The following is a 56,322-nucleotide window of genomic DNA, read 5'->3' on the forward strand; positions in this document are numbered from 1 at the left end:
AGGCGCACGTCGACGTGCTGACCGGGTACGTGTCCGGGCCAGTCGTCCACCTTCAGCACCAGGGTGCTGGCGGTGGAGGTTTCCTCCCGGTGTTCGACCAGGTGGGCGAGGCGCCACGTCGCCATCTCAGTCGCCCTGGTACCGCTGCTCGCGCCACGGGTCACCGTAGTCGTGATATCCGGCCGTCTCCCAGAAACCCGGCTCGTCGGTCAACAACAACTGAATACCCCGCACCCACTTCGCCGACTTCCAGAAATACAGATGCGGCACCAACAACCGCGCCGGACCACCATGCTCCGCCGCCAACCCACCACCCTCGAACTCATGAACCACCCACGCCCGACCATCCAGCAGATCCTCCAACGGCAGGTTCGTCGTATAACCCCCGTACGAATGAACCAACGCGAAATCCGCCGCCGTCTCCACCTCCGCCAACAAGGTGTCCAACGACACCCCACGCCAACTCGTCCCCAACTTCGACCACCGCGTCACACAGTGGATATCCACCGTCGGCGACTCCTGCGGCAACGCCAACAACTCCGCCCACGACCACCGACGCTCCGCACCCGCCTCCGTCGTCACCGCGAACTCCCACGCATCCAACGACACCCTCGGCGTCGGACCCGCCGACAACACCGGAAAATCCTCGGTCAGATACTGCCCCGGCGGCAACGCCGGCTCCGACGACCGAGGCCGACCCTGAAAGCCCGGCGAGACGATACCCATCCGCTACTTTTATCACCTTTTTCCGGAACCGGATCTCGATCCCAACACTGATCATGGGCGGCCGGTCGACGCACGGCCGACGCGGGCGCGAAGACATTGACGTGCTTGAGCGGCATCGTTACTATCCTGATCAGGAAAGCGCTTTCCTCCCTTCTCCGCCTACCGGCACTCCGCCCCCACACCCCTGCGTACGGAGCCCGGTACCCCTCAGGGAGGTCCATCATGGGCGTACGCGTCCCCACGCGCCCGAAGTTACGTTCCACCTGGCCACTCATAGCCGGCGCGGTCGCGGTGATCACCGCCGGTGCGGTGCTCTTCGCGCCGGTGGCCAGCGCCGCGACCGTCTTCAGTGCGGGATTCGAGGACGGCGGCATCGGCGGCTGGTCCAAGTCCGGCGGTACCTGGGCGGTGGTCGACGACGGCTCGCGGGTCGCCCGCCAGTCCAAGACCGACACGGAGAACGCCCGACTGTTCAACGCCCCCACCACGCTGACCGACTACACCGTCCAGGCCAGGGTCAAGCCGGTCAGCCTCGGCTCGAACGGCTACGTCGGCCTGCTGTCGCGGGCCGCCGGTGCCACCGTCTTCTACCGGCTGGCCCTGCTGCCCGGCCGGGTCGAGTTGCAGGCGGTCCAGGGAAGCTCGGTCGGTGTGCTCGGCAGTTCGTCGCGTGCCGTCTCGAACGGGACCTGGTACACACTGTCGATCACCACCACCGGCTCGACCGTCACCGGGTCGATCGACGGGGCGCAGTTCGCCTCGGGCTCCAGTTCCGTGTCGGCGGCCGGTCGGATCGGCCTGCAGACCTCGTACGCGTCCGCGTCCTTCGACGACGTGCTGGTCACCACCGGTGGCACCACTCCACCGACCACCCCGACCCCCACGCCCACCCGGCCGACCGCCACACCGACCGGTCCGGGCACGCCCACGCCCACACCCACCACGACCCCGACAACGCCGCCCACCGGCCCTCCGGGCAACGCGAACGGCCTGGTCGGCTTCGCCACCATGAGCGGGTACGGGCGTACCGGGACGAACGGCGGGACCGGCGGTGCCACGGTGACGGTCGGCAACTACGCCCAGTTGGCGGCTGCCGTGGCCGACGACGTGCCGAGGATCGTACGGGTCTCCGGCACGATCACCGGCAACGGTGACGCGATGCTCGATGTCGGCTCGAACAAGACCATCATCGGGATCGGGTCGACCGCCACGATCAGCGGTTTCGGGCTCGACGTCAACGGCTGGGGACCGGAGGAGGTGGCGTGGGGCGGTGACCTCTGCGACCCGGCGGAGAAGGACAGCTTCATCCGCGTACAGAACGTGATCATCCGGAACCTGTCCTTCCGGAACTCCGCCGACGACTCGGTGAACGTGCAGTGCTACTCGCACCACGTGTGGATCGACCACAACACCTTCTACCCGGCCAACGACGGCTCGGTGGACGTCAAGCGCGGGTCGGACCTCACCACCGTCTCCTACAACCGGTACGTCGGCACGGACAAGTCAATGCTGCTCGGGCACAGCGACAGCAACGGCGCCCAGGACACCGGCTACCTGCGTGTCACCTACCACCACAACTGGTTCGACGGATCCAACACCCGCCATCCGAGGGTCCGGTTCGGCTACGCCCACGTGTACGCCAACTACGTCAGCGTCGACGACTACTTCATCGGTCTCGGTGTCGAGGGCCGGATCTACGCCGAGAGCAACTACGTCGTCGGTGCGAAGACCATCACGCAGGACTTCGGCAACGCCCGGCTCACCTGGACCAGCAGCAACTTCTACGACCCGGCCACGATCACCCGGGCCAACGACAGTGGCAAGACGATCGAGGACTGGCTGCGCGCCGACGGCAGTGTCGCGCCGCCGCCGTACAGCTACTCGGCCGGATCCGCGTCCTCCAGCCCACCGTCGGCGGGCGCCGGGGTGAGCGGGGCGGACATCGTCCCCTAGCTCGATGGTCGGCGGGATCTTCCTCGGCTGCGGCGACGGGGACCGCACCGACAGCGGAAAGCGCAAGCCGTGCCCCCGGTCTCCCGGGGGCACGGCTGTCCGGCCGGTTCACCGTCGCCGGCGGCGCATCCGGTGCCCGCGGTGGACCACGTCGTCGAGGATCATGGTCAGGCCGGCACCGAGCAGCCAGGAGTCCTTGGCGATCCCGGTGCCCTGTTCGGTCGGTCGGAAGTCGTTCGGTCGGCGCAGACCGGGGGTCACCCAGTAGAGCCGCATCAGGCCGCCGCCGAGCCCGACCAGCCCCGCACCCACCAGCGCGGAGGGGATGACCGGCAGCAGCAGGGCGGCGCCGAGGGTGATCTCGGTGCCGGCGAGCAGTCGGGCGAAGGCGCCTGGGTTGAACCGCTTGAGCGGGGGCACGGCACCGACCGCCATGCCGTGCAGGCCCTCGGCCGCCTGGCCCTCCAGGGTCCACTTGGACACCCCGGAGTTCAGGATGTACGCGCCGAGAGCGACGCGCAGCGGGAGATGGGACAAGTTCATGGTCACCTCGACTGGGCCGATGCGGTAGGCGCGGCCTACCCGCCCGGCCCCGTTTCACACCTGCCCTCGTACCCGGGTGTCCGGTTCCTGGTGAGGGGAAGATCTCAGAAGGTTAACTTGCAAGGAAAACTTACTATCTTGGTCAGGTGACCACCACCGAGGCACCCGACCCCCTGTGGCTCGCCCAGGAGTTGCGGCTCAACATCGACCGGCTGCGGCGTACGGTGCGCAATCGTCGTACCCTCGACGGGATGCCGCGCCGGCACGAGTCCGTACTGAGCTGGCTACGGCGCAAGGGGCCGCTCAGCACCGCCGAGCTGGCCCGGTGGGAGCAGATCCGGCCCCAGTCCATGGGCACCACGGTCGCGGAACTGCTCGTCGGCGGTCTGGTGACGAAGAGCCCCGATCCCACCGACGGCCGGCGGGAACTCGTCTCCCTCACCGACGCCGGGGTACGCACCCTCGCCAGCATCGCCGAGCAACGCGACCGGGACCTCGCCGCGTTGATCGAGTCCCAGCTCACCGAGCCGGAGCGGCTGGTCGTACTCGAATCACTCGTCCTGCTGGAGCGGGTCGCGGGGCAGTCCGGGTGAACCTGCGCCAGGCGGGCTTCAGCCCCCGGTTCATCGCCCCGGTCCTGATCGGGCCGGTACTCAACCCGATCAACACCACCATGATCGCGGTGGCGCTGGTGCCGATCGCCCGTGACCTCGGCATCACCTCGTCGGTGGTGATCTGGCTCGTCGCCGGTCTCTACCTGGCCAGCGCCATCGCCCAGCCGACCATGGGCAAGCTCGCCGACCTGTTCGGCCCCAGGAAGATCTACCTGATCGGTCTGGTGTTCGTCCTGGCCGGCGGGGTGCTGCCGATCCTCGACGCGCACTTCGCCGGGGTCCTGACCGCCCGGGTGCTGATCGGCATCGGGACCTCCGCGGCGTACCCGTCGGCGATGTCGCTCATCCGGGACCGGTCCGAACGGCTCGGGGTGGAAACCCCGCCGGCACTGCTCTCGGCGATCTCCATCGCGAGCCTGACCACCGGCGCGGTCGGTCCGGTCCTCGGCGGGGTGCTGATCGAGGTCCTCGACTGGCGGGCGATCTTCCTGGTCAACGTGCCGCTGACGCTCCTGGCCATGGCCATGACCGTGTTCTGGCTGCCGTCGGACCGGACCCGTCCCACGGTGCCCCGGGCCGGATCACCGCTGACCGCGATCGACCCGGTCGGCATCCTGCTGTTCGCCACCACCATCGCCGCCCTGCTCGTCTTCCTGCTCGACCTCGCCTCGGGCCACTGGTGGCTGTTCGCCGTCGCGGTCGTGTTCGCCGGGCTGCTCGCGTACTGGGAACTGCGCCGGCCGAAGCCGTTCCTCGACCTGCGGATGCTCGCCCGCAACGGGCCGTTGAGCCGGACCTACGCCCGGCTGTTCCTGGTCTATTTCTCCGCCTACTCGATGACGTACGGCTTCAGCCAGTGGCTCCAGGGCTCCGCCGGGTTCGGCAGCGACGTCGCCGGGTTCCTGCAACTGCCCACCGCGTTCCTCGCCGGTCTCGCCTCGATCACGATCGCCCGGTCCACCGCACTGCGCCGCCCGCTCATCCTCGCCGGCCTGCTGCCGTGCCTGGGCGGGCTGCTCCTCGTCACCCTCACCTCGAACTCACCGGTCTGGCTGCTGCTTTTCGTCGCCGCGCTGTTCGGCGTACCCCAGGGGTTGGCCTCGGTGGCGAACCAGGCCGCGCTCTACCGGCAGGCGCCGTCGGACCAGCTCGGGGTCGCGTCCGGGCTGTCGCGTACCGCGATCTATCTCGGGGCGATCGTCTCCTCCGGGGTCATCGGTCTCACCTTCGGCGAGCGGCCGTCCGACGGCGGCATCCACGCGATCGGTTGGCTGATCGTCGGCGCGACCGGCGTCGCCGCCCTGCTCGCCCTGTTCGACCGCACCCTCGGCGCTCCCCGCGAGCGGGCGGCCGAAGAACCGGTGGGCGCCGGTTCGCCACGCTGACCGGCAACCCCGCGAATCGCCGCTATAGTGGTTGGTATAGCGCGTATAGCGTCAGCGCCGAGCAGGCGCCGTCGATCGTGAGGAGTGAGCGCATGTCCGTACCCGTTCCCGGCGTGGTCGCCAGGTACTTCGAGGCCACCGACAGCGGTGAGAAGGACGCGCTGGTGGCCTGCTTCACCGAGGACGCCGTCGTGGTCGACGAGGGCAGGACCTGGCGGGGGCTGGCCGAGATCCGGCAGTGGCGCGACGAGGTCGCCACCGCGTACGAGTACACCGTCGAGATCCTCGGTGCCGAGCCGGCCGGGGTGGACGAATACCTGGTCACCGCCCGACTCGAAGGCAACTTCCCGGGCAACGTGGTCGACCTAGGGTTCCGGTTCGGCCTGCGTGACGACCTGATCGACCGGTTGAGGATCGCCCCCTGACCGGCGGGTCGCCGGTCGCCCGGCCCGGCCGCGGTCGGTCACCGTCGCGGTCGGCCCGCCCGCACCCCGCCAGGAGACCGACCCATGGGTACGGCGAGAATCGGCGCGTGCCTGTCCACGAGATCACCAACCCCGACGACGAGCGGATCGCCGACTACCGGGCGCTCACCGATGTCGAGTTGCGCACCCGGTGGGAACCGCCGCACGGGCTTTTCATCGCCGAAGGTGAACTGGTCCTGCGCCGGGCGCTGCGGGCCGGCTACCCGCCGCGCTCGTTCCTGGTCGACGCGAAGCGGGTGGACCAGCTCGGGGATCTGGACACCGGGGACGCACCGGTCTACGCCGCCACCCCGGACGTGCTGGAACGGGCGACCGGGTTCCACGTGCACCGGGGCGTACTCGCCTCGTTCCACCGGCGGGTGCTGCCGACCCCGGCCGAGGTCCTCGCCGCGGCCCGCCGGGTGGTGGTCCTGGAGGACGTCAACAACCACACCAACCTGGGTGCCATCTACCGGGGAGCGGCGGCCCTCGGGATCGACGCCGTACTCCTGTCACCGACCTGTGCCGACCCGCTCTACCGGCGGAGCGTACGGGTCAGCATGGGCGAGGTCTTCGCCGTGCCGTACGCCAAGTTCGAGCGCTGGCCGGAGGGCCTGGACCAGGTACGGGAGGCGGGCTTCACCGTGCTCGCGATGACGCCGGCCGCGGACGCCGTACCGATGCAACGCCTCACCTCGGCGCAGCGGGAGCGGGCGGCGTTGCTGCTGGGCGCGGAGGGCCCCGGCCTCACGGCGGCGGCCCAGGCCGCCAGCGACGTGAAGGTGTCCATCCCGATGCGCCGTGGGGTGGACTCGTTGAACGTGGCTGCGGCGGCCGCCGTCGCCTTCTGGGAGTTGGGCCGGGAAGACCCCGTTTGACGTTGACGCACCTTCATAGACTGCCCTCCATGATCTCCCCGGAGGGCGGCTCCGACGGCCGCGACCCAACATCGATGAGGCGGCCGAGTAGGCGCTTCGCCTGGTGGGCCCTACCGCTCGGGGCGGTCGTCGCCGCCGGCACCATGCACGTACTGGTACTCCTGATGATCCTGCTTTTCGATGAGGAGCCGAAGCAGGCGTTCGGCCTGGTCAGATTCGCGTTGGCGTGGATGATCGGGGCATTGACCGTGATGTTCGTGCTGTGGTGGGAGCGCCGGAGCCGGCGACGTCGGCTGGAGCAGCCAATGCGACGGTGGCGCGACGACGTGCCCCGCTGGGTGGCGGTGACCGATACGGTTCTTCTTGTCGGTGGGGCGGCGACGTGGTTCGCGGTATTCACGACCGCGTCTGACCGCAGACTCCTGCTTCCCTGGGCTGATGCGCTGGCTGGCTTCGCGTTTGTACTGATAGCGATCGCCGGCCGATTGGCTGAGCGGTACGAGGTACCGGAGGCCCACGAGGCCGCGTCGTAAGCGGGAATGGGCAGTCCGCCACTGCCCACCATCGCAAAATGGTTGGACACCCGGTGGATCCGTCGCGATTGTTGGTGGCATGCGCCAGGACGAGATCTGGGACGTCGAAGCCGCCGGTCGTTATGACACACCGGGCACCGGCATGTTCGCACCCCACGTCCTGGGGCCGACCGTGGACCGCCTGGCCGAGCTGGCCGGCGACGGAAAGGCGCTGGAGTTCGCCATCGGAACCGGGCGGGTGGCCGTACCGCTCGCGGAGCGGGGAGTGTCCGTCACCGGGATCGAACTGTCATCCCCGATGATCGAGCAACTGCGGACGAAGGCGGACGAGGCGGCGATCCCGGTGATCGTCGGCGACATGGCGACCACCGTCGCGCCGGGGAGGTACACCCTCGTCTACCTGGTCTACAACACCATCTCCAACCTGCTCACCCAGGCCGAACAGGTCGCCTGTTTCCGCAACGCCGCCCGGCACCTCAGCCCCGGCGGCCGGTTCGTGATCGAGCTCTGGGTGCCCGAGCTGCGCAAACTCCCACCGGGTGCACCGGCGATGGTCTGGCACTCCGAGCCCGGCTACATCGGCCTGGACACGTACGACGTTCTGCGTCAGCAGGTGGTGTCGCACCACTTCACGTTCGACGACAGTCGACGGGCGCGGCTGACCCGCTCGCCGCACCGCTACATCTGGCCGTCGGAACTCGACCTGATGGCCGAGCTGGCCGGGCTCGAGCTGGAGACCCGGCACGGGGACTGGGCCGGCGGCGAGTTCACCGACGAGTCGCGTTCCCACGTCTCGGTGTACCGCCTCCCGCCGCGTCCGTAGCGTCCCGTCCCTTCGTTACGCCGCCTCGTACTGCGCGAGGAGTACGCGTCGCCTGGCGTCGTCGTACGTCACGCCGTGCTCGGTGAGCACCGTGGACATCGGCCCGGTCACACCGTGCCGCAACAGCGCCAGGAGCAGGTGACCGGAGTTGATCTCGCGGTGCCGTAGGGCGACCGCCTCCCGCAGACCCAGCTCGATCACCTTCTTGGCCTGCTGGTTGACGGGTGCGCCGAAGTGACCCCGGCGGCGGGGCGGCTGCGGTTGGTCCGCCCCGTCCCACGCGTCCGGGCCGAACGCCTCCTCGACCAGGCGGAACACCTCCTCGGCGTCGACCCCGACGGCACGTAGGGCGGTGATCTCGGCGTCGGTGAGACCGGCCCGGCCGGGTGGCGCCGTGGCGGCGGCCCGCAGTACGGCGGCGGTGACGCCGTACTCGGCCAGGACGCGGGCTCCGAGGCTCTGCTCGTCGGTGGCCAGCCCGAGCAGCAGGTGCTCCGGTCCGGCCTTGGCCGTGCCGTCTTCGGCGGCGATCTCGACACCGCCGGTGATGACCCGGCGCGCGTTCCTGCTGAACCGTTCGAACATGGCTAACGCTCCTCGTCCCGCGTCCGATGTGCGTGCTTCTGGTGGACGGCCTGCCGGGTGACGCCGAGCGCGTCGGCGATCGCCTGCCAGGCCCAACCGTGCGTCCGGGCGTTGCGCACCTGGAGCGTCTCCAGTTGCTCGACCAGCTTCCGGAGTGCGGCGACGGCCCGCAGGCCGGTGGCGGGGTCGGCGGCGCCGGCCGCCTTGGTGAGTCCCTGGTTGTCGTCCACGTTGTCAAGGTAGGTTGACACGCCCCGCCCTGTCAACCTACCTTGACACCATGTGGGAGGGTCGAGTGGTGAACCGCGACGACCCCGCCGACCCGCGACCACCCGCCGCCGAGGAGTCCGACCCGAACGCGTACGCCGAGCACGCCGGTACGGTGCTGCGGCTCGTGTTCGGGTATCCGCCCACCGCCATCAGAAGCCTGTACCAGGACATCACACCCCGACTGTTCGTCGACGGGGAGGAACAGCCGGTCGACGGCTGGACGGAGTTCGTGATGCCCCTGCCGTCGGGCACCCACCGGGTGCAGGTGTACGTCCCGTTCGAGACGTCCCGCTTCGGGGAGGTGGATCAGGAGGTGAGCGTGACGGGCGACCAGGAGGTTCTTCTGGAATATCTCGCGCCGACCATCCCGGCAGCCGCGGGGCGACTGCGTACGCCGCAGGAGGTCGCGGCCGACGACGCCCGGGACACGACCTTCGCCCTGCGGGCGTTCATGGTGCTCGCCGTGCTGGTCCTGGTCGCGGCCTTCGCCATCTGGGGGTGACGACGACCGGCACGGGGCCACCCCGTCGACAATCCGGTTGCCGGTCCGAACCTGCCGTTGCGACACTCTGATCCGTGCGGGAGTGGGAGCGTTTTCGGGCCGCCGTCGCCACCTGGGCGGCCGGCGGTACGGACTCCGCAGCCGCCGCCACGACCGCCCGCGAACTGGCCGGCGACGGCCTCGCCACGGTGGTACTCGTCGAAGGGGTCAGCGACCGGAGCGCGGTGGAGGCGCTGGCCGCCCGACGCAACCGCGACCTGGCCGCCGAGGGCATCTGCGTGCTGTCGATGGGTGGCGCGATGAGCGTCGGCCGGTTCCTGCGGATCTTCGCCGCGCTGGGGCTCGACATCGACGTACGCGGGCTCTGCGACGAGGCCGAGGAGGGCTACTACCGGCGCGGGCTGGAACAGGCCGGCTACGGCACCGTCCTGGATCGGTCCACTATGGAATCACTCGGCTTCTACGTCTGCGTGGCCGACCTGGAGGAGGAGCTGATCCGGGCACTCGGCACCGAAGGCGTCGAGCGTGTTTTCGAGGCCGAACACGATCTGGCCAGATTCCGGCTCTTCCAGAACCAGCCCGCGCAGCGCGAGCGGACGATCGAACGGCAACTGCGCCGCTTCATGGGCACGACCAGTGGTCGCAAGGCCCGCTATGGCAGGGCGCTCGTCAACGCCCTCGAACCGGATGACATCCCCCGGCCACTGGACCGTCTGCTCGCCGGCTAGCACTCCAGCTTGCGAGACCGCGGAGCCGGAGAGGAAGGGCTCTGCTCAGCCCGTCGAGCGGGTACGTCGCGCGGCGACGTACCGGCGGATCTTCTCGGAGGTTCCACAGTCGTCCATGCTGCACCAGCGGCGACTGCGGTTCTTGCTCTCGTCGTTGAAGAGGAAGCGACAGCCTCCGCATCCCTTGATCCGGTCCAGTGCGCCCGTGGTGAGCAACTGGACCGCCGCGTGCACCACCGGCCGCAGCGGCCGGGCAAGCGTCCGGTCGTCCCGCCAGGTCCATCCGTACGTGTTTCCTCGATCGAGCCGGGCGTGACCGAGCGCGTCCGCCTCGTCGTCTCGCAGCCGGGCGAGTACGGCCGTGCTCGGGCTTCGGCCGGCGGCCACCGCCCGGAACACCTCGTCGAGATCGTCGCGGCTGCGCAGTGATCGCGTGAAGGCGGCGTGAGCGCCACCGGGGTCGTTGTTGGACAGCCGGCGCAGCGTCTCCGCCTCCGGGTCGGTGAGTGCGCCCGCGTACGCGCCCCAGGCGACCAGTTCGGGGTAGCCGGTCAATACGTCGTCGTCCGGGGGCCCGACGGGCGGGCCGGTACGGGTGTTGACGAAGTCCAGGGCGAGGTTGCCGCCGACCAGGCGCATCCGCGTCACGCCCGCAAGTGTTTCCATCGAAACCGACTTTACCAGTTGACCTGTATCGAAGCGCGTCGCTAGCATGTTTCCATCATAAGTAATTTAGCTGGTAACGACGGGAGAGCCTCATGGGACGCGGGCGGGCAGTGGGAGCGCTGATCGGCTTGTCCGGGGGGACGTTCCTCTACACCACCGCCGAGGCGCTGCCGATCGGGCTGCTGCTTCCGATGGCGGTGGACCTGGCCGTCCCACCGTCGCAGGTGGGCATGCTCGTCACCGCGTACGGCGCGGTGGTGATGGTCGCCTCGGTCCCGTTGACGGCGCTGGTCCGCCGGGTCCCGCGCCGACGGTTGCTGTCGGCGCTCCTGGTCGGTTTCGTCGTCAGCAACGCCATCACGGTCCTCGCGAGCACCTTCACGTTGCTACTGGCGGCCAGGATGGTCACTGCGGTGACCCACGCGCTGTTCTGGGCGGTGGTGGTGCCGGCCGCGGCCGAGCTGTTCCGACCCGCACTGCGCGGGCGGGTGGTCGCGGTCGTCTTCGCCGGCGGCACCGTCGCGTTGGCCCTGGGGGTGCCCGCGGGCACCTGGCTGGGCGAGCGCACCGGGTGGCGGGCCTCGTTCCTGGCGGTGGCCGGGCTCGGCGCGGTCGTGCTCGTCGCGGTGGCCACCCTGCTGCCCTCGACGAGGCCGGAGGAGGGACATGCCGCCCGGGGCGCGACGCCCGACGTCCGCCGCTTCTGGCTGCTGGTGGCGGTGGCCGTCCTGGCGACCGCCGGCGCCATCGCCGCGTACACCTATGTCGCCCTCTTCGTCACCGAGGTCAGCGGATTCCCTGCCTCGTCGGTCGGGGCCATCCTGTTGGCGCGTGGCATCGCCAGCGTGCTCGGCATCCTCGCCATCGGCGCGGTACTGGACCGCAACCCGTGGCTCGCCCTGGTCGCGACCGTCGCGCTGCAATCGGCGGCACTGCTCGGCCTGTACGCCTTCGGCCACCGGCCGTCCGTCTCCGTCGGCCTGATCGCGCTGGCCGGACTGGCGTTCGCCGCGTTCACCGCGGCCCTCGGCGGTCTCGTGCTGCAGGTGGCGCCCGGGCGCTCCGACCTCGCCGCCGCCACGGTCTCCGCCGCGGTCAACGTCGGCATCACCGCTGGCGCCTTCGTCGGCGGCCTCGCTCTGCCGGGCCACGGCATCCGCAGTACGGTGCTGCTCGGCGCCCTCCTCGGCGTCGTCGCCCTGGTGCTGGCGTTCGGCGAACGACTCATCCGACCCGCGCCCGCCCTACCGGAAGGACAGCGCCGCGCAGAGCTGGTCAAAGGGACGGCATGATCGCCTCGACCAGGTAGGGATCGCTCCTGAGAGGGAGGCGCCGAGAGCGGCCGGCGGCGGATACTGGCGGCGTGTGGAGGGATCTGGCCAACCGGGGTGTCGCTGCCGTGCAAGCCCTACCCACCCTGGCGATCGACACGTTCATCGCACTGGGCTGCTATCTGGCGGCGATCGCCGGGCCGAATTCGCACGACGGCGACATCACCTCCTACAGCCTTGCCTCGCTCGCGTCACTGCCACTGGTGTGGCGTCGGCGCTCGCCGCTCCTCGTTCTGATCGTCACCGGGCTCGCCACCATCGCGATCACCCGGCTGGGAATGGTCCACGAGGTTCCCTACGGGCAGCTCGTGGCGACCTACACGGTCGCCTCACTGAGCGGGCCGATCGTGCGTGCCGTGGCCATCGCCGGGACGGTCGCCGGGATCGCGTTCGCGCTCGCCGAGAAGACGAACGTCCTGCCGATCGGGAGCACCATTCTCATCTTCGGCGGGGCTTACGCGCTCGGCGCGATCGCCCGGTCGCGCCGGGGGTTGATCGAGACCCTGGAGGCGCGGGCCCGGACGCTCGCCGCCGACTATGCCGAGGCCGCGTCGCGGGAGCGGGAGCGCATCGCCCGGGACATGCACGACATCCTTGCCCACTCGGTCAACCTCATGGTGGTCCAGGCCGAGGCCGGGCCGGTGGTGGTGCGCAGCAACCCGGCGCGGGCGGTGACGATCTTCGACGCGATCGCCGACGCGGGCCGCGACGCGCTCACCCAACTCCGGCGCACGTTGGGGGTGCTGCGCTCCGAACCCGCCTCCCGCACACCACAACCGGGGCTCGACGGGCTGGAGTCACTGGTGGCTCAGGCGCGGGGTACGGGAATGCCGACGACGTTGACCGAGCGGGGACACCGCCGGCCGATCGCCCCGGATGTTGCCGTGGCCGTCTACCGGGTGGTGCAGGAGTCGCTGACCAACGCGGTCAAGCATGCCCACGCGAGCCGGATCGACGTGCGACTGCGGTGGGAGGAGGACGGCCTCGACCTGGAGATCCGCGACGACGGGCGGGGCCGCGGCGGGCGCGGCGGCCCCGGTCGGATGCCCTCCGGCGGCCACGGCCTGATCGGCATGCGGGAACGGGTTGCGGCCTGTGGCGGCACTCTCTCGGCCGGGCCTGCCGACGACGGGAACGGGTTCCGGGTCGCCGCCAGGCTGCCCCTCACGGAGCAGGCAGCGACCGCCGCGAACGTCGATGGCTGACCAGATCCGGGTCCTGGTCGTAGACGACCAGGAACTCGTACGGGGCGGATTCGCCCTCATCCTCGACGCCCAGCCGGACATCACCGTCGTCGGGGAGGCGGCCGACGGAGTCGAGGCGGTCGAGGCCACCGCCGCGTTGGCCCCGGACGTGGTGCTGATGGACGTACGGATGCCCCGCCTGGACGGTATCGCCGCCACGGCCAGGATCTGTGCGGCCTCGGACGCCAAGGTCCTCGTGCTGACCACCTTCGACCTGGACGAGTACGTCTACGACGCGCTGCGCGCGGGCGCGAGCGGCTTCCTGCTCAAGGACATGCGCCGCGACGAACTCGTCAACGCGGTGCGGGTCGTGGCGACGGGTGAGGCGCTGCTCGCTCCGTCGGTCACCCGGCGACTCATCGCCGACGTGGTCGCGCGCTCCGCCCCCGTCGGCCCGCCACCGGGCGCCGGACGGCTGGCCACGCTGACCGTACGCGAGTCGGAGATGCTGCGGGCCGTCGCCCGGGGGCTGTCCAACGCGGAGATCGCGGCCGAGTTCCACGTCACCGAACACACCGTCAAGACCCACGTCAGCAATGTGCTGAGCAAGCTCAACCTGCGCGACCGGGTGCAGGCGGTCGTCCTCGCGTATGAGTCGGGCCTGGTCGTTCCTCGCTCCGGGGAGTGAGGACGGATCCACTCCGTACGGCGATCCGCTTTCCCCGCCGTCCGCGAAGGATCGACGGCATGACGAGCTCACTCGCCCGCTTCTCCGTACGCCGCCCGGTCATCGTGTTGGTGATCTGGCTGGCCGTCGTCGCCGCCGGCTTCACTGTCGGCACCGGCGTCTTCGAACGTCTCGTCGGCACCGTCGGTGTCGTACCGGGCAGCGAATCCGACCGGGTCCTGGAACTGCGCGAAACCGTGGCCCCGGAGCCGCAGCGCCTGACCGCGATCGTGACCGGTGTCGACGCGAACAGTCCCGACGTGCGGGCCGCCGTCGACCGGGCCGCCGCCGACGTACGGGCGATGCCCGGCGTCGACTCGGTGGCCCCGGCGGTGCCGTCACCGGAAACGGGGCAGGCGCTGATCTTCAGCATCACGCTCGCGCCCGGTACGACGCAGCCCGGCACGCCGGACGTCGACGACCCCGCCGACGCGGTCGCCGAACAGGCCGCCGACCGCATCCACGCACTCGACGGTGACCTTCCGGGCAGCACCGTCACCGTCGCCGGTGGCTCGCTCACCGCGAACGAGTTCAGCAGCCAGGCGGCCCGTGACGTCGCACGGGCCGAGATTCTCAGCACGCCGGTCGTACTCCTGCTGCTTCTGCTGGTTTTCGGGGGTTTGCTCGCGGCCGGTCTGCCGCTGCTCGTCGCGGTTGCCGGAGTTGGCGGCACGTTCGGCGTGTTGTTCGCGTTCAGCGAGGTCAGCGACGTGTCGGTGTACGCGATCCAGGTGGTGACGATGTTGGCGGTCGGCCTCGCCGTCGACTACGCGCTGCTGATCGTCAACCGGTTCCGCGAGGAGCGCTCCGTCGATGCCGAGGTCGCCGGTGCCGTGCTGCGTACCGCAGGCACCGCCGGTCGTACCGTGTTGTTCTCCGGGCTGACGGTCGCGGTCGCGCTGGCCGGGCTGACCGTGTTCCCGGATCCGTTCCTGCGTTCGATGGGCCTGGCCGGCGTGGCCGTCGTCGTGATCGACATGCTCGCCGCGCTGACCCTGCTGCCGGCCCTGCTGGCGCTGCTGGGCCGACGGATCACCCCGCGCGCGGCGCAGCCGGCAGGCAAGGGCTTCTTCGCGCTGGTGGCCCGCTTCGTGCAGCGCCGCCCGGCGGCGGTCGCGCTCTCCGTGCTCGCCGTGATGGTGGTCATCGCGCTTCCGGTGCTCGACCTGCGGCTGTCGCTGGGCGATCCCCGACTGCTGCCGGCGAGCACCCAGACCAGGGCCCTGTACGAGGAGACGGCCCGCCACTATCCCGACCAGGTACGTCCCGACCCGGTGTCGACGATGGTCGACGCGGCTCCGGACAGTGTCGAGGTCGGCAGGCTGCGGGAGTCGATCGTCGGAATGGATGGCGTACGTGAGGTGGAGGTCGTCCCGGTCGGCGACCTGACCCTGTTGAACGCCGACGTCGACGAGGAGAACCAGGAAGCGGTTGCCCGCGCGGCACGGGACCTGGCCTCCCCGGTCGAGGTACTCGTCGCCGGGGACGCGGCATCCCTGATGGACTACCGGCAGATGCTCGGCGAACGGCTGCCCTGGGCGGCCGGGCTCGTCGCGCTCGGCACCCTGGTCCTGCTGTTCCTCTTCACCGGCTCGGTCCTCCTGCCGATCAAGGCGGTGCTCACCAACCTGCTGAGCATCGGCGCGGCGCTCGGCGCGGTGGTGTGGGTGTTCCAGAACGGCAACCTCGGCCAGCCCGACCTCGGCGGCACCAACCTGTCGGTCCCGGTGCTGGTCGCGGCGATCGCGTTCGGCCTCTCCGTCGACTATGAGGTGTTCCTGCTCTCCAGGATCCGGGAGCGGTGGCGTGCGGGTGCGGCACCGGACGAGGCGGTCGCCGAGGGCATCCAGTTGACCGGTCGCATCGTGACGGCTGCGGCGCTGCTCCTCGCCGTCGTCTTCGCGGGCTTCCTGGTCGGCGGGTTCACCCCGATCCGGGCGATCGGACTCGGGCTGGTGCTGGCGGTGCTGCTCGACGCGACGATCGTACGGATGCTCCTGGTCCCGGCGACAATGATGATGCTGGGCCGGTACAACTGGTGGGCGCCGGGGCCGCTGCGTCGGTTCCACGCCCGGGTGGGAGGCCGCTTCGACGAGGCTCCGTCCGAGGCCGAGGCCGAGGCCGAGGACCCGAAGGAACTCGTCGGCACCGCGTACTGACCGGTTCCGGGTGAGAGGATCCGGTCGTGATCAGGGGACTGCTGCTCGACTTCTACGGCACGGTCGTGGAGGACGACGACATGATCGTGGCGGAGATCGCGGACCGGGTGGCGGCGGGCGCCGCCACACCGGTCACCGCACGGGAGGTGGGCGCGGCCTGGAACCAGGAGTACGAGAGGGTCGCCGACAGTACGCCGTTCCGGTCGTTGCGGGACTGCGTGCTGCGCAGCCTCGGGACGGTGCTGACCGAGGTCGGCTACCCGGGCGACCAGGCTGAGTTATGCGCGCCGCAGTTCGCGTACTGGCGGACGCCACCGTTGCGACCGGGCACCCGCGAGTTCCTGTCCCGGGTCACGGTGCCGGTGTGCGTGGTGTCCGACGTCGACAGCGCGGACCTACGGGCGGCGATGGCGTTTCACGGGCTGACCTTCGACGCCGTTGTCACCAGCGAGGACGTGGGGGCGTACAAGCCGGACGGGGCCATGTTCCGCCGGGCGCTCGACGCGCTGGGGCTGGGCGCGGACGAGGTGCTGCACGTCGGGGACTCGCTGCGGGCCGACGTACGCGGGGCTCATGCGGCCGGGATCCGGGCGGCCTGGATCAACCGTCGCGGGCAGGCCCGGCCGCCGGACGTGCCGGTGGCCTACGAGGTCGCGGACCTGTCCGGCCTGGCGGGGGTGCTCGGGTGACGTCCGCCGGACCCTGGCCGGATCAGTCGCGGGTGATGGTGTGGAGGAACGCGCGCCAGGCGGTGGGGGTGAAGGTGAGGGCAGGGCCGTGCCGGTCCTTGCTGTCGCGTACGCCGATGGTGTGGGGCAGGTTGTCGGCGATTTCGACGCAGTTTCCGCCGTTGCCGTTGCTGCGGGTGCTCTTGCGCCACTCGGCGCCGGTCAGGTCCATGCTTCGGCCACCTCCGATGTGAACTTCGTCGTCACTGCGTTCCTGCGTCTCGACCGGGCGGTGCGACGGGAGTCGCCGCTCGGTGCGGCAGGACGACTGCGGCGCGTACCCGGGAGCCCGGTCGGTGATCGGTCAGTTGTGGGTGATGGTGTGGAGGAAGGCGCGCCAGGCGGTGGGGGTGAAGGTGAGGGCTGGGCCCTGCCGGTCCTTGCTGTCGCGTACGCCGATGGTGTGGGGCAGGTTGTCGGCGACCTCGACGCAGTCACCGCCGTTGCCGTTGCTACGGGTGCTCTTGCGCCACTCGGCGCCGGTCAGGTCCATGTCGCGGCTACCTCCGATATGAACTCCGTCGTCAGTCACTTGCGGTCCTGCGTCTCGACACGGCTGTGCGACGAGAGGCGCCGTCCGATGCGGTACGACGATTTCGACGTGTGCCTGCGAGGCTGATCGGTGCTTGGTCAGTTGTGGGTGATGGTGCCGAGGAAGGCGCGCCAAGCGGTGGGGGTGAAGGTGAGGGTGGGGCCGTGTTGGTCTTTGCTGTCGCGTACGCCGATCGTGTGGGGCAGGTTGTCAGCGACCTCGACGCATGCGCCGCCGTTGCCGTTGCTGCGGGTGCTCTTGCGCCACTTGGCGCCGGTCAGGTCCATGTCTCCGCCACCTCCGATATCAACTCCAGCGACTGCTGGTGCGGCAGTGCCTCGCCCCGGATCGACTCCCACACCTGGACGGTGCGTTTCACGTCCTCGGCCCGGTCGTAGGTCTGCCCGTTGAGCTGTCCTTCAATGTAGACGATGTCCTCGCCGGTGGGCGGTGTGGCCATCACGAACGGGCCGTTCAGGCCGGCGTAGGCCCCGGCCGTCTCGGGGACGACGTGGATCCGCAGGCGGGGGAGGGAACTGCCGAGTTTGGTCAGGTGCCGCAGTTGTTCGCGCATCACCTCGGGGCTGCCCACCGGTCGGTGCAGGACGGACGCGTCCATCACCACCGTCAGCAGTGGGGATTGGCCGTGGGTGAGCAGTTCCTGCCGTTCCATCCGGGCCGTCACCTGCTGTTCCAGCGCCTCGGCTCGGTGCAGGCCGCTGCCGGACAGGACCGTGCGGGCGTACGCCTCGGTCTGGAGCAGGCCCGGCACGAACAGCGGCTCAAACCATCGCAGCGCCTCGGCCTCCTGTTCGAGTTCGGCCCACTCGCGGAACCAGGCCACGAGCGAGTCCCGGCCGAGCTTGCGCTGGATCCGGGCCAGGATGCCGCCGGTGTTGAACACCTTGTCGCAGCGGCGGGCGAAGTCGGCGCTGGGCCGCCGGTCGCAACTTTCGATCTTGCCGACGAGGGCACCCGAATAGGAGATCTCCTCGGCGAGTTCCGTCTGCGTCATGCCGGCGGCGGTGCGGAAGATCTTCAGTTCCTCGGCGAACAGTTCGAGAACGGGCGAGTGGCTCATGGACAACCTCCGGACAATTGACGGACAAGCAGCGGACACGCGGTGGACAAATAGGGATTGTGCGGTGAGAAGGTGCTGGTGGGGAGCGGTTTGACTGGGTGAGCATAGGCGAATGGTGAGTGGACTGTCACTAGTGGAATGGTGGTGAATTGGTGGAGCGCGCGAATATTCCGCGATGACGGCCGGAGCTGGATGACCGGTCCAAGATCGGAAAGGTGATTGGCGTGCCTGTGGGATAAACAACGCGGGATTGACGACACGCCGACAGTGGGTCGACCGTGTTGCTGTGAATATTCAGCCGATCCCCGACGCGAGCGACGACGATTCACCGGACGTCGCCCGCCTGCGGAACGCCATCGCGTGCGAACTGCACGCGCAACTCGCCATGCGGGGCGAGACGATCGAGCTTGAGGACATCCCCGAGGTCGCCCGCGCCGTGGCCGTACAACTCGGGCACGCGTTCCGGATCGAGTGGGCGCCCCGGTGGGTGGAGGACCGGGATGACGGCGAGTGGCTCAGCCTGGACGCCGCTGTCTTCCACGGATCCGACCTGCCGGACGGCCATTCCACGGCAGACCGGTACCCGGTTTTCGATCACTGATCTTGAGGGTCGGGTCACGCCCGTGCCGGATGTGGTCGCTCCGAGCCCCCGGACGGTACGGTGACCAGCGTGTTCCCTACCGTCCGTGAGGTGCTCGCCCTCGACCCGGTGCGACACGGCGGACCCCGGCTGGTGGCCGGGCAGGACGGTCTGGACCGGCTCGTCCGCTGGGTGCACGCGGCCGAGGTGCCCGACATCGCCGCCCTGCTCAACGGTGGTGAGTTGGTGCTCACCACCGGGATCGGCCTGCCCTCGGACGATGCCGGGCTGCGGGCGTTCATCGGTGAGCTGGCCGACGTCGGGGTGTCCGGGTTGCTGGTCGAGCTGGGCCGGCGGTACCCGACCAGCGTGCCCAGGGTCATGATCGCGGCGGCGGAACGGCGCGGGCTGCCACTGGTGGAACTACGCAGGGTGACGCCGTTTGTCCGGATCACCGAGGCGGTGCATGCCCTGATCGTCGACGCCCAGCTCACCGAGCTGCGCGCCACCGAGGAGATCCACCAGCGGTTCACCGACCTGTCGGTCGAGGGTGCCGAACCGGCCGAGGTGGTGCACCAGGCGGCCCGCCTCGCCGGGTGCCCGGTGGTGCTGGAGAACCTGTCCCGGCAGGTGCTCGCGTACGACACGGCGGGGGAGCGGGCCGAGCTGCTGCTCGGGAGCTGGGAGCAGCAGTCGCGGCGGATCCAGCCGGCCGGGCGGACCGCGTACGACCCGGACGCCGGGTGGTTGGTGACCACCGTCGGGGCCCGTGGCCAGGACTGGGGGCGGCTGCTGCTGCGTTGGCCCGGTGCCGACCTGGCACCCGGCGCGGCGACCCCGGCCGCCCCGCCGACCCGGCTGACCATCCTGATCGAGCGGGCCGCGTCGACGTTGGCGCTGGGTCGGCTGATCCGGCGCGACGCCGAGGGCCTGGAACGCCAGATCCACCGCAACCTGCTCACCGCCCTGCTCGACCACGCCCGACCGGTGGACGAGGTGGCGTTGCGGGCACGGGCCCTCGGGGTGACGCTGGAGCGCCGGCACCTGGTCGGGGTGGTGGTCCGGCACCGGGCCGACGAGGCCGGCACGCCGACGGCCCAGGCCCGGCTGCGGGACCTGGCCGACGCGGTCGGGCAGGCGCTGCGCGAGGCCGAGCTGACCGGGCTGGCCAGCGCCCTGGACGACCAGGCCGTGGGCGCGCTGTTGGCGCTGCGCGACCCGGCGGCCGAGGACCGGTCACTGGCCGCGTTCGCCGCCGCGTTGCACCGGGTACGCCGGGACGCCGCTCCGCCCGGACCGGGTGGGACCGCCCCGGACGCGGTGATCGTGGCGGCGGGTTCCGGCGTCGACTCGCTCCGCGAGGCGCGTCGCTCGCTGGTGGAGGCCCGGCAGATCGCCGACGCGGCCCGTCGCGGGCGGCACGACCTGGCCGTGTTCCGGTTGCCGCACGTCGGGCTCGCCGGACTGCTGCACCTGCTGCGGGACGAGCCACGGCTGCAGACCTTCGTCGAGCGGGAACTCGGTCCGCTGCTGGCCCACGATGCCGAGCACCCGAAGGAACGGCTGCTCGGCACGCTGCGGGCGTACCTGGACCACGGGCGGAACAAGTCGGCGGCGGCCACCGCGGCGCACCTGTCCCGGCCGGCGTTCTACGAGCGGCTGGCCAGGATCGCCCGGATCCTCGACGCCGATCTCGACGCGGTCGACGACTGCCTGTCGCTGCACGTCGCCCTGCTCGCCCTCGACGCGGTCCGGGACGTCTGACCCGCCACCGCTGAAGCCGGGCGGGTCATTCCAGGTCGGCGCGGGCCTTCGCGTACGCCGGGGGGACGAAGTGCGGGCCGCCGGGGGTGAACACCTCCGAGTTCGCCGCCGTCGCCCACGCGGCCGACGGCACGATCTGGACCAGCGACCGTACGACCTCCGCGTCCCGCCACTGCTCCTGCTCGGCGATCAACCCGAGCGCCACCACCGACTCCTCGACCTCACCGACGCACTCGAACGGCTTGTGCGCGTCGATCCCGAGCAGTTCCAGGTAACCCGGCACCTGCAACGAGTCGGCGAGCAGATCCACCCCGAAGATGTGGACCAGCCGGTCGCGGGACATGAACGGGGACAGCGCCAGGAACACGAACCGGCACTTGGGGCAGTCGCCGCACCACCGTACGGTCGGGTCGTGCAGCTTGAACGCCTTGTTGCAGCTCGTCACGACGTCGTCGTACCGGTCGAACTGGGCGAACAGCCTGGCGATGTGCAGCTCCGACAGCGGGCGCAGCAGCGAGAAGTACGGCTCGGTCAGGCCGGCGTGACCGGCCAGGGCACCCCGGAGCAGCCCCTCGGCCTCGACGCCCTTGGACCACTGGTGGTTGATCTCGTGACCGTTCCAGATCAGGTTCGGGTCGGACGCGGAACGCTCGTTGGACATCACCACCGGACCGAGCCCGTGCAGGACCGCGGTCGCCACCGCGATCAGCGAGTTGATCGCGGTCACCGGGATGTGCCCGTTGCGGGCCCCCTCGGCGTTGAGCTCGAACAGCACCGGATCGATCCGACGGCGGGCGGCCAGGGCGGTGAGCCCGGACGCCTGGTTCACCGAGACGATCACCGGGTTGGGGTTGACCGAGAACGGGACCGGATCGAGGCCGGCCCGGCGCAGGGCCTCCAGGCTCACGATCGAGTCCTTGCCCCCACCGACCGCGCAGAGCGGACGGCCGTCGGAGTTGTCCAGCAGGGCCGGCTCCGGCACCTGCCCGACCGGGACCGTCGGCACCAGGTCCAGCACGTACGGGAGGTCGTTGCGGTACGCGTACTCCGCCAGGCCCTTGGTGTAGATGGCGGTGACCAGCGCGACGGCGGCCTCGCCCAGCGGCGCCGGCGCCAGCAGCCGGGGCGGGGCGGCGGCCTTGTAGTAGCTCACCCCGGCGACCAGGTGCAGCAGGTCCAGCACCCGGCGGAAGGTCGCCTCGGTGGCCGCGGTGGGCGGGATCGCCGGCACCGGGAAGGTGATCACCTCGGTGAACCGCTGCTCGCCGTCCGGGCCGGACAGGAGGTAGTCGAACGATGCGGTACCGGTGGCGAGGTCGACCGAGTACGACGGGAACGAGAAGTCGGTCATCTGCCTGAGTTGTCCGTTGCGCACAGGCCATAGTAGTCCCGCCCGGTACGGCCGCGGATCGTAGCCGGGCGATCCGTCCCCCGGTCGGAGCGGCGGGTGTTGTCGACGCCTCCTACCCTCGGCCGTGATGTGACGAAGGGCGCTTTCTGCCACGGACCGGTCCTCCCCGCCAACGGCCACGACGTGCGGCGGGACGGCACCGGAGCCGGCGACCCGGAGGGTGGTGGCCGATGACGGGATACCGGATACCGGACCGGGCGGAGCGAAGTGTCCGGGCACGCGTTCCGGGGCGGCCGGAGCGGGCGCGGCGGCGGCTGACCCGGCTGGTCGCGCACACCGACCCGGTCGCACTGGCCGGGATCGGGCTGTCGGTGGCCCTGTCCGTCGCCCTCGACCTGACCGGTGCTGCCTCCGGCGTCGAGTCGCTGTTCGCCGGCCTGCTCGGCACCACGATCTCGCTGCTGGTCGACTCGATCGCCCGTGCCGAGCGCCGGTTCGAGCTGCGGACACTGGTGGCCGGGGAACCCTGGCTGACCGAGGCCCTCGTACCGATCATGACCGGGACCAGGGAGGCGGTCGAGCACTATCCGGACACCCGGGTCGCGGCCGAGGCACGCCGGCGCTTCGACCGGCTCCGGGTCGAGACCGGGCACCTGCGCGCCGGCCGGATCATCCGTCCGGGTACGGACCACCGGGACCTGATCGAGGCGACCAGGGACTGCGTCGGCCGGCTCGACGCGATCACGAACGTCCTGCCGTGGACCGGGGGCGAGCCGAACTGGTGGGGCAGCGACGTCGGCCGGTACTACTGGACCCTCAACCTCCAGGCGCTCGCCCGGGGGGTCACGATCACCCGGATCTTCGGCTACCACCAGCTCACCGACCAACTGCGCGAGCTGGTCGACGACCAGCGCCGGGCCGGCGTACGGGTCGGCCTGCTGCCCTGGCGGTCGGTGGACCGGAGCCTGGATCTGAACCTGGCCGTCTGGGACGGTACGAGTGCCTGGGAGGGGCGGATGACCCCGCACGGAGAGATCGGCGAGAACGTCTTCTCAGTCAACCCCGACGACCTGGACCGGCTGCGTACCGCCTACCAGACCTGTGCGCGGGTCGCGACCTTCACCGACTGATGCCGGACCAGTCCTCGCCGGTGGCCCGGTCATGAGCTGGACCACGGTGCTGCTCGTCGCCGCCGTGGTGTGGTCGGTCAGCCTGATCAGGTCGGTACGGTGGCGCGCGTTCGTCTACAGCCTGCCGCTGCCGATGACCGTCGCGCTCGCCGGCACCGGCTTCCCGGTGGACGGCACCCAGGTGCTCGGCGTGGTCGCGCTGAACCTCTTCTTCCTCACCGTCACCGTGGCGTACCACCGGTTCAAGGTGCCGATCCTGCTGGCCGACCTGCTCGGGCTGGCGGTCTACCTGGGGCTGAGCGCGGCACTCCTGCAGGTCGCACCGCTGCCGTTCGTGCCGGTCCTGGTCGGCGTACTCGGGCTGTGGTCGGTGGTGATGCTGCTCCTGCCCCGGTGGGCCGGACCGCTGCCACCGGCTCCGCAGCGGCACCCGCTGCCGGCGCTGCTCCGGCTACCGGTCATTCTCGCCGGTTCGACCGTGGCCGTGCTGCTCGGTCAGCAACTGCGCGGGATGGTGGTGACGTTCCCGTACTCCGGGGTGCTGGTGGCCATCGAGAGCCGGCGCGACCTGGCCGAGTTCAGCCGCCACTTCGTCGGCAACAGCCTCGCCCTGGTCGGCTTCCTCGCCGGGTACCACTGGCTGGAGTCAGGCCCGCTGCCGGTGGCGCTGGCCGGGGGATGGGCCGGGTGGGCGGTCACCGCGCTCCTGCTCCGGTTGCCGCGAATGCTCCGGCTGCCGCGCCGGTTCCACACCGGACGAGGACGCGGCGGAGCCGACGGATCCGCACCGGAACCGGGCGGGGCTGACGGTGTGTCAGTGCCGGGGCCCGCACCGGCTACAGGGTGGCAGTTGCCGGGGGCGGCGGATCGATGAAAGCGTGCAGTCATCCGCGTACCCGGGGTGAAGGGTGTGATGACGATGGCCACCGACGACCTGCTGGCGCGGCACCGAGCCGTGCTGCCGTCCTGGATGCCGCTCTACTACGAGGAGCCGATCGAGCTGGTCTCCGGCTCGGGGCGCCGGGTCACCGACTCGACCGGACGCAGCTACCTGGACTTCTTCGGCGGTGTCCTGACCAACATGATCGGTTATGACATCGCCGAAGTTCGTGACGCGGTCGCCCGCCAGCTCGCCACCGGAGTGGTGCACAGCTCCACCCTCTACCTGATCCGGCAGCAGGTCGAACTGGCCGAGAAGATCGCCCGGCTCTCCGGTATCCCGGACGCGCGGGTCTTCTTCACCAACTCCGGCACCGAGGCGAACGAGGCCGCGCTGCTGGTCGCCACCAACTACCGCCGGTCGCACCAGATCCTCGCCGTACGCAACAGCTACCACGGCCGGTCGTACGCGACGATGGGCATCACCGGGCACCGGAGCTGGTCGGCTAGTTCGCTGAACCCGTTGCAGGTGAGCTGGCTGCACTCGAGCGACCGGATGCGGGGACTGCTCTCCCGGCTCGACCCGGAGGAGCAGGTCGACGCGGCCGTGGACGACCTGCGCGAGGTCCTGGCGACCCAGACCAGCGGGGACGTGGCCTGCCTGATCGCCGAGCCGATCCAGGGCGTGGGGGGTTTCGTCCACCCGCCGGACGGGCTGCTGGGGGCGTACAAGAAGGTGCTCGACGAGTCCGGGATCCTGCTCATCTCCGACGAGGTGCAGACCGGGTGGGGGCGGACCGGGGAGCACTTCTGGGGTTACCAGGCGCACGACGTGGTGCCCGACCTGCTCACCTTCGCCAAGGGGATCGGCAACGGTTTCGCCCTGGCCGGGGTGGTCGGGCGGGCGCCGGTGCTGGAGGAGGTCAAGGCGATCAGCTTCTCCACCTTCGGCGGCAACCCGATCTCGACCGCCGCCGGCAACGCCGTACTGGACTACCTGCTCGACCACGACCTGCAGGGCAACGCCCACCGGGTCGGCGCGATCCTGCGCCAGGGCCTGGACGAGGCGGTCCGGGAGCACGACATCGTCGGCGAGGTACGCGGCAAGGGGCTGATGCTGGCCGTCGAGTTCGTCCGTCCGGGCAGCCGGGAGCCGGACCCGGCGAACGCCGTACGGGTCTTCGAGGAGTGCCGCCGGGGCGGGTTGCTGGTCGGCAAGGGCGGCCTGTACGGCAACGTACTGCGGATGGGTCCGCCGCTGACGCTCACCGAGGCGGAGGCCCGGGAGGGGCTGGACATCATCCGTACCGCGATCGCCACCGTCGCCGCGCGCTGACCGATATCGATCAGGTGTCCGTCGGCGCTGGTGGTGCCTCACGCCGGTCCGGGCGTGATCTGAGCCAGCGGAGTACGGCGGCCCCGGTCAGGTAGCTGACCAGGGCCGCCGTGGGCAGTCCGACCGGTTCCGGCGAGTCTTTCGAGGTCAGGCTGTTGTCGAGCAGCGCGGCCACCACGGCCGCGATCCCGACCCCGGTCAGCACCGCCCTCGGCACCGTCCGCTCGGGCCTTCCCACGAGCCGGGCCGGCGGCCCCGCCCCGGATCGGCCCCGGCGGAGGCGGTGAAGCGGGCGCCCGGTGGGCCGCAGCGACCGGATCGGCCCGAGGGGCAGGAAACGTGACCGGCGTCCGGCCCCGGTCTCGATCGGGCTGAACACGGCCACCAGCACCGCCAGCACCACCGTCAGGGTGACCAGCCAGGGCAGCCGCCACAGCCACCAGGCGCCGCTGCCCACGGCCGGGGTGGGCAGCGCGTCCAGTGCGTCCAGCGCGCCGACCAGCAGCACCGCGGCGGTGATGTGCCAGAGGAAGATCGTCAGCACGACCGCGTTCGCCGCGATCACCACCAGCCAGGGGCGGGGCCGGTGCAGCCAACGTTCCGCCGGGCCGCGCAGCAGCAGGATCACCCCGAGCTGCCAGGTCGCGTTGGCGAGCAGGGCGAGGCTCGGCGGTGACATGTTGTGCAGCCGCTCGCCCGGGATGTTGACCATGCTGACCGGGTACGGTCCGGCCAGCGTCAGCGCCAGCAGCGCGGCGAACCCGCCGAACAGCAGCCCGACACCGACCGTCGGCGCCATCGGCAACTGGGTGCGCAACAGCCCGCCACCGCTGCGGCCGGTGCCGGTCCGGCTGTCCCGCCAGGCGTAACCGAACTGGTGCACGGCGAGCCAACCGAACAGGAAGTTCCCGCTGGCGTACGACTCGGGCCCGACCAGCCGGGCCAGGTCGCCCCCCACCACCAGCGCCAGCAGCGCCACCGGTACGGCGAGCCCGAAGCGCCGGTGCAGCGCGTACGTCACCGGGGTCAGGGCCACCACCGCCAGGTACGCGGCCAGGAACCAGAGCGGGATGGTGGCGAACCAGACCACCGGGCGTACCTGCTCGGCGTCGGCCCCGACGAGTTGGGCGCCCAGCGCCGCGCCGGCCAGGACGACGATCAGTGCCGTGGTCGGCCGCAGCAGCCGGGCGCACCGGTCCAGCAGCCAGTCGACGGCCCGACCGCCCCGGCGCCGGTGGCTGCTCAGGGAGGCTGCGTTGGCGTACCCGCCGACCAGGAAGAAGATCGGCATGACCTGGAACAGCCAGGTGCCGGGCCGGGCGGCGGAGAGTTCGACCAGGGCGGAGCGCCCGGTGAGCCGGCCGGACCGGTCGTGGTCGATCACGATGATCAGCCAGTGGCCGATCACCACGGCCGCGATCGCCAGGGCGCGCAGCAGGTCGAGGTAGCGCTCCCGCTCGGCGGGCGTCTCCCGGGCGAGCTGCCCCAGCCGACGCCGCATGTGAACAGGCTAGGGCTGATCGTCCGGGGGGAACCGGCAAACCCGCGACGCCGGGTCCTCGGCCCGGACGGTGCCGCCGTCGCCCCGTTGCTCGTCGACGGGGCCGGGTGCGATCGTGTTCCGGCTGCTCAGGGTGCTTGACGGGGATGGTGGGCGGGTCGCCCGTCGACCCGTCGGGGCAGGTAACGGTTTGAAAACTTCGCCCACAGTCTTGACACGGAGGGGGTGTTAGTAAGAACTTTTACCACTAACAGTTAACACTCTTTCCGGAAGGCGTTCACATGGTCGATCACGAGGTGGACACCGCCGCGCGAACCGCGGTGGTCGACGCCGAGGCGTTCGACCGGCGACTAGCCGCCGGACTCTCTCCGAGCGACAGCGTCCTGGTTCGGGTACGCGCCCGGCTCCCGGAGTTCACCGGCGCCCTGCAACGCGTCGCCGAACAGGTGCTCGCCGACCCGGAGGCCGCCGCCCGCGCCACCATCGTCGAACTGGCCGAACGCAGCGGCACCTCACCGGCCACGGTCACCCGGTTCTGCCGGGCGATGGGCTTCGAGGGCTACGCCGACCTGCGGCTGGGCATCGCCGCCGAGACCGGACGGGCGCGCTCGGCCGGCTGGACGGTCGACATCGGCCGGGAGATCCAGCCCGGCGATCCGCTGGAGCGGGTGCTCGGCCAGATCATGGCGGCGGACACCCAGGCGATGCACGACACCGCGACACTGCTCGACCTGCGGGAGGTCGAACGGGCCGCGGAGGCGATCGCCGCCGCCAGCCGGGTCAACATCTTCGGTGCCAGCGGCAGCGCCCTGGTCGGCGCCGAGATGCAGTTCAGCCTGCACCGCATCGGCGTACCCGCCTGGTCCTGGCACGACGTCCACGAGGGGCTGGCCAGCGCCGCCCTGCTGCGCGACGGAGACGTGGCGCTCGGCATCTCGCACACCGGCGAGACCCGCGAGACGATCGAGATGCTGGCCGAGGCGGGCAGCCACGGCGCCACCACCGTCGCCCTGACCAGCTTCCCCCGCTCGCCCCTGGCGGAGCTGGCCGACATCGTGCTGCTCACCGCCAGCCAGGCCACCACCTTCCGCCCGGACGCGCTCTCCGCCCGGCACCCGCAACTGGTCGTCCTCGACCTGCTCTACATCGCGGTCGCCCAGCGGACCCACGACCGTGCCCACTCGGCGTTCCAGCGGACCGCGCGGGCCGTCGGCGGGCACAAGGCGGCGAAGGAGGTACGGGGATGAGCGACCAGGGCCACCCCACCGTACGGATCGGGGCGAACAAATGATCAGCATGCAGGGGTACGCCGACGCGGTCCGCCCGGTGCTCGACCGGCTGCTGGACACCCAGGTCGACGGGGTGGGCCGGGCGGCCGACCTGATCGCCGACAGCCTGCGCGGCGACGGCGTGCTCCAGGCGTTCGGTGCCGGCCACTCCGAGGCGTTCGCGGCCGAGCTGGTCGCCCGTGCCGGCGGACTGGTACCGACCAACCAGCTTTCGCTCTGGGACCTGGTGCTGTACGGCGACGCGTCGCCGGACGTACTCGGCGATCCCAAACTCGAACGCGACCCCACCATCGCCCACCAGATCTACGCGCTCGCGGCCCCCCAGCCGCGCGACGTGTTCGTGGTGGCGTCCCAGTCCGGCATCAACGGCTCGGTTGTCGAGCTGGCGAGGCTGGTGAAAGAACGCGGTCACGACCTGATCGCGGTCACCTCGGTCGAGCACACGGCACGGGTCGCCCCACGGCACCCGTCCGGTCAACGGCTCGCCGACATTGCCGACGTCGTGCTGGACAATGGCGCGCCGTACGGTGACGCACTGCTGCCGCTGGACGGCGGCGGCGCGGTCTGTGCGGTCTCCTCGGTCACCACCGCGCTGCTGGCGCAGCTGCTGACCGCGGAGGTCGTACGACGGTTCCACGTCGTGGGAGAGGTACCCCCAATTTACCGATCCGCGAACGTCCCCGGCGGGGACGAGCACAACACCGCCCTGGAGTCGCGGTATGCCGGGCGTATCCGGCGTACCGCCTGACCCTGACATTTTGTGGCGACGACGAAACCTAACCGAGGAGACGAAGATGTCCGTAACCCCCGACAAGCCGTCGGATCTCAGCCGCCGCATCGTTCTGCAGCGGGCGGCGGCTGCCGGCCTGCTCGCCGTTCCGGCGGCCGGTCTGCTCAGCGCCTGCGCCACCGGCGGTGACGGCGACACGCAGGAGCAGAGCGAGGGCACCAAGAGCGCCGAGAACCCGTTCGGCGTCAAGGAGGACGCCGCGCTCGAGGTGGTCATCTTCAACGGTGGCTACGGCGACAAGTACGCCACCGACGTGCACGAGCCGCTCTACAAGGCGAAGTTCCCGAAGGCGACCATCAAGCACGAGGCCAGCCAGGCCATCTCCACCGTGCTCCAGCCCCGGTTCGCCGCCGGCAACCCGCCGGAGTTCGTCAACAACTCCGGCGAGAAGTCGCTGGACTTCGGCGCCCTGGTCGCCGACGGTCAGCTCCAGGACCTGACCGAGCTGTGGGACGCCCCGTCGGTGGACGACCCGTCGAAGAAGGTCCGGGACACCGTCGTTCCCGGCACCGTCGACGTCGGTACGTTCAACGGCAAGCCGTACGTGCTCAACTACGTCTCCACCGTGTTCGGCCTCTGGTACTCCGGCAAGCAGTTCAAGGAAAACGGTTGGGCTCCCGCCAAGACCTGGGAGGAGTTCACCGCGCTGCTCGACAAGATCAAGGCCAAGGGCATCACCCCGTTCGGTTACGCCGGTGCGAACGCGCCGTACTACGTCTGGAACGTGATCCTCACCCAGGCCGCCAAGATCGGCGGACCGGACGTACTGAAGAACATCGACAACCTCGAGGACGGCGCCTGGACCGCCGAGCCGGTCAAGCAGGCCGCTACCGCGTGGGCCGAGATCGGTGCCAAGTACCTGGACAAGAGCTTCGAGGGGCTCAAGCACACCGACGTACAGCTCCTGCAGAACCAGTACAAGGTCGGCTTCTACCCCAGCGGTGACTGGCTGGAGAACGAGCAGGCCAAGGACACCCCGCCCGGCTTCGAGTACCAGATGATGCCCCTGCCGAGCCTGACCGCGTCGGACAAGCTGCCGGCCGGTACGGTCCGCGCCACCGCGGCCGAGGGCTACTTCGTCTCGGCCAAGAGCGCGAACCCGCGCGGCGCGATGGAGTACATGCGCCAGATGCTCTCCACCGCCGGTGCCAAGGGCTTCACCGAGGTGGTCAAGTCCGCTACGGTCGTGACCTCCGGCTCGACCGGTTACGCGTTCCCGCCCGGTGTGGCCAGCTCGCAGGCCGCGCTCGCCGCCGCCGGTCAGAACGTGGTGAACCTCTTCTTCGACGGCTGGTACAAGGAGCTGGACACCGAGGCCCGCACCGCGACCAACGAGCTGATGTTCGGCCGGATCAAGGCCGACGCGTTCTGCGAGCGGATCCAGAAGAAGGCGGATGCGATCAAGAAGGACGCGTCCGTCACCAAGTTCAAGCGCTGATCGGAGCGTAGGTCATGCGGCACGGCAAGTATCCCTTCGTGATCGGCTTCCTGGCCGCTCCGGTGCTGTTGTACTCGGTCTTCGTGATCGCCCCGTACGCCCAGGCGTTCCAGATCTCGATGACCAACTGGAGGGGATTGTCCGCCCCGAAGTGGGTGGGCTTCGACAACTATCGACAGTTGGTCGAGGACCACCGCTTCTGGCAGGCGATCCAGCATCACCTGGTACTGCTGCTCGCCCTGCCGCTGATCACCATCGCCATCGCCCTGTTCTTCTCGTTCATGCTCAACGTGGCGGGCAAGAGCAGCGGGGGCAAGCGGTCGGGGGTCTGGGGCTCGGGGTTCTACCGGGTGGTGTTCTTCTTTCCCCAGGTCCTCGCCGTGGCGATCATCGCGGTGCTGTTCCAGACGGTCTACCGACCGAACGAGTCCGGCCTGATCAACGGCGTGTTGATGAAGATCGGCCTGGATCCGATCCTGTTCCTGGTCAACCCGAACATCGCGCTCTGGTCGATCCTCGGGGTGCTGGTCTGGCAGGCGGTCGGCTTCTACGTGGTGCTCTTCTCGGCCGGCATCGCCTCGATTCCCGGTGAGATCTACGAGGCCGCCGAGATGGACGGCGCGACCCGGGTCACGCTGTTCTTCCGGGTGACCCTGCCGCTGCTCTGGGACACCCTCCAGGTCGCCTGGGTCTACCTGGGCATCGCCGCGTTCGACGCGTTCGCGGTGGTGGCGGTGCTCTCGGTCGACAACGGCGGTCCGGACGGGGCGACCACCGTCCTGGCGCTGGAGATCTACCGCAACGCCTTCACCTACTCCAAGTACGGGTACGCCTCGGCGATGGGTGTGGCGCTGTTCTTCCTGACCATCACCTTCGCAGTGTTCACGCTGCGGGTAACCAAGCGGGAAAGCGTCGAGTACTGATGGGCACACAGCTGACCACGACCAGGACCGACCAGCCGGACGGTCCCGGCCCCCGACCCCTCCCGCCGGTGGAGAAACCCCGACGTCGCAAGCGCGCCGACCGGGGCGAGGTGAGCCTGCTCAACGGCGTGGGGCACCTGGCGCTGTTCTTCTGGGCAGTGATCGTCGTGGTGCCGATCATCTGGGTCTTCCTCGCCTCGTTCAAGAACACCACGGAGATCTTCAGTAGCCCCTGGACCCTGCCGGCGGAACTGCGCTGGGAGAACTGGGGGCGGGCCTGGACCAAGGCCAACGTCGGCCGCTACTTCCTCAACAGCGTCCTCGTGGTCAGCTGCGGCACGTTCCTCACGATGCTGCTCGGTTCGATGGCCGCGTACGTGCTGGCCCGGTACAAGTTCTGGGGCAACCGGTTCATCTACTACCTGTTCGTCTCCGGGTTGGCCTTTCCGGTCTTCCTGGCCCTGGTGCCGCTCTTCTTCGTGGTGCGCAACCTGGGCCTGCTGGACACGTACACCGGGCTGGTGTTGGTCTACACGGCGTACTCGCTGCCGTTCACCGTCTTCTTCCTGGTCGCCTTCTTCCGTACGCTGCCGAACTCGGTGGCCGAGGCGGCGATGATCGACGGGGCGTCGCACACCCGGCTGTTCTTCCAGGTCATGCTGCCGATGGCGAAACCCGGCATGATCAGCGTGACGATCTTCAACATCATCGGCCAGTGGGCCCAGTACCAGCTACCGCTGGTGCTGGTCTCCAGTGCCAAGGACAAGTGGGTGCTCACCCAGGGCATCGCCGACATCTCGGTGAATGCCGGGTACGAGGCGGACTGGTCCGGCCTGTTCGCCGCGCTCACCATCGCGATCCTCCCGATGATCATCGTGTACGCGATCTTCCAGCGCCAGATCCAGTCCGGCCTGACCGCCGGAGCGGGCAAGTAGTCCCACCGGACCGACACCCGCACCGGTAATCCGCGTCGCACTGCCCGGCCCACCCGACCGAACATGTCGGAGGGGCCGGGCAGAATCGCCACCGTGCTGGTGGCGGTGATGCCCGACGAGGGCGGCGGGGGAGAGTGGCAGCCCCTGCATCCGGACGGCCGCCCGGCCGGGGCGGCCGAGCCGGTGACCGACCTGGTCGCCGCGATCGCCGAGCGTGAGGCGCGGGACCGGCCGCGTTGGATCTGGCCGGCCACCGCGTCGACCTATCCGGCCCTGCGCCGGGCCGGCGTACGCGTCGACCGCTGCCATGACGTCGAGCTGACCGAGGCCCTGCTGCTCGGCCACGCCGGCCGGTGGGGCGAGCCGCGCTCACTCGCCGCCGCCTGGGCCCGGTTGAGCGGGACACCGGTGCCGGCCGACCCCGCACCCCGCGCGGCCATCCCGCCGGGCAACGCGCAGGCCGCCCTCTTCGAGCCGGTTTCCGAGTCCCCGGCGCTGGGTCTGGACGCACTGGTCGGGGTCTACGCCGATCAGCACGCCCGGATCGAGGCGACCGGCGAACCGGGGCGGTTCCGACTGCTGGTCGCGGCCGAGTCCGCCGGGGCGCTGATCGCGGTCGAGATGGCCGCCGACGGGCTGCCGTGGCGCGGCGACGTACACGACGACCTGCTGCACGACCTGCTCGGTGAGCCGTCGCCGGTCGGGCCGCCGCGCCGGCTGGTCGAGCTGTCCGCCGGGATCGCGGCGGCGTTCGGGGTCAGGCAACTGCACCCCGAGTCGCCGGCCGAGGTGCTGCGTGCCTTCGCCCGCGCCGGGATAGAACTGCCCAGCACCCGGGCGTGGGTGCTGCGCGGGGTCGACCACCCGGCCGTGCCGCTGCTGCTGGAGTACAAGGAGCTGTACCGGATCTGGACCGCGCACGGCTGGGCCTGGCGGGACACCTGGGTGCACGACGGGCGGTTCCGCCCGGAGTACGTGCCGGCCGGGGTCGTCTCCGGCCGGTGGGCCACCCGTGGTGGGGGAGCGTTGCAGATCCCCAAGGTGGTCCGGCGGGCGGTACGGTCCGATCCGGGCTGGCGGTTCGTGGTCGCCGACGCCGGCCAGTTGGAGCCCCGGGTGCTGGCCGCGGTCTCCGGTGACGCCCGGTTGGCCGCCGCCGGTGGCGCCGGTGACCTCTACGCCGCCCTGGCCCGGGACTCGTTCGACGGTGACCGGGCCAGGGCGAAGCTGGCCCTGCTCGGCGCCATGTACGGCCAGACCGGCGGCTCCGCGATCCCGGCGCTGGCCGTACTGCGGCGAAGCTACCCGACCGCCTTCGAATACGTGGAGAGCGCGGCCCGTACCGGGGAGGCGGGTGGGCTGGTGCGGTCGTGGCTCGGCCGGACCTGCCCGCCGTCGTCGGTCGGCGTACGCGAGGACGGTGAGGGTGCGGACTTCGAGGTGCGGGCCGAGGTCGACCCGTTCGGCCCCCGGGCCCGTGCCCTGGCCCGCTCCCGGGGCCGGTTCACCCGCAACTTCGTCATCCAGGCGACCGCCGCCGAGTGGGCGCTGACCCTGCTCGCCGTCCTGCGCGGGGCGCTCGCCGGGACCGCCGCCCAACTGGTCTTCTTCCAGCACGACGAGGTGCTGGTGCACTGTCCGCAGGAGCAGGCGGGCGAGGTGGCCGAGCTGGTCCGGACGGCGTCCGACCGGGCCGGACGGTTGCTCTTCGGAGCCACCCCGGTCCGGTTCCCGGTCGACGTATCCGTGGTTGATTGCTACGCTGACGCGGCGTAGTTCCGAATTTGCCCTTTTGGTGCCGATACCTCAGCCTGACCGGGTCGTTGGGCCCGGTGTGCGTACGACGCCGTCGTATGCCGGCGTGGAAGGTGACGCAGCTGAGTCGGATCGCAGGAATGATCATTGCCGCGGGCGGGGGACGCCGGATCGGTGGCCCGGAGGCGTTGCTGCACCAGGGTGAGCGGCCACTGGTGAATCAGGTGTTCGACAGCGTGCGGGACGCCGGTTGCGACCCGGTCGTGGTCGTACTCGGGGCCGCAGCCGAGCAGGTACGGGCAACCGCCGACCTGTCCGAGGCGACGGTCGTGGTGAACCGGTCGTGGGGGACCGGGATCGGCTCCTCCATGCGGATGGGGCTGGACGCCCTCAGCGACCCGGACATCGAGGCCGTGGTGGTGGTGCCGGTGGACATGCCCGGCCTGACCAGCGCGGCGATCCGCCGGGTGACCGCGTTGCCGTACCCGGACGTGCTGGTCTGCGCCACCTACAGCGGGCTGCGCGGCTATCCGATGCTGTTCGGCCGGCGACACTGGGCCGGGATCGCGACGCTGGCCAACGCCGACGTCGGCGCCCGGCCGTACCTGCTCGCACACAAGCACCAGATCGTCGACATCGCCTGCGACGCGATCGCCGACGGGAGCAGGGTGGACTCACCCGAGCTGATGGCGCACTGGGGGCTGACCGTACCGGTGCCGGCCCAGCGGGTCGCGGTCTGAGCGTGAACATCAACGGGCGGTCCGATCAGGACCGCCCGTTGGTGTAGCCGTTCCCGAGTCGGTCGGGTCAGATCTCGATGTTGAACCGGGACAGCACTCCCGGTGCCACCAGACCCGCCGCGGCCAGCAGCGAGACCACGGTGAACGCGATCCGCAGCACCTTCGTCTCGACCTTGCCGCCGACCTCCACCGCGATCTTGTTCGGGAGGCCGATCATCCACCACATCCGACGCTTGATCGGGATCGGCCAGAGAATCGGCACGCCCGCGCTGGTGATGAAGTCGCCCATGATGTGGACGAAACAGCCGACCCCGACCGCCAGCCCGAGCATGGGATAACCACGGTCACCGGGCAGGTGCAGGAAGGTGAAGTACGCCGCCCCCGCCGACACCAGGGTCACGATCACCCAGCCGGCCTTCTTGGCCCACTCGTCGAACAGGCCGCGCAGCGCCAGCCCGATCATGAAGAACAGGATCCCGATGACCGCCCACTTGCCGTACGCGGTGCACAGCGCGGTGGTGCCCCAGCCGATCAGGAAGGTGAAGGGCAGGGTGTGGGTCAGCGTGCGGTGCCCGTTCTTGCGATCGGGGTCCTTGCTCAGCTTCGTCGCGTGGTAGACGCCGAGTGAGATCTTCTCCATCACCTCGGCGAAGAAGAGCGAGACCACCCCGAAGGTACGGGCCACGGTCGCGCCACCCTGATTGCGGGTGACCTTGCCGGACATGTCGAGGTCCGGGAAGAGCGCCCCGCCGGCACAGACCGCGGTACCGACCGCGATCGCCAGCGGCGACTGCTCGTAGCCGGCGAACTGGTACAACCCCCAGGAACCGGCGAGCCAGACGGCAGCGCCGGACAGTGCATGGGACGGTCCCATCATGTTGTGCGTCCTCCCCAGGATCACCCCACGTAGCGCGATCACTTTGCCAAACGCGACGCCTCCAGGCAATCACCGGGACCCTCCATTCCGGAGATGCGTCGGGATGCGGACCCGGACCGGGTCCGACTTGACCGGCGGGGCCGCAACCGGCTATCGGGCCGGGCGGAAACTGAACCGCAGCATCGGCAGGTAGACCCGGTTGACCTGCCAGTCGAACTCGGACGTCAGCCAGGCGACGGTGTACGCCCGCGTTGCCGAGGTGTGGAAGAGCATCCGGTTGGTGTGCACCTGCCTGCCGGCCGCGTTGGTCCAGCGGCACTCCCACTCGGCACCGCCCTCGTGCAGGTCGAGCGGCCCGATGGTGACCAGGCTGTAACCGGGCAGTGCGCCCCGGTCGGTGAGCCGCGCCTCCTCCGCCCGCCAGTACGCCTGCGCGTCGGGCGTCGGATTCGTGGACGGATCCACACTGAGCACCCGTGGGCTGTCCGGATCCTGGAAGCAGACCGCCGCTCCGTCGGTGAAGACCCGCCAGCCGATCGGGGCGGCGATCCGGAACCCGGTCGGGTCGCTGTACCAGGTCCAGCCCGGCACCAGCGCGTACCGTTCACCGGCCGGTGGCGGGGCCTCGACGACCCGGGTGGTGGCGTCGGAGCGGGCGGAACAGGGGAACGCCGGTGCCGGTGGCGGTGCCGGCGGTCGGGGTGTCGGGTCCGTACCCGGCGCGGCGGCACCGGCCCGGTCCGTGTCCCGCTGGGCGTGCACGGTCAGCGCGGTACCCAGCGCGGCGAGCAGGACCAGGCCGACCGCGACCGAGGTACCCGCCCGCCAACCGATCCGGCGGCGGGCGTCGGACAGGGTGGTGAAGGCGATGCTGGTGGCGGTCCCGGCGGGTGCGTCCACCGGCGGTACGGGTGCCGGCACGGGCGCGGGCGCGGCTTCGGGCCGGCGGGGGCGGGTGAAGGTGTGCCGCGGCGACTTCGGACCGGCGTCGGTGATCCGGCGCAGCAGCCGGTCGACCTCCGGTGCGCTGAGCCGCTGCCGGGGGTCGCGGCGGAGCAGTCCGTTGAGCACCGGGCGCAGTGGACCGGCCAGCCGGGTTCGGTCCGGTGGCGCCACCGCCAGCGCGGTCAGGGTCGCCATCGCGGTCGACCGGGCGTAGGGCGAGCGTCCCTCCACCGCGGCGTAGAGGGTGGCGCCCAGGGACCAGAGGTCGGCCTCGACGCTGGAGGTGCCCTCGGCGGCGCGCTCCGGTGCGACGTACTGGGGGGAGCCGAGCACGATGCCGGCCCGGGTCATCGCGCCGTCACCACCGTCGACGGTGGCCAGTCCGAAGTCGGTGAGCACCACCCGGCCCTCGTCGGAGATGAGCACGTTGTGCGGCTTGACGTCGCGGTGCAGGACCCCGGCCTGGTGTGCGGCGCGCAACGCGGCCAGCACGTCCCGGCCGATCTGGGCGGTACGCAGCGGAGAGAACGGGCCGTCGGTCTGCAGCACCTCCTGTACCGACCGGGACGGGACGTACTCCATCACGATCCAGGGGGTGTCGCCGGTGTGGATCACGTCGTAGACGCGTACGACGTTGGGGTGGTTCAGCCGGGCGGCCGTACGTGCCTCCCGGAGCGTACGCAACCGCAGGTCGTCGCGTTCGGATTCGGTCATCCACTCGGGAGGCACGACCTCCTTGACCGCCACGTCCCGGTGCAGCATCTCGTCGCGGGCGAGCCAGACCCGGCCCATCCCGCCCCGGCCGACGGTGTGCAGCAGGCGGTAGCGCCCAGCGAGAAGCACCTGCTGCACGTCTGATCCCCCATCCGCCACCCGCCGTAAACGATAGCCAGCCTCGGGGTGGTTGGACATCCTCCGGATCAGTGAACCGGTCGTCCGTCGGGGGATTGTCGCTGGTGGAACGGGGTGCGTTCGGGGTCAGCAGGCGGCGGAGTCGAGGGCGAGCAGGTTCCCCTCCGGCACCACCATCCGCTGCGGGCGCCCGGCCGTCAGCCGGTTGCCGGTGGCACCGGCCTCGCGTACGGCGCTGGTGTAGGTGGCCGCGGTGCGGGCCGCGATCGCGGACCAGCCGTACCGTTCGGTGACCATGGTCCTGGCCCGGCGGGCCACCCGGCGGGCGAAGACCCCGTCGGCGAGCAGGGTGTCGACGGCACCGGCGAGCGCCTCCGGGTCGCTGTGCGGGAAGGTCACCCCGGTCACGCCCTGTTCGACGATCTCGGCGAGCCCGCCGGTGGCGGCGACGGCGAGCGGGGCGCCGGCCGCGGCGGCCTCCAGCGCGACCATGCCGAACGGCTCGTAGAGGCTGGGCACCACGGTCGCGTCGGTGGCGCCGAGGACCGCCGGCAACTGGCTCTCGTTCATGAAGCCGAGGAAGTTGACGGTCTGGTCGAGCCGGAGCCGGTCCGCCTCGTGCTGCAGCTCGTTGCGGTACGGACCGTCGCCGGCGATGACCAGGCGCAGTCCGGGGTGCCGGTCGCGCAGCCGGGGGATGGCGTGGACCAGGTGCTGGACGCCCTTCTCGTAGACCAGGCGGCCGGCGAAGGCGATCAGCGGACCGTCCCCGGCGAACTTGGCCCTGGCCGAGGCGACCGCCCTCGGCTTGGCGTGCCAGGCCCGGTCGTCGACCCCGTTGGGTACGACGTCGATCTGGGTGGTGGGGAGGTTGAAGAGGTTGTTGACCTGGTCGCGCATGTAGCCGGAGCAGGTGATGACGCGGCTGGATTCGTGGCTGAGCCACCATTCCATGGAGTGGATGGATTTGTTCATGTCGCCGGGGAGCCAGCCTTGGTGTCGGCCGGCTTCGGTGGCGTGGATGGTGGTGACGAGGGGGATGTCGAGGTGTTCTTTGAGGTTGATGGCGGTGTGGGCGACGAGCCAGTCGTGGGCGTGGATGACGTCGTAGCCGGTGCTGGTGTTGTTGGCGCGGAGGGCGGCGCGGGTGAGGGTGTGGTTGAAGGCCATGGTCCAGGCGAGGAGGGAGTCGGTGGCGAGGGGGAAGGTGACGGGGTCTTCGGGGGCGCGGATGATGCGGACGCCGTCGGCGTATTCCTCGTAGGGGGCGTTGTCGGCGTGGCGGGTGATGACGGTGACGTCGTGGCCGGCGGCGGCGAGGGCGACGGAGAGGGCGTGGACGTGTCGGCCGAGTCCGCCGACGAGGACGGGTGGGTATTCCCAGGACAGCATCAGAATCCGCTGCTTACGAGCCGACCGGATGTCTATTACCTCGGCGTTCGGTGACATGGACCGGCCCTCCAAGTCTGTTTCGGCGCAGGCTCCAGCGGACACCTGAGCGGGTGCCGTGGCGCGTCCTTTTGGGTTGGCCCAATCCTGCCGGTACGGAGATAACCAGCGAAGACGCGGCCGTTGCGGTCATGTAACGGCGATCGGTCAGTTTTGTCCAGCGGGCCAATGAGGTTTTGCTCGACGGTATGAAATATGTGCGTCGGAACGTGGAAGATGCGCGTGAACCGGAAGTCGTGGGCGTGGCGATCGGATGACGCGGGTGTGAATTTGCCGGCCGTTCGCGTCAGTGCCGGCGGACCCGCAGCACCTCGGCCACCGACCAGGCCTGGAACGGGCAGCCGGTGGCGGTGTGCGGCGGGAGGCCGTCCGCCGTCTCACTGACCGAGCCTAGGCCAAATTCGGGCAAATGTGAATCTATGCCGATCAACGTATCGCCGGTTGGCATACCCGCCCGGCGGGCGGCGTCCACGTACGGGCCGATCAGCCAGGGCCAGACCGTGCCCTGGTGGTACGCCCCGTCCCGCTCGGCCGGGCCGCCCCGGTGCCGCCCGAGGAAGCCGGGACCGTCCGGGGCCAGGCTGCGCGGGCCGAGCGGGGTCAGCAGCGCCGCCCCGAGCAGCCGTACGGTCGCCGGGTCCGGGTCGAGCGGCGCGTACGGCAGCGACCAGGCCAGGAGTTGGTTGGGGCGGACCAGGTCGTCGTCGTGCAGGACGGCCCCGCCCAGCGGGTAGGTCGGTGCGGGTGCGTCGACCACGTCGTAGAGCCAGCCCGCCGGGGTCGGGAACCGCTCCCGGAACGAGGCCAGCGCCCGCTCGTGGGCCTGGGGCGCGGCACCCGGATCCTGCCCCACCAGGTTCGCCAGCTCGGTGACCGCGGCCAGCCCGTTGACCCAGAGGGCGTTCACCTCGACCGGCTTGCCCGCCCTGGGCGTCACCGGGATCCCGTACACCCGGGCGTCCATCCAGGTCAGTGCCTCACCGGGGGCGCCCTGGGTGAGCAGACCGTCGACCGGGTCGGCGCCGATCCCGTACCGGGTGCCGGCGAGGTGACCGTCGACCACCGCGCGCAGGGCAGGCAGCAGCTCGTCGGCGAGATCGGTGTCCGAGGTCAGTTCCACGTGCCGGGCCACCGCGTGCAGGAACCAGAGCGTGGCGTCGGCGGTGTTGTACTCCACCCGACCGGTGTCGGCGGTGTTCGCCAACATGCCCTCGGACAGGGTCGCCGCGTACGACCGCAGCAGGTCGCGCCCCTCGTCGGCCCGCCCGGTGTGCAGGAACAGCCCCTCGTACGAGGTCATCGTGTCCCGCGACCAGGCACCGAACCACGGGTAACCGGCCACCACGTCCGGCCCGGTACGGGTCTGCACCACGAACGCGTCGGCGGCCAGGGCCAGGGTCGCGTCGACCGGGTCGGCCGGCTTGGCCGCCGCCACCACCCGACGGTTGCGCGCCCGCGCCTGCGCGACGATCTCCACCGCCGGTGGCGGCTGCTCGCCCAGGTCGTCGGCCCAGGCCAGCACCGACACCGTGTCGCCGGGGCCGAACAGCTCGGCGGAGAAGGTCCCGGCGTGCCACAGGTCCTCCTCCGGGTGCAGTCCCCGGACGGCCTCCTCGCGGTGGTGCACCCCGTGCCACCACTGACCGGTCGGCTGCCAGCCCGGCCCGGACAGCCGGTACGCCCCCTCGACGACCGCCCCGTCGGCGACCTGCTCGACCCGGGGCGCCGGCCCGTCCGCCCGCCGTTCGCCGTGCGCGTCGCGCCAGGTGCAGGCGGCGGCCAGGTTCAGCCGTACCGGCCCACCGGAGATCAGCCGGTGCACGACGGCGACGCAGGACCGCCCGTACGCCATGGCCAGCTCGCGTTCGATCACCAGGTCGCCGATCCGCCACCGCCAGCGCGGCAGCCCGTCGACCAGGTCGAAGCGTTCGAGCAGCTCGAAGCCGCGCGGGTCGACCACCCCGGAGTGCCACTCGTGGGTGGCCAGCCGGACCTGGGTGCCGGTCGGAAGGGTGATCGCCGCGTCCAGGCTGGCCAGGCCGAGCCGCCGGACGGCCGGGGTGTCCCCGGCGACCACCAGCAGCCCGTGGTAGCGGCGGGTACGCAACCCGCTGACCGTGCCCATGGCGTATCCGCCCCGACCGTCCGGTACCAGCCATTCGCGGCTGGCACCCGCGCTCAGTTGGCCACAGACCTGCGGACCGAAGCCGATCTCGATCAATCTTCCTCCCGATGCACGCCCCACGAGGGTGTCTGTAACACGCCCCAGGAACAATGGCGAGTGTGGTCAAGTTCGTGCGAGGGATCTTCCAACGGAAGATCGAGAAGGTGGAGGTGATCAGCGACGTGCCGGCCGCCGCAGCACCGGGCAACGACGCGGAGCGGGCCCGGTTGGCCCAGGCCGACTCGGGGGAGCAGGCCTGGCGACAATGGGGTCCCTATCTGTCGGAGCGGGCCTGGGGAACGGTACGCGAGGATTACAGCGAGCACGGTACGGCCTGGGACTACTTCCCGCACGATCATGCGCGCTCCCGTGCCTACCGGTGGAACGAGGACGGCATGGCCGGCGTCTGCGACGATCGGCAGACGTTCTGCTTCGCCCTCGCGCTGTGGAACGGCGCCGATCCTATCCTCAAGGAGCGGATGTTCGGGCTCGGCAGTGACGGCGGGAACCACGGCGAGGACGTCAAGGAGTACTGGTGGTACCAGGACTCCACACCGACCCACTCCTTCATGCGCTGGCGCTACCACTACCCGCAGGCGCGGTACCCGTACGACGACCTGGTCTCGGTCAACGGCCTGCGGGGCCGGGACGAAACCGAGTACGAACTGGTCGACACCGGCATCTTCGACGACGACCGCTACTGGGCGGTGACGGTCGACTACGCCAAGGCGTCGCCGACCGACATGTGCGTCCTGATCACCGTGGCGAACCGGGGTGACCAGGCGGCCCGGCTGCACGTGTTACCCACCCTGTGGTTCCGCAACACCTGGGCCTGGGGACTGCCCGGCCGTGACGCCGTACCGACGATCACCGGGGCGGACGCCCGGCTGGTCGGCCAGCACGGCATCCTCGGCCAGATCGTCCTCCAGGGCGACGGGGACCCGACGGCCCTGCTCTGCGACAACGAGACCAACGCCGAACGGCTCTGGGACCTGCCCGGACGCAGCCTCTACCCGAAGGACGGGATCAACGACCACGTGGTCTCCGGCGCGGCCACGGTCAACCCGGCCGGGGAGGGGACCAAGGGCGCGCTGCACTACGTGCTCGACGTACCCGCCGGTGGGCAGGCGGAGATCCGGGTCCGGCTCACCCTGACCGCCCCGCCACCGGGCACCGCCCCGGCCCCGGAACTCGACCTCGGGCAGGACTTCACCACCACCCTGGCCGCCCGGCGGGCCGAGGCGGACGACTTCTTCGCCCGGATCATCCCGGCAGAGGTCCCGGCCCACGAGGCGGACGTGGCCCGGCAGGCCATCGCCGGGCTGATGTGGGGCAAGCAGTTCTACCACTTCGACGTGCAGCAGTGGCTCGACGGCGACCCCGCGTCGCTGCCGCCGCCACCCGGCCGCCGGCACGGGCGCAACAGCGCCTGGTGGCACATGAACAGCTTCGACGTCATCTCCATGCCCGACCCCTGGGAATACCCCTGGTACGCGGCCTGGGACCTGGCCTTCCACTGCGTCACCATCGCCCGGGTCGACCCGGGTTTCGCCAAGGCCCAGCTCGTCCTCCTGCTCCGCGAGTGGTACCTGCACCCCAACGGGCAGATCCCGGCGTACGAGTGGGCGTTCGCCGACGTCAACCCGCCGGTGCACGCCTGGGCGGCGCTGCGGGTGTTCGAGATCGACGGCGGGCGGGACCACGACTTCCTCGCCCGGGTGATGCACAAGCTCCTGCTCAACTTCACCTGGTGGGTGAACCGCAAGGACATCAACGGCAACAACGTGTTCGAGGGCGGCTTCCTCGGGCTGGACAACGTGGGGCCGTTCGACCGGTCGGCGGCGCTGCCGGTGGCCGGGGTGCTGGAGCAGTCCGACGGCACCGGCTGGATGGCCATGTACGCGCTCAACCTGCTCGACATGGCGCTCGCCCTGGCCCAGCACGACCCCACGTACGCCGACATCGCGACCAAGTTCTTCGAGCACTTCGCGTACATCGCGGGGGCGGCGTACAAGCAGGGGCTCTGGGACGACGAGGACTCCTTCTTCTACGACCAGCTCCGGCTCCCCGACGGCAGCAAGGTGCCGTTGAAGGTCCGCTCCGTGGTCGGGCTGCTCCCGCTCGCCGCGACCACCCGGCTGACCGCGAAGACCCTGCACCGACTCCCCGAACTGGCCGCCCGGCTGCGCTGGTTCCTCACCCACAAACCCGAGTACGCCGACGTGCTCGGCGCCCGCCGGCTCGCCCCGGACGGCCGCCAGCAGCGGCTGCTGTCCATGGTCGGCCCGGACCAGGTGGTACGCCTGCTCGGCCGGATGCTCGACGAGGAGGAGTTCCTCTCCCCGTACGGGCTGCGCACGCTGTCCCGACAGCACCTGGACAAGCCGTTCACGGTGTCGCTGGGCGGGCAGGACTTCACCGTCGGTTACGAACCGGCCGAGTCGACCAGCGGGCTGTTCGGCGGCAACTCCAACTGGCGCGGCCCGATCTGGATGCCGACCAACTACCTGCTGATCCACGCTCTGCGCGACTACGCGGCGTTTTTCGGCGACGACCTGTTGATCGAGTACCCGACCCGGTCCGGGACCAAGCGCACCCTGAGCGAGATCGCCGACGACCTCTCCAACCGGCTGATCTCGCTGTTCGTACCCGACGACTGGGGGCGGCGGCCGATGTACGGGGCCTGCGACCTGTTCCAGCGCCACCCGGACTGGAAGGACCTGATCGCGTTCCCGGAGTACTTCCACGGTGACAACGGCGCCGGCCTGGGCGCCTGGCACCAGACCGGGTGGACCGCCCTGGTCGCCGACCTCATCCTCACCACCCGCCGGTAGCGAAGGACGCCGTCGGCGGCGAAGGGCACCTTCCGCACCGGAAGGTGCCCTTCCTGAGCGGTTCGGCCCGTCCTCGGCGGCCGGCACCGGTACATTCCCGGCAGGGCGTTCGTCGTCCGTGCGCCTCGTGGACACCACCCCCCGAGCAGCACGCGGAGGGGTCGTATCCATGACAGCCGGACATTCCCCGGGCGTCGAGGTGACGTTGCGGGTCAACGGGCAGGCGCGGCCGTTGCGCCTGGAGAGCCGGGTCACCCTGCTCGACGCGCTGCGCGAACACCTCGGCCTGACCGGTACGAAAAAGGGCTGCGACCAGGGCGCCTGCGGTGCCTGTACGGTCCTGCTCGACGGTGAGTCGGTGGTGTCCTGCCTGGTCCTCGCGGTCCAGTGCGACGGCCGGGAGGTGACCACCGTCGAGGGCCTCTCCTCCGACGGGCGGCTGCACCCGGTGCAGCAGGCGTTCGTCCGCCACGACGGGTTCCAGTGCGGGTACTGCACACCGGGGCAGATCATGTCGGCGATCGCGCTGCTCCGGGCGGGGCGGGCGGGTTCCGACGACGAGATCCGCGAGTTCATGAGCGGCAACCTGTGCCGGTGCGGGGCGTACCCGAACATCGTGGCGGCGATCCGGGACGTCGCCGCGCAGGGTGACCAGGTCGAGGTCGTCGGAGCCGGTCGGGCCACGGCGGGCGGTGACCGGTCATGACCCTCTTCGAGTACGTACGCCCCGACGACGTGACCGGCGCGGTCGACCTAGTCAGCGCCGATCCGGGTGCCGCCTACCTGGCCGGTGGCACCACCCAGCTCGACCTGCTGCTCAAGGACGGTGTGATCCGGTCGGACCGCCTCGTCGACATCGGCCGGCTGCCGCTGCGGGGAATCACCCGCGACGGGGACACCCTCCGGGTGGGCGCGTTGACCACGATGGATGCCCTGGCCGCCGACCCGGTGGTGGCGCAACGGGTGCCGTTCGTCCGGGAGGCGCTGCTGGCGGGTGCCTCGCCGCAGTTGCGCAACATGGCGACGATCGGCGGCAACCTCCTGCAACGTACGCGCTGCCGGTACTTCCGGGACTCGGCGGTGGCGGCCTGCAACAAACGCGTACCGGGTTCGGGGTGTGCCGCGGTGACCGGGGTGGCGCGGATGCACGCGATCCTCGGGGCGAGCGAACGCTGCATCGCGCTGCACGCCTCCGACCTCTGCGTACCGCTGGTGGCGCTCGACGTGCAGGTGCACCTCCGGGGCACCGACGGGGAGCGGACCGTGCCGCTGACCGAGTTCTACCTGCCCGCGGGGGAGAGCCCGGAGATCGAGACCGTGCTCCGGCACGGTGAATTGATCACACGGGTGGATCTGCCGCTGCCGGCGCCCGGCACCCGCTCGGGCTACCTGAAGGTACGCGACCGGGCCTCGTACGAGTTCGCGCTCACCTCGGCCGCCGCGGCGCTCGTGGTCGACAACGGCGTGATCACGTCCGCCCGGTTGGCGCTCGGTGGCGTCGGGACGATCCCCTGGCGGGCCCGCGCGGCCGAGGCGGTCCTCACCGGGGCGCCCGCGAACGTCGACACCTTCCGCGCGGCGGCGGAGGCGGAGATCCGGGACCCGTTCACCGTGCCCGGCACCGAGTTCAAGGTCGAACTGGCCAAGCGGACCATCGTCCGGACCCTGCGTGACGTGTCCGGGGTGCGGTCGTGAGCCCGGTGACCGTGGACACCAAGCTCCTCGGCGATCCGGTAGACCGGGTCGACGGCCCGCTCAAGGTCTCCGGGGCGGCCCCCTACCCGTCGGACGTCTCCTATCCGGAAATGGCGTACGCCGCACTGGCGCAGTCGACCATCGGCGCCGGCACGATCAGCGCGATCGACGCCGCCGCGGCACGGGCCGTACCGGGCGTCCTGACCGTGATCACGTACGAGAACACGCCCGCCCTCCCGGACGGGCCGATGACGATCCTCGGACCCTCGGCCCGCTTCCCGTTCAAGGACAACCGGATCGTGCACTACGGCCAGCACGTGGCGATGGTGGTCGCGGAAACGTCCGAGCAGGCGGTGGCGGCGGCCCGGCTGGTGAAGGTCGGCTACGAGCCGACGACCCCGGTCCTCGGTTTCACCAACCCGGACGCGCCGGTCGAGCAGAACGCGTGGGGGCTCGACACGGCGCGGGGCGACGTCGAAGGCGCGCTCGCCTCGGCCGAGGTGACCTACGACGAGACCTTCACCATCTCCCCCGAGACCAACAACCCGCTCGGCCTGTTCGCCACCGTGGCCCGATGGGAAGCCGGACGGCTCGTCGTGCACGAGTCGACCCAGTGGCCGATCATGGCCCGGCAGACCCTGGCGACCGTGTTCGAGCTGGCCGAGCAGGACGTCCGGGTGTTCGTACCGTTCATCGGTGGCGGGTTCGGCGCCGGACTCCGCTTCCCGCCGCACGCGATCCTGACCGTGCTCGCCGCCCGGATGCTCGACCGCCCGGTCAAGCTGGTGCTGACCCGGCCGCAGATGTTCACCTCCATCGGCCACCGGCCCGAGACGAGGCAGCGGCTGCGGCTCGGCGTCGCCCGCGACGGCCGGTTGCTGGCCATCGACCACGAGGCCACCTCGACCATCGGGATCGAGGAGACCAACCTCGAACCCGTCACCATGCCCACCCCCAACTCGTACGACTGCGACAACGTCGCCACCCACGAACGCCAGGTACGGCTCAACATCCCCAACCCCGGCGCGATGCGCGGCCCCGGCACCACCCAGGGCAACTTCGCCATGGAGTCGGCCCTGGACGAGGTGGCGTACCGGCTGCGGTGCGACCCGATAGCGCTCCGGCTGCGCAACTACGCCGAGGTCCAGCCGGGCACCGGGCTGCCCTGGTCGAGCAAGGCGCTGCGGGAGTGTTACCGGGTCGGCGCCGAGCGGTTCGGCTGGGCGGACCGTAATCCCGAGGTCCGGTCGATGCGCGACGGCGACTGGTTGATCGGGTACGGGATGGCCGGGGTCACCTTCGACTGGTACCAGGCCCCGTGCCGGGCCAGGATCTCGATCCGCCGGGACGGCACCGCGTACGCCCGCAGCGCCGCGACCGATCTCGGCACCGGCACGTACACGATCGCGACCCAACTGACCGCGCAGTTGCTCGGCCTCGACCTCGACCGGGTCCGCTTCGACCTCGGTGACAGCGACCTGCCGCTCGCCCCGCAGTCCGGCGGCTCGGGGCTGGCGATGTCCCTGAGCGGGGCGCTGCACCAGGCCGCCGGCAACCTGGTGGGTGCCTTCCTGGACGCGGTCGCCGACGACGCCGGGTCACCGCTGCGGGGCAGGGGACCCGACGACGTCACCGCCACCGGCGGGCGCCTGCACCTGGTGGACGATCCGTCGGTCGGGGAGACCTACACCGACATCCTGGACCGGCACGGGCTCGACGAGCTGACCGCCGACGGGGCGGTGGAACCGAAGGCGGAGGGGGCGGGGATGATGCCGGCCGGCGGGTTCGCCGCCCGGTTCGTCGAGGTACGGGTGGACGAGGACCTCGGCGTGCTGCGGGTCGCCCGGGTGGTGACCGCCATCGACGCCGGCCGGGTCCTGAACGAGAAGACGGCCCGGAGCCAGGTCCTCGGGGCGACCGTGATGGGGATCGGGATGTCCCTGCTGGAACAGACCGAGTTCGACCCCGGTACGGGCAGGGTGGCCAACGCGACCCTCGGCGACTACCTGATCCCGGTGAACGCCGACGTACCCGATCTCGACGTCGTGTTCGTCGGCGAGCCGGACCGGTTCAGCCCGGTCGGGATCAAGGGCATCGGTGAGATCGGCATCGTCGGGGTCGCCGCCGCCATCGCCAACGCGGTCCACCACGCCACCGGCCGGCGGATCCGGTCGCTACCGATCACCATCGAGAAGTTGTTGTAGGTCGCCGTCGGTACCCTGGCCCCGGTGACGAACACGGTGCTCGACAACGCGCTCACCGACACCGGCATGTCGCTGCGTCCGCTGCCGGACGAGGTGGTCGACCTCCTCCGGCGCCTGGACGCCCCACCGCGGCTGGCCGCGCACCTGCGTGCCGTACACGACGTCGCGGACCAGCTCACCGACCTGGTCACGGGCCGTTTTCCGGAGCTTGCGGTCGACCGTCCGGCGGTGCTGTACGGGGCGGCGACCCATGACATCGGCAAGGTCATCCACATCGACGAACTCTCCGGCCCCGGTACGGCACACGAACCCGCCGGTGAGGCACTGCTGCTGGCCGAGGGTGTGCCCGCCCGGCTGGCCCGCTTCGCCGGCAGCCACGGCAGTTGGACCCGGACCGGAATCACCGTCGAGGACCTGCTCGTCAGCCTCGCGGACAAGATCTGGAAGGCGAAGCGGGTCACCGACCTGGAAACCCTCGTCCTCGACCGGATCGCCGACACCGTCGGGGTGCAGCGGTGGCAGGCGTTCCTGGACCTGGACGACATCCTCGACCGGTTGGCGGCCGACGCCGACGGGCGCCTCGCCTACCAGGGCAGCTATCCGATCCGTACGCCCCGCTGATCGTCGCGCCGGCCCCGGAGCGGGGCCGGCGCGTCCGATTCTCCGGTCAGGAGTGGGCGATCAGCATCGCCGGCTGCTCGACACAGTCGGCCACGTGCCGCAGGAAGCCGCCCGCGACGCCACCGTCACAGACCCGGTGGTCGAAGGTGAGGCTGAGCTGGGTCACCTTGCGCACCGCGAGTTGGCCGTCGACCACCCACGGCTTGTCGACGATGCGCCCGATGCCGAGCAGCGCCGCCTCCGGGTGGTTGATGATCGGGGTGGACCCGTCGACACCGAACACGCCGTAGTTGTTCAGGGTGAAGGTGCCCCCGGTCAGCCGGGCCGGCGGCAGCGTACCGGCGCGGGCCGCCGCCGTCGTCTCCGCGAGCGCGGTCGCGAGTTCGGTGGTGGTGAGCGCGGACGCGTCCCGGAGCACCGGTACGAGCAGGCCCCGGTCGGTCTGCGCGGCGATGCCCAGGTGCACGGCGGCGGACTGGATGATCCGCTGGCCCTCGGTGTCGACCCGCGAGTTGAGCTGCGGGTACCGGCGCAGCCCGCTGAGGCAGATCCGGGCCAGCAGCGCGAGGATGCTCACCGGTTGCTCGGGACGAGCGGCGTTGATCGCCGTCCGGGTCTCCAGCAGCGCGGTGGCGTCCACGTCGACCCAGATGGTGACCTCGGGGATCTCCCGCCGGCTGCGGGAGAGCTTGTCCGCGATGACCTTCCGGACCCCGGTCAGCGGGATGATCACGTCCGCGCCGGCCGGGCCGTCGACGGGTCGGGGCGTACCCGGAAGTGCCGTCGCCTCGGGCTGCGGTGCGGGTTGCGCCGCGGCGGCGATCGCGGCCTCGACGTCGGCCCGCCGGATCACGCCACCGGGTCCGGTGCCGCGCACCTCGGCCAACTCCAGCCCGTGTTCCCGGGCCAGCCGCCGCACGATCGGGGACAGGACCAGCGGCGCCCCGCCCGCCATCCGCACCGCCTCGGTGACCGGCGTGACCGTGGTTGCCGGGGCGGGCGTGGCAGTCGCGACGGGGGCCACCGGCTGCCGGCCGGCGTCGGCGCGGCTCTGCTGTTCGGATGCCGCAACGGGCTGCTCCGGTGCCGGGCGGGGACGGCGGCGGCGACGGCCGGAGCCGCCGTGCCCGGTGCCGTACCCGATGAGGACGTTGCCGGAGCCGGCCCGCTCCTCCTCCCGGTAGGTGGTGTGCGCGGCAGGTTCGGCCGGGGCGTCCGGGCCGGCGTCCAGTGCCGCCACGGAGATCAGGGGCTGGCCCACCGGGCGCACCTCACCGACCGCGCCGTGCAGGGCGACCACCCGACCCGCGTACGGGCAGGGCACGTCGACCACCGCCTTGGCGGTCTCCACCTCCACCACGCTCTGGTCCACGGTCACCACGTCACCGACCGCGACCCGCCACCCGACGATCTCCGCCTCGGTCAGCCCCTCGCCCAGATCGGGCAGCAGGAAGACCTGCGGGGCGGCCACGGCACTCACGCGGTGCTGCCCGCGAGTGCGGTGCTGCCGGCGAGTGCCGGCAGCCAGCGCCGGTCGGGCTGGTCGTCCCACTGGAGCCGGGCGACCGCGTCGAGCACCCGGTCGACGCTCGGCAGGTGGGTGTGCTCCAGCATCGGCGCCGGGTACGGGATGTCCAGCCCGCTGACCCGCAGCACCGGTGCGTGCAGCGAATGGAAGCACCGTTCCTGGACCCGGGCGGCGATCTCGGCGCCCACCCCCGCGAAGCTCTGTGCCTCCTGGATCACCACACACCGCCCGGTACGGCGTACCGAGGCGCTGATCGTCTCGTCGTCGAACGGCACGATGGTGCGGCAGTCGATCACCTCGAGGTCCCAGCCCTCCTCGCGGGCGGCCTCGGCGGCCTCCAGCGCGACCGGGACCGACGGCCCGTACGCGATGAGGGTGGCGTCCCGTCCGGGGCGGCGGACCACGGCCCGGCCGAACGGCTCGGCGGTCACCGGCAGGCTGACCTCGTCACTTGCGAAGTAGAGCTTCTTCGGCTCCATGAAGACCACCGGGTCCGGATCGGCGATCGCCTCCCGCAGCAGCGAGTACGCGTCCTCGACGGTGGCCGGGGTGACGACCTTCAGTCCCGGGGTGTGCGCGTAGTACGCCTCGCTGGAGTCGCAGTGGTGCTCGACCCCGCCGATCCCCCCGGCGTACGGCACCCGGATCACGATCGGCACGCTCAGCGCGCCCCGGGTCCGGTTGCGCAGCTTCGCCACGTGCGAGGCGATCTGTTCGAACGCCGGGTAGGCGAACGCGTCGAACTGCATCTCGACCACGGGCCGAAGCCCGGACATCGCCATCCCGACCGCGAACCCGACGATCCCGGCCTCGGCCAGCGGGGTGTCGAAGCAGCGTTGGTCACCGAAGCGGGCCAGCAGCCCGTCGGTGATCCGGAAGACGCCGCCGAGTTGGCCGACGTCCTCACCGAAGACCACCACCCGGTCGTCGGCGGCCATCGCGTCGGCCAGCGCGGCGTTCAGCGCCTTCGCCATCGTGGTGCCGGCCATCAGCGTGCTCCCCGTTCGTCGTGTGCGTCCCGCTCGTCGGCGGCCTGCTCGGCGTCGGCGGCCAGCTCGGCGCGGATCTGTTCGCGCTGCTCCCGCAGTTGCGGGGTGGGCTCGGCGAAGACGTGGTCGAAGAGGGTGAGCGGGTCGACGGTCGGCTGCACGTTCATCCGGGCCCGCAGGTCGGCCGCGTACGCCTCCGCCTCGGCCGCGATACCCGCCTCGGCCCCGTCGTCCAGCACACCGAGATGCCGCAGGTAGGCGGACAGCCGGGCGATCGGGTCCCGGTCGCGCCAGGCGTCGACCTCGGCGCCGTCGCGGTAGCGGGTGGCGTCGTCCGCGTTGGTGTGCGGCTCCATCCGGTACGTGTGCGCCTCGACCAGGAACGGCCCGTTGCCGGCCCGCGCGTGGGCGACGGCCCGGTTCAGGACCGCCAGTACGGCGACCGGGTCGTTCCCGTCGACCTGCTCGCTGGGCACCCCGTACCCGACACCCTTATACGCCAGCGACGGCGCGGCGGTCTGCCGGGACAGCGGCACACTGATCGCGTACCGGTTGTTCTGCACGAAGAAGACCACCGGCGCCTTGAACACGGCGGCGAAGTTGACCCCCTCGTGGAAGTCGCCCTCGCTGGTCGCCCCGTCACCGATGAACGCCAGCGCCACCGTGTCCCGCCCCTGGTACGCCTCGCCGTAGGCGACCCCGGCCGCGTGCACGGTCTGGGTGGCCAGCGGGGTGCACTGCGGGGCGGTACGCCGGGCGGCCGGGTCGTACCCGCAGTGCCAGTCGCCGCGCAGCAGGGTCAGCACCTCGACCGGGTCGATGTCCCGGGACACCAGGGCCATCGACTCCCGGTAGGTGGGGAACACCCAGTCGGTCGGGCGGACCGCGAGCATTGCCCCGACCTGGCAGGCCTCCTGACCGCGCGAGGACGGGTAGACCGCCAGCCGACCCTGCTTGGTAAGGGTGGTGGCCTGGAGGTCGAACCGCCGGCCGATGACCATGCGCCGGTACAGCTCGCGCAGCGCGTCGACGGGTGGCTCGGGGTAGTCGGAGCGCTCGGGCAGCCGGTTGCCCTGTTCGTCGATCATCCGGACCGGTTCGGGACTGGGCAGCAGGGCGCGGGCCGGGTCGGGCGGGGTGACCGCCCGACGGGTACGCGGGGATGCCCTGCGGACCGCCTGGGGTGTGGTTGTCACGGCGGGGACCTCCTGGACGTGTGGTGCGCCTATGCTCACGCCCACGGATGATTGACTCAAGATCCTCAGGAAACGCGGGACGAATGGCAACGGAGGCGTACGGAGATGGACCAGGAGGACCGGGAGCAGGGCCCGTTCGCCGCCGACGCGGGACGATCGGCCCGACCCCTCGACGAGGTCGACCGGCGGATCCTCGACGAACTCGTCCGTGACGGCCGGACCTCGATCCGTACCCTCGCCGAGCGCATCCACATCTCCCGGACCAACGCGTACGCGCGGGTGGAGCGGCTGGTGCAGGACGGGGTGATCACCGGGTTCCGGGCTCAGGTGGTGCCGGAGCGGGCCGGGCTCGGCACGTCGGCGTACATCGCGCTGAAGATCGAGCAGAACAGTTGGCGGGAGGTGTCGGTGGAACTGGGCCGGGTGCGTTACATCGAACACGCGGCCCTGCTCGGCGGGGACCACGACGTACTGGCACTGGTCCGGGCGCCGGACAACGCCGCCCTGCGGGACGTGGTGCTCAACCGGGTGCAGGGCATCGCCGGGGTGCTCTCCACCCGTACCTGGCTGGTCTTCGAGGAATTCGACGGCACCACAACCCCCTGGACCTAACCCCCACCCCCAACCCCCCGCCCCCCGTCCCCACCCCCGATTCCCTCGACGATCTTGCAGTTGTGGCGCCCCGGATCAGGGCGCTTGTCCGGATTTGCGTGCCACCACAAGTGCAAGATCGTCGCGCTAGGGGCTGGGTAGCGGCGTGCCGGGATTGACGGGTCCGGTTTGCTAGGGGTGTGCCGCGGTTTCGTCCAGCGGGTACGGGCGCTCGTCCGGCAGCAGTTCCGTCGCGCGGCGTTCGTCACCGGCGCGCAGGAGCGACCTGATCTCGCGTACGACCGGGGTCTTGTCGGTGATCGTGACGGTCCAGTCGTCGACGTAGTGGTGGACGGCCTCGCCGGACAGCCCGACCTGTAGGGAGCGGTACGGCAGGGGTTGCAGCCGTAACGACCGCTCGGGATCCCACTGGACGCGTACCGGGCTGGTCTTCAACTGTCGGGACCATTCGGCCCGGTCGGTGTGCTCGGTCCGGTCGAAGTGACTCAGGCACGCGTGCGCCAGCGCCCACTCGAACCCGGCACGGGTGATCTCGATCGCGAGCACCCGCTCCTGACCAGGCTTTTCGGCCCATCCGCAGCGGTACATCATCCACAGGAACGACGGCTTGATCCAGGTCATCCGCTCCCGTTTGAACGGACCCACGAACCGCCCGGCTGCCAACGCCGCCTCGGCGATCTCCGCCCGGTACGCCTGATAAACGGTGATGGTCTCGGCCGTGTACAAAGCCCGGACCTGCCGAGCGGGAACATCCACAACAACATGCTCCCCGACCCCCAGCCCTTCTCGCACCACGGTTTTCGTGATCCCCGAGAGTTCGGCCGGGTATGGCGAGCCGAACTCTCCCTGATCACGAAAAGGCGGAGGAGTCAGGTGAGGACGGTGATGGCGGCCAGGAGGTAGAGGCAGCCGCCGATGGCGACGACGACTCCGGCGGCGGCGGGGACCCAGCCGATCACCTTCGCGAGCGGCGACCAGGAACGGGCTCGGCCTGCGAGCAGGGCGTACCCGCGGATGGTCAGCACGCCGACCCCGGTCAGGGTGACCGCCATGCCGATCCCGAACACGATCACCAGGATCACCGCGTCCAGCGCGCGTCCGGTGAGCAGACCGCTGACCAGCACCAGGAACGCCGACGGTGAGGGAAGCAGTCCACCGGAGAGTCCGAGAGCGAGCAGCCCGCGACGCGACCACGGGTCGGTCATCTCGGGCGCGTCGTGATGGTGATGATGATGCCCCGGCTCGGTAGCGGTGACCGGGTCGGCGGTGAGCGTCGCGGTGGCGGTCGCCGCGTGCGCCCCGTCGACCGCGTGGTCATGCGAGTGCCCGGTTACCGGCTCCGGCTCGTGCGCGTGTGAGAGCCCGGCCGTCGGCTCCGGCCGGTGCGAGTGCGAGGGCCCGGTCGCAGGCACCGGCTCGTGCGAGTGACCGGGGGAGTGCGAGTGCCCGTGGCCGTGGTCGTGGGAGTGGCCGTGGCCGCGCAGGTGGCGGTAGGTGAGGTGGACACCGACGCCGATCACCACGAGCCCGGCGAGGACCTGGAGCCAGGCGGTGACCGACTTGGTGCCGAGACCGGCGGCGCCGGTCAGACCCACCCAGACCAGGGAGAGAATGAGTACGGAGAACGTGTGCATCAGCGCGACGATGGCGCCGAGCCGTACCGCGTCCCGATACCGTCCCCGGGTGCCGACCAGGTACGCGGCCGTCACGCTCTTGCCGTGTCCGGGTGCCACCGCGTGCGCGGCGCCGACGCCGAGCGCCACCAGCAGGGCCAGCCAGAACACCGCCCCACTGTCGAAGAGCGCGATCAGGTGGTTGTCCAGCCCGTTGATCCCGGTCATGCCGTCCTCCTCGTCCGACGCCGCCGGTTCACCAGCATCCCGGCGAGGATGGCGACCGCGGCGATGCCCGTACCGGCGGCGACCGTGCCCACGGCGGCCGGGCGACCGGAGCCGCCCTCACCCGCGGTCAGGCGGACCTGGTGGCTGCCCTCGGTGGCGGTGAAGAGCGCCTCCGTCGGGGTCATCGGCACGTCCGAGGTGAGCGCAGTCCGGTACGCGGTGTTCAGGTCGGTGAGCGCGCTGACCGTCACGTCGAGGTCGGTCACCGGCTGCGGGCAGTCGAAGGTGAGCCGGGCACCCTTCTTGACCAGCTGTTCCAGGGTGTCGAGGCGGCTCGCGCAGGGCGTCCCGGTCTGGCTGACCGTGATCCGCTTCAACAGGTAGTCGCGTACGGCGGGGGAGCGTTGCAGCTTCTGTTCGCCGGTGAGCCCGGTGTCGACCCTGCCCGTCGCGGGATCCTCGAACGCGCCGAGGGACTGGCCGAGGGCCACCCAGTCGTCCTCGGCGGCGAGCCAGTTGATGGTCACCCGCGTACCGTCGGCGCTGATCCTGGCCGTGGCCGGTGGGCCGAACGGGTGGGCGGAGGCCGGGCTGGCCGGCCCGGTGACCGCGACCAGCGCGGCCAGGGCGCCCAGCAGCGTGCCGGCCAGCGCGCGCGTACGGATGCTCACAGAGGCTCCTGTCCGGGGCGGACCGGGTGCGGGCCGGCGGGCCCGCACCCGGAACCGGCTACTTGCTGATGGTGATCACCGGGGTGGTGATCTTCTGGTTCTCGCTGACCAGGTAGACAACCTGGGTGCTGCCCTTCTTGGTGCCCTCCGGCACGGCGAAGGTGTAGTTGAACTGGCCCAGCTCGTCGGCCTTCTTCGAGGCGATCAGGACGCCGGGCTTGCCCTCGCCGAGGGTGGTGCTGCGCAGGTACACGCTCACCGTCTCGTTCGGGTCGTAGTTGTACGCCTTGACCTGGACCTTCTCGCCGACGGCGACGGTCTTCTGGGCGGTCAGGGCCCGCTCGCCGGTGGTGTTCTCCGGGGTGCGGAACTCGTTGACGGTACGGGCACCCGCGTCGTTCTTGCGGATGAGGAAACCGTCCTCGTACTGGCCGTTGGCGGTACGCGCCTCGAACCGGATCGAGTCCTTCTCGACGTCGATCATCTGGTAGAGCTGGACGTTCTCGTCCCGGTCAGAGAGCTCCGCGCCGTTACCGGTCCAGTTCTCGCCACCGTTGAGCTCGTACATCTTTCCGCCGGAGACGGAGACCACGTAGACGACACCGTTGTGCACGGTGCTCGACTTGCGGTTCGTCGCGACGTTGCCCCGGGCGTACGAGTGGTCGTGGCCCTGGAGGACCAGGTCCACGCCGTACTTCTCCAGCAGCGGGCCCCACTGGTCGCGGACCTGCGGGTTGTTGCGGGAGCCGGTGTTCGAGTAGACCGGGTGGTGGAAGGTGACCACGGTCCACTTGTTCGGGTTGTCCTTGAGGACGCTCTCCAGCCACGCGGTCTGCGCGGCCATGACCTCGGGGATGCTCTGCACGTTGCTGTTCAGCCCGATGAACCGCACACCCTGGTAGTCGGTGTAGTACGCGGTCTTGTCCAGGGCCGACTCCATCCCGGCCGGCCACTGCGGGCCGTTGGCCGGGAACGGGAACTGCGGTGCCCAGAACGAGGACAGCGACGAGCCGCTGTACTC

General features: G+C 70.7%; 55 protein-coding genes (2 of these 55 running past the window's edge). 32 read left to right on the forward strand and 23 right to left on the reverse strand.

Features of this window, described 5'->3' with window-relative positions; translation table 11 throughout:
- On the reverse strand, positions 1-125 hold the beginning of the coding sequence (locus OIE47_RS25515) for a ferredoxin reductase (protein ID WP_326557044.1). The gene continues 604 nt to the left of window position 1, outside the view; the window shows 125 of its 729 coding nt (coding positions 1-125); its start codon is at positions 123-125; its stop codon lies beyond the left edge, outside the window.
- A 1-nt stretch (position 126) separates the two neighbouring features.
- Positions 127-726 (reverse strand): sulfite oxidase-like oxidoreductase, encoded by a 600-nt coding sequence (locus OIE47_RS25520; RefSeq protein WP_326557045.1) that lies wholly within the window; start codon positions 724-726, stop codon positions 127-129.
- 222 nt (positions 727-948) lie between these two features.
- On the opposite strand from OIE47_RS25520, the gene OIE47_RS25525 reads away from it, so the two are divergent.
- On the forward strand, positions 949-2,679 hold the full coding sequence (locus OIE47_RS25525; RefSeq protein WP_326557046.1) for a pectate lyase family protein: 1,731 nt from the start codon (positions 949-951) through the stop codon (positions 2,677-2,679).
- A 108-nt stretch (positions 2,680-2,787) separates the two neighbouring features.
- Here the strand turns inward: OIE47_RS25525 and OIE47_RS25530 are convergent, their stop codons facing one another.
- Positions 2,788-3,222, reverse strand: a complete 435-nt coding sequence (locus OIE47_RS25530; RefSeq protein WP_326557047.1) for a hypothetical protein — start codon at positions 3,220-3,222, stop codon at positions 2,788-2,790.
- Between the two features lie 146 nt (positions 3,223-3,368).
- On the opposite strand from OIE47_RS25530, the gene OIE47_RS25535 reads away from it, so the two are divergent.
- The 6 genes from OIE47_RS25535 to OIE47_RS25560 all read left to right on the forward strand — a co-directional run bounded on the left by OIE47_RS25535 (position 3,369) and on the right by OIE47_RS25560 (position 7,919).
- A complete protein-coding gene (locus tag OIE47_RS25535) occupies positions 3,369-3,815 on the forward strand; it encodes a MarR family winged helix-turn-helix transcriptional regulator (RefSeq protein WP_326557048.1) in 447 nt (148 codons plus the stop codon).
- A complete protein-coding gene (locus OIE47_RS25540; protein WP_326557049.1) occupies positions 3,812-5,221 on the forward strand; it encodes an MFS transporter in 1,410 nt (469 codons plus the stop codon). The genes OIE47_RS25535 and OIE47_RS25540 overlap by 4 nt, the downstream gene beginning before the upstream one ends.
- A gap of 92 nt (positions 5,222-5,313) precedes the next feature.
- Positions 5,314-5,646, forward strand: a complete 333-nt coding sequence (locus tag OIE47_RS25545) for a nuclear transport factor 2 family protein (RefSeq protein WP_326557050.1) — start codon at positions 5,314-5,316, stop codon at positions 5,644-5,646.
- Positions 5,647-5,753: 107 nt separating this feature from the next.
- Positions 5,754-6,563 carry a TrmH family RNA methyltransferase gene (locus OIE47_RS25550; RefSeq protein WP_326557051.1) on the forward strand — a complete coding sequence of 270 codons (810 nt, stop codon included), beginning with the start codon at positions 5,754-5,756 and terminating at the stop codon, positions 6,561-6,563.
- 29 nt (positions 6,564-6,592) lie between these two features.
- Positions 6,593-7,096 (forward strand): hypothetical protein, encoded by a 504-nt coding sequence (locus OIE47_RS25555; RefSeq protein WP_326557052.1) that lies wholly within the window; start codon positions 6,593-6,595, stop codon positions 7,094-7,096.
- A 79-nt stretch (positions 7,097-7,175) separates the two neighbouring features.
- Positions 7,176-7,919: a class I SAM-dependent methyltransferase gene (locus OIE47_RS25560; RefSeq protein WP_326557053.1), complete on the forward strand. Its 744-nt coding sequence runs from the start codon at positions 7,176-7,178 to the stop codon at positions 7,917-7,919.
- Between the two features lie 15 nt (positions 7,920-7,934).
- Here the strand turns inward: OIE47_RS25560 and OIE47_RS25565 are convergent, their stop codons facing one another.
- Both OIE47_RS25565 and OIE47_RS25570 read right to left on the reverse strand, forming a co-directional pair.
- Entirely contained in the window at positions 7,935-8,504 is a 570-nt protein-coding gene (locus tag OIE47_RS25565) for a Clp protease N-terminal domain-containing protein (RefSeq protein ID WP_326557054.1), read from the reverse strand.
- A gap of 2 nt (positions 8,505-8,506) precedes the next feature.
- Positions 8,507-8,734, reverse strand: coding sequence for a hypothetical protein (locus OIE47_RS25570; RefSeq protein ID WP_326557055.1), 228 nt, complete (start codon positions 8,732-8,734; stop codon positions 8,507-8,509).
- Positions 8,735-8,784: 50 nt separating this feature from the next.
- Here OIE47_RS25570 and OIE47_RS25575 point away from each other — a divergent pair, with 50 nt between their 5' ends.
- Entirely contained in the window at positions 8,785-9,276 is a 492-nt protein-coding gene (locus OIE47_RS25575; RefSeq protein ID WP_326557056.1) for a hypothetical protein, read from the forward strand.
- A 74-nt stretch (positions 9,277-9,350) separates the two neighbouring features.
- Entirely contained in the window at positions 9,351-10,004 is a 654-nt protein-coding gene (locus OIE47_RS25580) for an ATP-dependent endonuclease (protein WP_326557057.1), read from the forward strand.
- 45 nt (positions 10,005-10,049) lie between these two features.
- On the opposite strand, the gene OIE47_RS25585 is transcribed toward OIE47_RS25580, so the two are convergent.
- Positions 10,050-10,670: a CGNR zinc finger domain-containing protein gene (locus tag OIE47_RS25585; RefSeq protein WP_326557058.1), complete on the reverse strand. Its 621-nt coding sequence runs from the start codon at positions 10,668-10,670 to the stop codon at positions 10,050-10,052.
- A 92-nt stretch (positions 10,671-10,762) separates the two neighbouring features.
- Here OIE47_RS25585 and OIE47_RS25590 point away from each other — a divergent pair, with 92 nt between their 5' ends.
- From OIE47_RS25590 to OIE47_RS25610, 5 genes are all read left to right on the forward strand, one after another.
- Entirely contained in the window at positions 10,763-11,962 is a 1,200-nt protein-coding gene (locus tag OIE47_RS25590) for an MFS transporter (RefSeq protein WP_326557059.1), read from the forward strand.
- 107 nt (positions 11,963-12,069) lie between these two features.
- Positions 12,070-13,206, forward strand: a complete 1,137-nt coding sequence (locus tag OIE47_RS25595; protein ID WP_326557060.1) for a sensor histidine kinase — start codon at positions 12,070-12,072, stop codon at positions 13,204-13,206.
- On the forward strand, positions 13,199-13,873 hold the full coding sequence (locus OIE47_RS25600; protein ID WP_326557061.1) for a response regulator transcription factor: 675 nt from the start codon (positions 13,199-13,201) through the stop codon (positions 13,871-13,873). Before OIE47_RS25595 ends, OIE47_RS25600 begins: the two co-directional genes overlap by 8 nt.
- Before the next feature lie 59 nt (positions 13,874-13,932).
- Positions 13,933-16,071, forward strand: a complete 2,139-nt coding sequence (locus OIE47_RS25605; protein WP_326557062.1) for an MMPL family transporter — start codon at positions 13,933-13,935, stop codon at positions 16,069-16,071.
- Positions 16,072-16,097: 26 nt separating this feature from the next.
- Positions 16,098-16,760 carry an HAD family hydrolase gene (locus OIE47_RS25610; RefSeq protein WP_326557063.1) on the forward strand — a complete coding sequence of 221 codons (663 nt, stop codon included), beginning with the start codon at positions 16,098-16,100 and terminating at the stop codon, positions 16,758-16,760.
- A gap of 22 nt (positions 16,761-16,782) precedes the next feature.
- Here OIE47_RS25610 and OIE47_RS25615 read toward each other — a convergent pair whose 3' ends face one another.
- From OIE47_RS25615 to OIE47_RS25630, 4 genes are all read right to left on the reverse strand, one after another.
- The gene (locus OIE47_RS25615) at positions 16,783-16,971 is read right to left on the reverse strand and encodes a DUF397 domain-containing protein (protein WP_326557064.1); all 189 of its coding nucleotides are present in this window, start codon (positions 16,969-16,971) and stop codon (positions 16,783-16,785) included.
- Between the two features lie 132 nt (positions 16,972-17,103).
- Entirely contained in the window at positions 17,104-17,292 is a 189-nt protein-coding gene (locus OIE47_RS25620; RefSeq protein ID WP_326557065.1) for a DUF397 domain-containing protein, read from the reverse strand.
- Between the two features lie 137 nt (positions 17,293-17,429).
- Positions 17,430-17,618 (reverse strand): DUF397 domain-containing protein, encoded by a 189-nt coding sequence (locus OIE47_RS25625; RefSeq protein ID WP_326557066.1) that lies wholly within the window; start codon positions 17,616-17,618, stop codon positions 17,430-17,432.
- Complete coding sequence (locus OIE47_RS25630; RefSeq protein ID WP_326557067.1) at positions 17,609-18,412, reverse strand: helix-turn-helix domain-containing protein; 804 nt, start codon at positions 18,410-18,412, stop codon at positions 17,609-17,611. The genes OIE47_RS25625 and OIE47_RS25630 overlap by 10 nt, the downstream gene beginning before the upstream one ends.
- 286 nt (positions 18,413-18,698) lie before the next feature.
- On the opposite strand from OIE47_RS25630, the gene OIE47_RS25635 reads away from it, so the two are divergent.
- Together OIE47_RS25635 and OIE47_RS25640 are read left to right on the forward strand one after the other, a co-directional pair.
- Entirely contained in the window at positions 18,699-19,013 is a 315-nt protein-coding gene (locus tag OIE47_RS25635) for a hypothetical protein (protein ID WP_326557068.1), read from the forward strand.
- A gap of 69 nt (positions 19,014-19,082) precedes the next feature.
- A complete protein-coding gene (locus tag OIE47_RS25640; protein ID WP_442930330.1) occupies positions 19,083-20,756 on the forward strand; it encodes a PucR family transcriptional regulator in 1,674 nt (557 codons plus the stop codon).
- A 25-nt stretch (positions 20,757-20,781) separates the two neighbouring features.
- Here the strand turns inward: OIE47_RS25640 and OIE47_RS25645 are convergent, their stop codons facing one another.
- Positions 20,782-22,131, reverse strand: a complete 1,350-nt coding sequence (locus OIE47_RS25645) for a hypothetical protein (protein ID WP_326557070.1) — start codon at positions 22,129-22,131, stop codon at positions 20,782-20,784.
- Positions 22,132-22,337: 206 nt separating this feature from the next.
- Between OIE47_RS25645 and OIE47_RS25650 the strand changes: the two genes are divergently transcribed.
- From OIE47_RS25650 to OIE47_RS25660, 3 genes are read left to right on the forward strand one after another with little or no spacing between them, the layout of a single operon-like run.
- Positions 22,338-23,237 (forward strand): hypothetical protein, encoded by a 900-nt coding sequence (locus OIE47_RS25650; RefSeq protein WP_326557071.1) that lies wholly within the window; start codon positions 22,338-22,340, stop codon positions 23,235-23,237.
- A gap of 31 nt (positions 23,238-23,268) precedes the next feature.
- Positions 23,269-24,111 carry a hypothetical protein gene (locus OIE47_RS25655; RefSeq protein WP_326557072.1) on the forward strand — a complete coding sequence of 281 codons (843 nt, stop codon included), beginning with the start codon at positions 23,269-23,271 and terminating at the stop codon, positions 24,109-24,111.
- Between the two features lie 45 nt (positions 24,112-24,156).
- Positions 24,157-25,452: an aspartate aminotransferase family protein gene (locus OIE47_RS25660; protein WP_326557073.1), complete on the forward strand. Its 1,296-nt coding sequence runs from the start codon at positions 24,157-24,159 to the stop codon at positions 25,450-25,452.
- 10 nt (positions 25,453-25,462) lie between these two features.
- On the opposite strand, the gene OIE47_RS25665 is transcribed toward OIE47_RS25660, so the two are convergent.
- Complete coding sequence (locus OIE47_RS25665) at positions 25,463-26,953, reverse strand: acyltransferase family protein (protein WP_326557074.1); 1,491 nt, start codon at positions 26,951-26,953, stop codon at positions 25,463-25,465.
- A 281-nt stretch (positions 26,954-27,234) separates the two neighbouring features.
- Between OIE47_RS25665 and OIE47_RS25670 the strand changes: the two genes are divergently transcribed.
- The 7 genes from OIE47_RS25670 to OIE47_RS25700 all read left to right on the forward strand — a co-directional run bounded on the left by OIE47_RS25670 (position 27,235) and on the right by OIE47_RS25700 (position 34,823).
- The gene (locus OIE47_RS25670; RefSeq protein WP_326557075.1) at positions 27,235-28,200 is read left to right on the forward strand and encodes a MurR/RpiR family transcriptional regulator; all 966 of its coding nucleotides are present in this window, start codon (positions 27,235-27,237) and stop codon (positions 28,198-28,200) included.
- A gap of 40 nt (positions 28,201-28,240) precedes the next feature.
- The gene (locus OIE47_RS25675) at positions 28,241-28,990 is read left to right on the forward strand and encodes an SIS domain-containing protein (RefSeq protein WP_326557076.1); all 750 of its coding nucleotides are present in this window, start codon (positions 28,241-28,243) and stop codon (positions 28,988-28,990) included.
- Between the two features lie 46 nt (positions 28,991-29,036).
- Positions 29,037-30,470, forward strand: a complete 1,434-nt coding sequence (gene ngcE / locus OIE47_RS25680; RefSeq protein WP_326557077.1) for an N-acetylglucosamine/diacetylchitobiose ABC transporter substrate-binding protein — start codon at positions 29,037-29,039, stop codon at positions 30,468-30,470.
- A gap of 14 nt (positions 30,471-30,484) precedes the next feature.
- A complete protein-coding gene (locus OIE47_RS25685) occupies positions 30,485-31,393 on the forward strand; it encodes a carbohydrate ABC transporter permease (protein WP_326557078.1) in 909 nt (302 codons plus the stop codon).
- Positions 31,393-32,328: a carbohydrate ABC transporter permease gene (locus OIE47_RS25690; RefSeq protein ID WP_326557079.1), complete on the forward strand. Its 936-nt coding sequence runs from the start codon at positions 31,393-31,395 to the stop codon at positions 32,326-32,328. The genes OIE47_RS25685 and OIE47_RS25690 overlap by 1 nt, the downstream gene beginning before the upstream one ends.
- A 63-nt stretch (positions 32,329-32,391) precedes the next feature.
- Positions 32,392-34,104 carry a bifunctional 3'-5' exonuclease/DNA polymerase gene (locus OIE47_RS25695; RefSeq protein ID WP_326557080.1) on the forward strand — a complete coding sequence of 571 codons (1,713 nt, stop codon included), beginning with the start codon at positions 32,392-32,394 and terminating at the stop codon, positions 34,102-34,104.
- A 119-nt stretch (positions 34,105-34,223) separates the two neighbouring features.
- Positions 34,224-34,823, forward strand: a complete 600-nt coding sequence (locus OIE47_RS25700; protein WP_326557081.1) for a nucleotidyltransferase family protein — start codon at positions 34,224-34,226, stop codon at positions 34,821-34,823.
- A 67-nt stretch (positions 34,824-34,890) separates the two neighbouring features.
- Here the strand turns inward: OIE47_RS25700 and OIE47_RS25705 are convergent, their stop codons facing one another.
- The 4 genes from OIE47_RS25705 to OIE47_RS25720 all read right to left on the reverse strand — a co-directional run bounded on the left by OIE47_RS25705 (position 34,891) and on the right by OIE47_RS25720 (position 41,167).
- Positions 34,891-35,700 carry a metal-dependent hydrolase gene (locus OIE47_RS25705; RefSeq protein ID WP_326557082.1) on the reverse strand — a complete coding sequence of 270 codons (810 nt, stop codon included), beginning with the start codon at positions 35,698-35,700 and terminating at the stop codon, positions 34,891-34,893.
- A 150-nt stretch (positions 35,701-35,850) separates the two neighbouring features.
- Positions 35,851-37,497 (reverse strand): serine/threonine-protein kinase, encoded by a 1,647-nt coding sequence (locus OIE47_RS25710; protein WP_326557083.1) that lies wholly within the window; start codon positions 37,495-37,497, stop codon positions 35,851-35,853.
- Between the two features lie 126 nt (positions 37,498-37,623).
- On the reverse strand, positions 37,624-38,946 hold the full coding sequence (locus OIE47_RS25715; protein ID WP_326557084.1) for a glycosyltransferase family 4 protein: 1,323 nt from the start codon (positions 38,944-38,946) through the stop codon (positions 37,624-37,626).
- A gap of 286 nt (positions 38,947-39,232) precedes the next feature.
- Positions 39,233-41,167: an amylo-alpha-1,6-glucosidase gene (locus OIE47_RS25720; protein WP_326557085.1), complete on the reverse strand. Its 1,935-nt coding sequence runs from the start codon at positions 41,165-41,167 to the stop codon at positions 39,233-39,235.
- A 53-nt stretch (positions 41,168-41,220) separates the two neighbouring features.
- On the opposite strand from OIE47_RS25720, the gene OIE47_RS25725 reads away from it, so the two are divergent.
- The 5 genes from OIE47_RS25725 (at position 41,221) to OIE47_RS25745 (ending at position 48,464) form a co-directional block, all read left to right on the forward strand.
- Positions 41,221-43,944 carry an MGH1-like glycoside hydrolase domain-containing protein gene (locus tag OIE47_RS25725; RefSeq protein WP_326557086.1) on the forward strand — a complete coding sequence of 908 codons (2,724 nt, stop codon included), beginning with the start codon at positions 41,221-41,223 and terminating at the stop codon, positions 43,942-43,944.
- A 169-nt stretch (positions 43,945-44,113) separates the two neighbouring features.
- Positions 44,114-44,650, forward strand: coding sequence for a (2Fe-2S)-binding protein (locus OIE47_RS25730; protein ID WP_326557087.1), 537 nt, complete (start codon positions 44,114-44,116; stop codon positions 44,648-44,650).
- Positions 44,647-45,639, forward strand: a complete 993-nt coding sequence (locus OIE47_RS25735) for an FAD binding domain-containing protein (RefSeq protein ID WP_326557088.1) — start codon at positions 44,647-44,649, stop codon at positions 45,637-45,639. The genes OIE47_RS25730 and OIE47_RS25735 overlap by 4 nt, the downstream gene beginning before the upstream one ends.
- Positions 45,636-47,843, forward strand: a complete 2,208-nt coding sequence (locus OIE47_RS25740) for a xanthine dehydrogenase family protein molybdopterin-binding subunit (RefSeq protein ID WP_326557089.1) — start codon at positions 45,636-45,638, stop codon at positions 47,841-47,843. Before OIE47_RS25735 ends, OIE47_RS25740 begins: the two co-directional genes overlap by 4 nt.
- A gap of 24 nt (positions 47,844-47,867) precedes the next feature.
- Complete coding sequence (locus tag OIE47_RS25745) at positions 47,868-48,464, forward strand: HD domain-containing protein (RefSeq protein ID WP_326557090.1); 597 nt, start codon at positions 47,868-47,870, stop codon at positions 48,462-48,464.
- 46 nt (positions 48,465-48,510) lie between these two features.
- Here the strand turns inward: OIE47_RS25745 and OIE47_RS25750 are convergent, their stop codons facing one another.
- From OIE47_RS25750 to pdhA, 3 genes are read right to left on the reverse strand one after another with little or no spacing between them, the layout of a single operon-like run.
- Positions 48,511-49,944: a dihydrolipoamide acetyltransferase family protein gene (locus OIE47_RS25750; RefSeq protein ID WP_326557091.1), complete on the reverse strand. Its 1,434-nt coding sequence runs from the start codon at positions 49,942-49,944 to the stop codon at positions 48,511-48,513.
- Positions 49,941-50,981 carry an alpha-ketoacid dehydrogenase subunit beta gene (locus OIE47_RS25755; protein ID WP_326557092.1) on the reverse strand — a complete coding sequence of 347 codons (1,041 nt, stop codon included), beginning with the start codon at positions 50,979-50,981 and terminating at the stop codon, positions 49,941-49,943. The genes OIE47_RS25750 and OIE47_RS25755 overlap by 4 nt, the downstream gene beginning before the upstream one ends.
- Entirely contained in the window at positions 50,981-52,210 is a 1,230-nt protein-coding gene (gene pdhA / locus OIE47_RS25760; protein ID WP_326563246.1) for a pyruvate dehydrogenase (acetyl-transferring) E1 component subunit alpha, read from the reverse strand. Before pdhA ends, OIE47_RS25755 begins: the two co-directional genes overlap by 1 nt.
- 72 nt (positions 52,211-52,282) lie before the next feature.
- Between pdhA and OIE47_RS25765 the strand changes: the two genes are divergently transcribed.
- Positions 52,283-52,789, forward strand: a complete 507-nt coding sequence (locus OIE47_RS25765) for an Lrp/AsnC family transcriptional regulator (RefSeq protein ID WP_326557093.1) — start codon at positions 52,283-52,285, stop codon at positions 52,787-52,789.
- Between the two features lie 171 nt (positions 52,790-52,960).
- Here the strand turns inward: OIE47_RS25765 and OIE47_RS25770 are convergent, their stop codons facing one another.
- The 4 genes from OIE47_RS25770 to OIE47_RS25785 form a co-directional block, all read right to left on the reverse strand.
- Complete coding sequence (locus tag OIE47_RS25770) at positions 52,961-53,545, reverse strand: DUF4291 domain-containing protein (protein WP_326557094.1); 585 nt, start codon at positions 53,543-53,545, stop codon at positions 52,961-52,963.
- Between the two features lie 113 nt (positions 53,546-53,658).
- On the reverse strand, positions 53,659-54,630 hold the full coding sequence (locus tag OIE47_RS25775; protein WP_326557095.1) for a HoxN/HupN/NixA family nickel/cobalt transporter: 972 nt from the start codon (positions 54,628-54,630) through the stop codon (positions 53,659-53,661).
- A complete protein-coding gene (locus OIE47_RS25780) occupies positions 54,627-55,301 on the reverse strand; it encodes a hypothetical protein (protein WP_326557096.1) in 675 nt (224 codons plus the stop codon). The genes OIE47_RS25775 and OIE47_RS25780 overlap by 4 nt, the downstream gene beginning before the upstream one ends.
- A gap of 58 nt (positions 55,302-55,359) precedes the next feature.
- Positions 55,360-56,322: the 3' portion of a metallophosphoesterase family protein gene (locus OIE47_RS25785; protein ID WP_326557097.1), read on the reverse strand. Its footprint extends 729 nt past the window's final position; 963 of the gene's 1,692 nt are visible here — the last part of the coding sequence; the start codon falls outside the window, past its right edge — the gene reads right to left on this strand; it ends in the stop codon at positions 55,360-55,362.

The organism is Micromonospora sp. NBC_01796 (genome assembly GCF_035917455.1).
In the GTDB taxonomy this organism is placed as follows: domain Bacteria; phylum Actinomycetota; class Actinomycetes; order Mycobacteriales; family Micromonosporaceae; genus Micromonospora_G.

Bases quoted from the DNA above. Each gene is read 5' to 3' on its own strand.
- OIE47_RS25520 (WP_326557045.1), bottom strand. From the start codon at position 726: ATGGGTATCGTCTCGCCGGGCTTTCAGGGTCGGCCTCGGTCGTCGGAG.
- OIE47_RS25525 (WP_326557046.1), top strand. From the start codon at position 949: ATGGGCGTACGCGTCCCCACGCGCCCGAAGTTACGTTCCACCTGGCCA.
- OIE47_RS25530 (WP_326557047.1), bottom strand. From the start codon at position 3,222: ATGAACTTGTCCCATCTCCCGCTGCGCGTCGCTCTCGGCGCGTACATC.
- OIE47_RS25545 (WP_326557050.1), top strand. From the start codon at position 5,314: ATGTCCGTACCCGTTCCCGGCGTGGTCGCCAGGTACTTCGAGGCCACC.
- OIE47_RS25555 (WP_326557052.1), top strand. From the start codon at position 6,593: ATGATCTCCCCGGAGGGCGGCTCCGACGGCCGCGACCCAACATCGATG.
- OIE47_RS25560 (WP_326557053.1), top strand. From the start codon at position 7,176: ATGCGCCAGGACGAGATCTGGGACGTCGAAGCCGCCGGTCGTTATGAC.
- OIE47_RS25565 (WP_326557054.1), bottom strand. From the start codon at position 8,504: ATGTTCGAACGGTTCAGCAGGAACGCGCGCCGGGTCATCACCGGCGGT.
- OIE47_RS25575 (WP_326557056.1), top strand. From the start codon at position 8,785: ATGTGGGAGGGTCGAGTGGTGAACCGCGACGACCCCGCCGACCCGCGA.
- OIE47_RS25585 (WP_326557058.1), bottom strand. From the start codon at position 10,670: ATGGAAACACTTGCGGGCGTGACGCGGATGCGCCTGGTCGGCGGCAAC.
- OIE47_RS25590 (WP_326557059.1), top strand. From the start codon at position 10,763: ATGGGACGCGGGCGGGCAGTGGGAGCGCTGATCGGCTTGTCCGGGGGG.
- OIE47_RS25600 (WP_326557061.1), top strand. From the start codon at position 13,199: ATGGCTGACCAGATCCGGGTCCTGGTCGTAGACGACCAGGAACTCGTA.
- OIE47_RS25605 (WP_326557062.1), top strand. From the start codon at position 13,933: ATGACGAGCTCACTCGCCCGCTTCTCCGTACGCCGCCCGGTCATCGTG.
- OIE47_RS25615 (WP_326557064.1), bottom strand. From the start codon at position 16,971: ATGGACCTGACCGGCGCCGAGTGGCGCAAGAGCACCCGCAGCAACGGC.
- OIE47_RS25620 (WP_326557065.1), bottom strand. From the start codon at position 17,292: ATGGACCTGACCGGCGCCGAGTGGCGCAAGAGCACCCGTAGCAACGGC.
- OIE47_RS25625 (WP_326557066.1), bottom strand. From the start codon at position 17,618: ATGGACCTGACCGGCGCCAAGTGGCGCAAGAGCACCCGCAGCAACGGC.
- OIE47_RS25630 (WP_326557067.1), bottom strand. From the start codon at position 18,412: ATGAGCCACTCGCCCGTTCTCGAACTGTTCGCCGAGGAACTGAAGATC.
- OIE47_RS25650 (WP_326557071.1), top strand. From the start codon at position 22,338: ATGACGGGATACCGGATACCGGACCGGGCGGAGCGAAGTGTCCGGGCA.
- OIE47_RS25655 (WP_326557072.1), top strand. From the start codon at position 23,269: ATGAGCTGGACCACGGTGCTGCTCGTCGCCGCCGTGGTGTGGTCGGTC.
- OIE47_RS25660 (WP_326557073.1), top strand. From the start codon at position 24,157: ATGGCCACCGACGACCTGCTGGCGCGGCACCGAGCCGTGCTGCCGTCC.
- OIE47_RS25665 (WP_326557074.1), bottom strand. From the start codon at position 26,953: ATGCGGCGTCGGCTGGGGCAGCTCGCCCGGGAGACGCCCGCCGAGCGG.
- OIE47_RS25670 (WP_326557075.1), top strand. From the start codon at position 27,235: ATGGTCGATCACGAGGTGGACACCGCCGCGCGAACCGCGGTGGTCGAC.
- OIE47_RS25675 (WP_326557076.1), top strand. From the start codon at position 28,241: ATGATCAGCATGCAGGGGTACGCCGACGCGGTCCGCCCGGTGCTCGAC.
- ngcE (WP_326557077.1), top strand. From the start codon at position 29,037: ATGTCCGTAACCCCCGACAAGCCGTCGGATCTCAGCCGCCGCATCGTT.
- OIE47_RS25685 (WP_326557078.1), top strand. From the start codon at position 30,485: ATGCGGCACGGCAAGTATCCCTTCGTGATCGGCTTCCTGGCCGCTCCG.
- OIE47_RS25690 (WP_326557079.1), top strand. From the start codon at position 31,393: ATGGGCACACAGCTGACCACGACCAGGACCGACCAGCCGGACGGTCCC.
- OIE47_RS25695 (WP_326557080.1), top strand. From the start codon at position 32,392: ATGTCGGAGGGGCCGGGCAGAATCGCCACCGTGCTGGTGGCGGTGATG.
- OIE47_RS25700 (WP_326557081.1), top strand. From the start codon at position 34,224: ATGATCATTGCCGCGGGCGGGGGACGCCGGATCGGTGGCCCGGAGGCG.
- OIE47_RS25705 (WP_326557082.1), bottom strand. From the start codon at position 35,700: ATGATGGGACCGTCCCATGCACTGTCCGGCGCTGCCGTCTGGCTCGCC.
- OIE47_RS25715 (WP_326557084.1), bottom strand. From the start codon at position 38,946: ATGTCACCGAACGCCGAGGTAATAGACATCCGGTCGGCTCGTAAGCAG.
- OIE47_RS25725 (WP_326557086.1), top strand. From the start codon at position 41,221: ATGGCGAGTGTGGTCAAGTTCGTGCGAGGGATCTTCCAACGGAAGATC.
- OIE47_RS25730 (WP_326557087.1), top strand. From the start codon at position 44,114: ATGACAGCCGGACATTCCCCGGGCGTCGAGGTGACGTTGCGGGTCAAC.
- OIE47_RS25735 (WP_326557088.1), top strand. From the start codon at position 44,647: ATGACCCTCTTCGAGTACGTACGCCCCGACGACGTGACCGGCGCGGTC.
- OIE47_RS25755 (WP_326557092.1), bottom strand. From the start codon at position 50,981: ATGGCCGGCACCACGATGGCGAAGGCGCTGAACGCCGCGCTGGCCGAC.
- OIE47_RS25765 (WP_326557093.1), top strand. From the start codon at position 52,283: ATGGACCAGGAGGACCGGGAGCAGGGCCCGTTCGCCGCCGACGCGGGA.
- OIE47_RS25775 (WP_326557095.1), bottom strand. From the start codon at position 54,630: ATGACCGGGATCAACGGGCTGGACAACCACCTGATCGCGCTCTTCGAC.